Source organism: Paractinoplanes atraurantiacus, from assembly GCF_900215205.1.
Classification (GTDB): Bacteria; Actinomycetota; Actinomycetes; order Mycobacteriales; family Micromonosporaceae; genus Actinoplanes; species Actinoplanes atraurantiacus.
On the sequence record NZ_OBDY01000030.1, the window covers coordinates 1 to 56465 of the forward strand.

A 56465-nucleotide genomic window follows, 5' to 3' on the forward strand; every position below is an offset into this window, starting at 1 on the left:
GTCGACCCCGACCGGATCAGCTTCCTGCGCGCCCGCAACACCGCCCGCCGCTCCGTGTCCCGGATAACGGCGGATTTTCCCCCCTCACCACCTGCAACAAGCCCGTGAACACGCCTGGCACGAACTCGGCCGCCGCGTCCACGACCGACCCGGCAGATCAAGCCCCCGCGCCACCAAGCGCTACAGCCGCCGCTACCCCTCCCGCGGCGACCGACCCCCAGCCCGCCACGTCGAACACACCATCACCCTCCACCGGGTGAAACCCCTACCAGCCCAAACACCTTAAAGAAGCGCCATTGGACTTAAACGGCGTCATGCGTCGAAGTTGTGCCGATTGCATGGCTGTTCGCGGGTGTGTGGTGAGTTGGGTTTGCACGATTCTTTCGAGCGGATACCGCCGTTGATCTGGGATGACGACATCGAGTGGGTGCGGCGGCCGGGTCCGGGCGGGGCCGTTGACCGGGCGGTAGCTGTTGGTCACCTGAGTGGCGTGTCGCAGGCTGAGCGTGTTGGCCGGGCGGACAAGCCAGTCGAAGCGGTCGCGCCAACCGAAATGCTGGCGCCGGCGAAATCGACAGCGCAGGTCGAGCCCGCAGCGCAAGCTGAGTTGGTAGAGCGGGTCGAGCCGACCGTTCAAGCCGAGGCGGTGGTGCGGTCCGAGTCGGCAGTGCAGGTCGAGCCGGCAGCGCAAGCCGAGGTGGCAGTGCAAGCCGAGCCGACCGTGCAAGCCGAGGCGGTTGTGCGGGCTGAGGCGGCGGTCCCGGCGAAGGTCACTGCGCGGGCCTCGTCCGCCGGGCGGTGCGGATATCGGAGCGCTGCCGTGGATCTCGGGCGCATGCGGCGGTCGCGCCGTCCAAAATTTATCGTTTTCGCACGGCGCGGGCAGGCGGGGCACACCTGCAGCGTCACGCTCGCGGGTGGCATCACGCCTTTATCGGCTGCGACGGATTCGCGAGGGTGGCTATCTCGCCCGGCGCCTGAAACGAACGGCAGAAGCCCGCTCGAGGAATCTTGCGGATTGGCCATAAGAAGAACAGGTCATTGCGGCGGGCGCGGCCGCGGTGTGCGGCGTCACCGGACGGTTTTACGATCGCGGGCCGCCGGGCGACGATCCGCCCGGCGACCCCGTTGTGCGGTCTCAGATCCGGGTCTTGGGGCGCAGGTAGACCGCCCAGGTGACCAGGACGCAGAGGGCGTAGAAGGCGATGAAAGCGATGTACGCGGCGTCGGCCTCCTTGGTTGACAGGAAGGACTGGCGGAAGGCCAAGTTGACCAGGACGCCGCCGAAGGCGCCGATGGCGCCGGCTATGCCGATGACGGCGTTCGACAGGCGGCGGGCCTCATGGTCGTCGGTGGGGTGCTTGGCCCGGAAGATGGCCGGGATCATCTTGTACGTGGAGCCGTTGCCGATGCCGGTGAGGACGAACAGCAGGACGAAGCCGGCGATGTAGAGCGGCAGCGATTTCTGCTGGGCGGCCAGCAGGACGATGCCGGCGCCGACCGCCATGGCGATGAAGTTGACGAAGGTGACCCTCGCGCCGCCCAGGCGATCGGCCAGCGCGCCGCCGACCGGGCGGATCAGGGAGCCGAGCAGCGGGCCCAGGAAGGTCAGGTAGGCCGCCTTCACCGGCGTACTGAACTCGGTGTGGAACTGGACCTGGAGCACCTGGCCGAAGGCGAAGCCGAAGCCGATGAAGGAACCGAAGGTTCCGATGTAGAGCAGCGACATGATCCAGGTGTGCGGTTCGCGGAAGGCGTCGCGCATGCCGCGCTTCTCGTTGCGGACCTGGGTCAGGTTGTCCATGTAGAGGGCCGAGCCGAGTGCGGCCAGCACGATCAGCGGGATGTAGATGCCGGCCACGATGCCGGGGTGCCCGGCGCCGAAGACGGCCAGGACGAACAGGCCGACCAGCTGCACCGCGGCCACGCCCAGGTTGCCGCCGCCGGCGTTGATGCCCAGCGCCCAGCCTTTCAGGCGGTTCGGGTAGAACGCGTTGATGTTCGTCATCGACGAGGCGAAGTTGCCGCCGCCGACGCCGGCCAGCGCGGCCAGGATCAGCAGCGTCGAATAGTCGACGCCGGGGCGGATCAGGAAGGCGGCCGCGATCGCCGGGACGAGCAGCAGCGAGGCGCTGAAGACCGTCCAGTTGCGGCCGCCGAAACGGGCCACGGCGAAGCTGTACGGGATGCGCAGGGCCGCGCCGAACAGGGTCGGCACCGCGGTCAGGAGAAACTTGCCGGCGGGGTCGATGCCGTACTCGGGCCCCAGGAAGAGAACGAGCACCGACCACAGTGACCACACCGAGAAGCCGATGTGCTCCGAGGTGATCGAGAAGATCAGGTTCCGGCGGGCGATCTTCTTGCCGCCGGCCTCCCAGAAGACCGGGTCCTCCGGCCGCCAGTCGTCGATCCAATGACCCCGAACCGATGACGCGGCGGGCCTTTCCAGAACGGCAGTCATCTCAGTCCCCCAGCATGATCTTGTCGTCGTCGATGGACACCGGGTAGACCGCCACGTCCGGCTGGCCGCTGAGCGAGCATCCGGTGCGCAGGTCCCAGGCGTTCAGGTGCAGCGGGCAGATGACCTGCTTGAGGTCGATCTGGCCGTCCGCGAGCGGGCCGCCCTTGTGCGGGCACACCGCGGAGGTCGCGCGGACGGAGCCGTCGCGCAGGCGGAAGATGGCGATCATGTCGCCGTCGACGGCGAAGGTGCGGCCCTCGCCGAGCGGGATGTCGTGGACGGAAGCGATGGGCCTCATGCGCGCACCGGAACCTGGGGAAGGACGATCAGGGGCAGCGAGGTGCGGAACTGGCCGGGCGTGGCCGGCTCGTCGCGGTCCTTCCACGGGTCGCGGTAGGCGCCGACCGAGGCCTCCATCGCCGCGTCCAGGTCGGCCGCGATGCCTTCGCTGTCGTCCACGACCACGGCACGGACCTTGTCGATGCCGACGCGCGGGACGAAGGCGTACGTCCGCTCGAGCCAGTTCGCGTTCTCCCGGTAGTACTGCAGGAACCGGCCGGTCAGCACGATGACTTCCTCGGGGCTGCTCACCGTGGTCAGCAGGTCGCCCTTGCGGATGTGGGCCCCGGCCGCGCCGCCCACATAGATCTCCCACTTGCCGCCGTCGATCGCCACGACACCCAGGTCTTTGACGTACGCCTCGGCGCAGTTGCGCGGGCAGCCGGTGACCGCCAGCTTCATCTTGCCGGGGCCCTCGATGCCCTGATAGCGCTCCTCGAGGGCGATGCCCAGCGCGGTCGAGTCGCCGACGCCGAAGCGGCAGAAGTCCGAGCCGACGCAGGTCTTCACCGTCCGGAAGCTCTTGCCGTAGGCGTACCCGGACGGCATGTCCAGGTCGGCCCACACCTCGGGCAGCTTCTCCTTGGGGATGCCGAGCAGGTCGATGCGCTGGCCGCCGGTCAGCTTGACCATCGGCACCTCGTGCTTCTCGGCCACCTCGGCGATCCGCTTGAGCTGGGCCGGGGTGGTGACGCCGCCCTTCATCTGCGGCACCACCGAGAACGTGCCGTCGCGCTGGATGTTCGCGTGCACCCGGTCGTTGATGAAGCGGGCGTCACGCTCGTCGACGTACTCCCCGCCCCACATCATCTTCAGCAGCGAGGCCAGCCCCATCTTGCTCTTGGCGTCCTCGTCGCCGCCCAGCTTGGCGAAGACCGACGACACGCTCTTGAGCTCGTGCAGGCGGATCGCGTTCATCAGCTCCGGCTTGGGCATCGGGATGCCGGGCACGTAGTAGGACGCGGCCGGGTCCTCCTCGACCTCGCCGCCGGCCGCCCACTCGACGATCCGCTGCACCACGCTCTTGCAGGTGCCGCAGCCCTTGCCGGCCCGGGTCTTGTCCATCACGCCGGAGACGGTCTTGCAGCCGCTCTGCACGGTCGAGCAGATGGTGCCCTTGCTGACGCCGTTGCAGTTGCAGACCTGCTCGTCGTCGGCCATGTCCTCGACCTTGACCTCACCGGCCGGCCCGCCCAGGTCGAACATGAGCTCGGCCCGCTCCTCGGGCAGGGCCAGCCCCCGGTCGAAGGCCTGCATGAGGAAGGCGACCTTCTTGACGTCGCCGACCAGCGTCGCGCCGACCAGGCGGCCGTCGCGGATGATGACGTTCTTGTAGATGCCCTTCTTCGGCTCGGCGAAGGTGAGCACCTCGTCGTCGGGGTGCTCGGGCTCCTTGAGGCCCATCGCGGCCACGTCGACACCGGCCACCTTGAGCTTCGTGGCGACCTGCGAGCCGTGGTACTCGGCCAGCGGGTTCACACCGGTCAGGTGGTCGGCGAGCACCTTGGCCTGGTCCCAGAGGGGTGCGACCAGGCCGTAGACCTCGCCACGGTGCTGCGCGCACTCGCCGACGGCGTAGATGTCGTCCTCGTCCTGCACGCGCATCTGGTCGTCGACCAGGATGCCCCGTTCGACCGGCAGGTCGCTGGCCGCGGCCATCTCCGAGTTGGCCCGGATGCCGGCCGCGACCACGATGACGTCACACGGGATGACCCGGCCGTCGGCCAGTTTCACCCCGGTGACCGCGTGCTTGCCGAGGATCTCGGTGGTCATGCCGTCGACGACGACCTCGATGCCGAGCTTCTCCTCGATCGTCTTGCGCAGGGTGTCGCCGGCCGCGAAGTTGAGCTGGGTGTTCATCAGGTGGCCCATCGCGTGCACGAGGGTCACGTGCGGGAGATGGTTCTGCAGGCCCCGGGCCGCCTCGAGCCCGAGCAGGCCGCCGCCGATGACGACCGCCCGCTCGTGCTCCTTGGCGTAGCGGATCATCGCCCGGGTGTCGTCGAGCGTCCGGAAGGCGAAGACACCCTGGTGGTAGCCGCGGCCGGGCCGGTGGGCGCCGGGGATCGGCGGCACGAAGGCGCGGCTTCCGGTCGCGATGATCAGCTTGTCGTACGGGGTCTCGGTGCCGTCCTCGGCGTACACCCGCTTGGCGAACCGGTCGATGCGCTCGATCCGGGTGCCGGCGTGCAGGGTGATGCCGTTGTCGGCGTACCAGGAAAGGTCGTTGAGGAAGATGCCGGACTCGTCCTCCACGCCCGCCAGGACGTTGGACAACATGATCCGGTTGTAGTTGCCGTACGGCTCGTCGCCGAACATGGTGATCTCGAAGTCCCCGCCGCGGGCGAGGATCTCCTCCACCGTCCGGGCGCCGGCCATGCCGTTGCCGATGACGACCAGTCGCTGCCGCATATCAGATCTCCACCAGACCTAGATCGACGATGAGGGTGCCGGAGACGCCGGCGGGCGCGCCGAGCCACAGCTCGATCGACGTGCCGGCGAGCAGGTCCTCGACGACCCGCAGAGGAACGTGCACGTCGCCCTTGGCGCCGATCGGGAAGTACCGCATCGGCTTGCCGTCCCGGACCAGGACGACGGTGACGAGCTCGGCGGCCGCGTTGCCGCCCCGGAAGTAGACGGCCTGCGCGCTGACGCCGTCCGGGACCACGTACGACAGTTCGGGGCTGACGGGGGCCGGCTGGTCCAGGCCCTTGCCCTCGAAGGCGAAGACGCCTTGCAGGAATCGGGGGGTCGAGTGCACCGCTATTCGGTCCCTTCCGTGTATGAGCTGATCGCGACCGCGCACGCCTTGAAGGCGGGCATCCGTGAATGCGGGTCGAGAGCCGGGTTGGTCAGCGCGTTCGCGCCGGGCCAGTGGAACGGGGCGAAGACCGTGTCCGGCCTGATCCCGTCGCTGAGCCGGGCCCGCAGCACCGCGGCGCCGCGGCGGCTGCGCAACTCGACCAGGTCGCCGTCGGCGATGCCGTGCCGGCGGGCGAGGTCGGGGTGGATCTCCGCGCGGGGTTCGGGCAGCGCGACGGCGAGCGCCTTCACCCGGCGGGTCTGGTTGCCGCTCTGGTACTGCTGCATGTTGCGGCCGGTCGTCAGGACGTACGGGAAAAGCTTGTCCGGCATCTCCGCCGGATCCCGGTGATCCACTTTGATGAATGTGGCGCGTCCCGACGGCGTCGGAAAGCCGTCGGCGAACAGCCTCGGCGTGCCCGGGTGGTCCTCGGCGGGGCACGGCCAGAAGACGCCGTCCTCGTTCTCGATGCGCTCGTAGGTGATGCCGCTGTAGTCCGCGATGCCGCCGGCGCTGGCCCGGCGCAGTTCCTCGAACACCGTGCGCGGGTCGCTGCTGAAGAACTTCCCGCGGCCCAGCCTCTCCGCCAGCTCCGTGAGCATCTCCAGGTCGGTGCGTACGTCCGGCGGCGGGGGCAGGGCCCGCTTGCGCCGCAGCACCCGGCCCTCGAGGTTGGTCATCGTGCCCTCCTCCTCGGCCCACTGGGCGGTCGGGAGGACGACGTCGGCCAGCTCGGCCGTCTCGGACAGGAAGATGTCGGAAACAACCAGGAAATCCAGCGCCCGCAGCCGGTCCAGGATCCGGTTGCTGTGCGGGGCCGAGACGGCGATGTTGCTGGCCAGGACCATCAGCACCCGGACGCCGCCGTCAGTGCCGAGACGATCGAGCATTTCGTACGCGCTCAGGCCGGGCTTCGGGAGCTCGTCCTCCTCGATCCCCCACACCGCGGCCACATGCGCCCGGGCCGCGGGGTCGTCGAGCTTGCGATATCCGGGGAGCTGGTCGGCCTTCTGGCCGTGCTCGCGGCCGCCCTGGCCGTTGCCCTGCCCGGTGATCGTCCCGTAGCCCGAGTACGGCTTGCCGACCAGGCCGAGCGCGAGGGCCAGGTTGAGCCAGGCCTGCGCGGTGTCGGTGCCGTTGCTGTGCTGCTCGGCGCCGCGCGCGGTCAGGATCATCGCCGGCCCGTTGGTGGCCAGCAGCCGTACGGTCTCGCGGATCTTGGTCTCCGGCACGCCGGTCATCCGCTCGACCCGCTCGGGCCAGTAGGCGTTGGTGGCCGCCTTCACGGCCTCGAAGCCGGTGGTGCGCTCCGCGATGTAGGCCTCGTCGACGAAGCCCTCGCGGATCGCGATGTGCAGCATGCCGTTGGCCAGGGCCAGATCCGTGCCGGGCAGCGGCTGAAGGTGCAGGTGGGCACCGTTCGCGGTGGCCGTGCGGCGCGGGTCGACGACGATGTGCTTGGCGCCGGCGGCGCGCCCGGTGTCCAGGTATTGCATGGACGGCGGCATCGCGTCGGCCGGGTTGGCGCCGACGAGCAGAACCGTGCGCGCCTCGGCCACGTCCTCCAGCGGGAAAGGCAGCCCGCGATCCACGCCGAACGCGCGATTGGCCGCCGTCGCCGCCGACGACATGCAGAACCGGCCGTTGTAGTCGATCGACGCCGATCGCAGCGCCACCCGCACGAACTTGCCGAGCGCGTACGCCTTCTCATTGGTCAGCCCGCCACCGCCGAACGCGCCGACACTGTCCCGGCCGTACGTTTCCTGGCTATTGACAATGGCGTCGGTGATAAGGCTGAGCGCCTCGTCCCAGGTCGCCTCCCGAAGCGGGCTGGTGCGATCCCCCGGCGTCTTGCGAACCAGCGGAGTCAGCAGCCGATCCCGGTGATCCAGCAGGTCAGCGGCGGTGAAACCCTTGGCGCAGAGGCCACCCTTGTTGACCGGGAATTCGCGCGGCTCGAGCTTCACCACGGGAATACCCGGGGTCAAGGTCATGCCGCACTGCAATGCGCAGTAGGGGCAATGCGTATCGGTTGCCGTCACGCTCATCATTTTTGCGAGCGTTTGTTTACCGCCGAGTCCTCGGCCGTTGCCGTGACGTACGGAAAAACCTACAAACGACTTTCGGCGGTTGTGAGGAGAGCGGACTCGTACCGGCTCAGCACCAGATCGGTGGTGATCGGGTCGAGGCAGAGGGGCGGGGTGACCCAGTCGGCGCCGGCCTGGTGCAGTTTGCGGTAGAACAGGCCGTCGGCGAGCAGGTAGGAGGCGATGGCGATCTTCTTGGCGCCGCTTTTGCGGAGGCCGGCCACGACGTCGGCGACCTTGGGATCATGGCCGGCGACATATCCGACATGAGCGCCTAGTTTCGCGGCCAGATCGTCGATGTCGGCACGCCAAGCCGGATCCGAAGAACCCGCGGCGGCCAGAACAACGGCATCGGCGCCGCGCGGGAGGCGGCGGATCATGCTGTCGAGCAGGGCGTCGTCGGGGCCGAGGGTGCGGGTCACGGGTATGGGGCGGGCGGCCACGGCTTCCGCGATGTCGACGCGCACGTGGTAGCCGGCGGAAAGAAGCAGGGGCACCACGACGGCGTCGCCGACCAGCGGGACCACGTCGGCGACCTTGGGCTCCTGCACGTCGACGTAGGTGAGGCGGACGTCGAGGCCGGGGCGGCGGGCGGCCACCCGGGCGACGAGGTCGCGGATCTGGGCTTGGCCGTGCGGGCTGCGCGTTCCGTGGGCAACCGCGATCAGAGTAGGCATGCCTGGCCTTTCAGGAGAAAAGACCGCGCCGTTGCGGACCGATTTTACGGACAAATCCGATAAGTCGGGAGGGAGGGGTCGGTCAGGCGGCGGGCTCGTCCAGGCGGAGCCGGTAGCCGCGCTTGATGACGGTCTCGATGTGGCGGCCGGAGCCGAGCGCCGTCCGCAACCGGGCCACCGCGACGTCGACCGCGTGGCCGTCGTTGCCCCGGGGCAAGGCCGCGATCAGCTGATCCTTCGAGACCACGACGCCGGGACGGGCCGCGAGCGCCGTCAGGATCGCCATCGCGGCCGGGGCCAGCGAGTGCGGCACCTCGTCGATCAGCACCGCGTGCCCGCGCATCTCCAGCGTCGACCCGGCCACCTTCAGCTTCACCGACCGTTTCGGCAGCTCGTCCGTGACCGTCTTGATCAGCGCACCGAGCCGGAACCTCTCCGGCATCACCACCGGCACGCCCAGCTCGATCAGCGGGGCCGCCGTCACCGGGCCCACGCACGCGGCCAGCGTCCCCGACGCGAAACGGTCGAGCACCGCCTCCCGCGACGCCCCGGCCAGGTTCAGGAACGATTTCACCGCGGGCGCACTCGTGAACGTGACCGCGTCGATCTGCCCGGCCGTGATCTGCTCGACCAGACGGCGTACCGGCGCCGTGTCCGAAGGTGGAACCCAGCGGTAGACCGGCACCTCGACGACCGCCGCGCCCGCCTGCCGCAGCGCCGCCACGAACTCGGTCTGCGGCTCCCCGTGCTCCTGCACCGCGATCCGCAGCCCCGCGATGCCCTCTTCCAGCAGCCGGGACAGCACTTCCTCGGTGGCCTCGGTCTTGGCCGCCCACTCCTCGCTGAGCCCGGCCGCCCGTACGGCCCCGCAGGGTTTGGGCCCTCGGGCGACGATCCGGGCGCCCCGGAGCACCTCGCGCAGCTGCTCGGCCATTCCCCAGCCTTCGGCCGCTTCCAGCCAGCCCCGGAAGCCGAAGCCCGTGGTCGCCACGACGAGGTCCGGCGCCAGCCCGATGCAGGCCGCGGTCGCCGCGTGCAGCGCCTCGTCGTCGATGAGCGGCACGATGCTGATCGCCGAGGCGGTGACGACCCGGGCGCCGCGCCGCTGCAGCAGCGCGGTCATCTCGTCACGGCGCCGCTCGGCGGTGACCGCGACGGTGAACCCCGTCAGCGCCCCTTCGTCCATCCACACTCCCAGGAAGTAGTTCACGCCAGCCTGTCCACGATCCGTTACCGGAACGTCGAACCTTTGTTTCGGCCTGAATAACGCGTGATCACTTTCCACCTGATGGAAGATGATGATCTAGTCGGCTTCCTCAACGATCTTGCGAACTGTCGCCAGCAGATTGAACACCTCGATGCGGCCGTCCAAGAAGCCCATCCGGTAATCCGCCCCGGTGTCGGGGTGCTGCGCCCGGGACAGGTCGCGGCGCGCGGCCATGCCGTCGGCGCGACCCGTCTCGTACGCCAGAAGTGCGTCGTCCATCAGTTGTTCTTGCCGTCCAGGGCACGGCGGATCGCGGCGAGCAGGTTCTCCTCGAACGCGGACACCTGGCCGTCGACGAGACCGACCATGTAGTCGGGGTCCTCGGCTCGCGCCTCGTCCTTGCGACGGCCGGCGAGCCCGTCGGCCCGTCCGTCCTCGTACGCCACCAGGGCACTGTCAGCGCTGTCCATGCATCCTCCCCGAACGCCTCGTCGCCGCGCTCGAGCGCAGACACCGCGATCCAATCTCCCACGCGATGACAGCACCGCCCACCGGCTGAATCGGCCGGGCGGAAATCCTAAAGTCCCAGGTCAAGGGCCGATTCAGATGAATTACTGCGCGTTGGAAAACAATCACGCAGCGGCAGGGAGCAGGCCCGAGCGCCGCCACAGCGCGCGACCCGGACCATCGATCAAATCAAGATCTTCCAGGTACCCCACCACGCGCTCCCCGGCCCAGCGGACGGTCTCCTGGAAATGCGGGTTGGCGTCGGCCAGCCGCTTGCCCTCGGCCGGCGAGAGTCCGATCGAGCGGTACACGGCCGGGTGGATCAGGCGCGTGCCGCAGAGATAGGCCGCCCGCGCGATCACCACCTTGTCGAAGGTGAGCCGCCCCTTGCCGGCCTCGCGCACCTGCCGGGCCAGCTCCTCGCGCGCGTACCGGACGTGCCGCGCCTCCTCGACCACGTGGATCCGCGACACCATCCGGACCAGCGGCTGCACCTGCTCGTCGGCCATCGCCTCGCGCTGGAGCGTGTCCAGGATCTCCTCGCAGATCAGGATCGCCGCGAACATCCGAGGGCCGGTGCCGGTGGCCGCGATCCACTTGCCCAGCCACGCGTTGACACCGTCGGGCCGGTACACCGGCGTACCCAGAGCGCTGATCATCTTGCCGAACATGACCGAGTGCCGGCACTCGTCGGCGACCTCGGTCAGTGCGTACTGGGCGTGGGCGGCGGTCGGGTCCTGCTTGTAGTAGCCGCGGATGAGCAGCTGCATGAGGATCGTCTCGAACCAGACGCCGAGCCCGGCGATGCTGGCCACCTCGTGCCGGGTCAGGGTGATCCGCTGCTGTTCGGTCAGCCGCTCCCAGGTGGAAGTGCCGTAAAGGCTGGACCGGTGCGGCGGTACGAAGTACTTGCCCTCGACGAACGGCGCCTCCCAGTCGATCTCCACTTCGGGGTCGTACGAGTGCTCCGCGGACGACCTCAGGAGCCGGGTGGCGGTGCGATCGCGATCCATCAGAACCCTCCCGGGGACTGTGAGGTACTTGACGTTACCTCGGGTAACAGTTACTTCTAGTACTATGAACACGGATGAGACACCGGTCAATACGGATGGCCGTAAAGGCCGCTGGGCCGGCCACCGTGAGCAGCGCCGGGCCGAGCTCACCGAAGCGGCGATCGAGGCGATCCGCCTGCACGGCCCCGAGGTCGGCATGGACGCCATCGCCGCTCACGCGAAGGTCAGCAAGCCGGTGCTCTACCGCTACTTCGCCGACAAGTCCGAGCTGTGGCTGGCGGTCGGGCAACAGGCGGCCGGCATGGTGCTCGACGCGATCGTTCCGGCCGTGGCCGCGGTCCGTGAGGAGCGGGCGGCGGTCGGCGCGGCCATCGACGCCTACCTCGGGCACATCGCGGCCGACACCAACCTCTACCAGTTCGTCGTGCACCAGCCCGAGATCGCCCGCGGACGCGACGTCGTGGCCGACGTGGTCGACACGGTCGCCAGCGGCCTGGCCCGGATCCTGGGCGACCGGCTGCGGGCCCGGGGGCTCGACTCCGGGGCGGCGCTGCCCTGGGCGTACGGCGTGGTGGGTTATGTCCAGGCCGTCGGCGACTGGTGGCTGCGGCAGCAGCAGCCGATCAGCCGCGAGGCGCTCGGCGACTATCTGACGACGTTCCTGTGGGGCGGCGTTGCGGGACTTCAGCAGGCGGCGGACGTGCCGGGCGGGCTCGCCGCGTACCGGGAGGAGACCAGCTTTGGCCAGTCTTGACGAGGAATACAACGGTCCTGAGGAGGAGTACCGGGGACCGGCCACGCTGCACGACGGCGAGGCGGACCATCCGGTCGAGATCCGGCTGTCGGCCCGGTTCGAGCCGGTCGAGGGCCGCTTTCGATGGGCCGGGCGCACGGCGCCCGACGAGACGCTGCGGGAACGCGTGGCGGGCGGGTTACGCCAGGCGTCCCTCGCGCTTCCAGGGTCAACAGCGGTTGATGTACGCCTGAGCGAGCCCGACCCGTGGGGCGGCATCCGCCTGTCCGGCACGGGCACGCCGCCTTGGTTCCGGGGGTTTTCGGTATGACCGACCACTTCGACGTCATCATCATCGGCGCGGGTCTCTCGGGCATCGGCGCGGCGTGGCGCTTGCAGGAGTCGGGGCTCGGGAAGACGTACGCCATCCTGGAAGCCCGGGACGCGATCGGCGGAACCTGGGACCTGTTCCGCTATCCCGGCGTCCGGTCCGACTCGGACATGTTCACGCTGAGCTACCCGTTCCGGCCCTGGCGCGACACCCAGTCGCTCGCCTCCGGCGACAAGATCCGCGACTACATCCGGGCCACCGCCGACGAGGGCGGCATCAGCCGGCACATCCGCTTCAACTCCAAGGTGGTGGCGGCCGACTGGGACTCCGACGAGGCCCACTGGACCCTGACCATCGCCGACGGCTCGACGCTGACCTGTTCTTTCCTGTACGCCTGCTCGGGCTACTACAACTACGACCGCGGCTACCAGCCGGACTTCCCGGGCCTCGACGAGTACGAGGGACAGCTGGTCCACCCGCAGTTCTGGCCCGACGGCCTCGACTACCGCGGCAAGCGGGTCGTCGTGATCGGCAGCGGCGCGACCGCGGTGACGCTGGTGCCGGCGATGGCGCCCGAGGCGGCGCACGTGACGATGCTGCAGCGCTCCCCCTCGTACCTCACCTCGCTGCCCTCACACGACGTGGTGGCCCGTGCCCTGCTGCGGGTGCTGCCCGGCGCCGCGGCCAGCCGGATCGCGCGCGCCAAGAACATCGTGATGACGCAGGGCTTCTACCAGCTGGCCCGGCGCCAGCCCGACCGCGTGCGCAAGGTGCTGCGGTCGCTCGCCGTCAAAGGGCTCGGCGACGAGGCGTACGTGGACGAGCACTTCAAGCCCTCCTACAACCCGTGGGACCAGCGCCTGTGCGTGATTCCCGAGGGCGACCTCTACACCGAGATCAAGGCGGGCCGGGCCTCGGTGGTGACCGACCACATCGACGCCTTCGTCCCGAACGGCATCCGGCTGAAGTCGGGCCAGGTGCTCGAGGCCGACATCGTGGTCTCGGCGACCGGCCTGTCGCTGCTGCCCATCGGTGGGGTCGAAGTCAGCGTCGACGGTACGCCGGTGCAGCTCGGCGACCAGGCGGCCTACCGGGGCGTGATGCTGAGCGGCGTACCCAATCTGGCCTACTGCATCGGCTATGTGAACGCCTCGTGGACGCTGCGGGCCGACCTCTCGCACCGCTACGTCATGAAGCTCCTGCGGCACATGGACCGCAACCGCCTAGGCGTGGCCACTCCTGCGACACCCGGCGATTCCGGGCGCCCCTTGCTCGACCTGTCGTCGGGATATGTGCAGCGCGCCCTCGACGACTGGCCCCGCCAGGGCGTCCGAGCCCCGTGGCTGGTACGCCAGAACTACCTGCGCGACGTCCTGACCACCCCCCGAGCCGACGTCACCCGCGACATGCGCTTCCGCCGAGCGGCCTTCCCGTCCCACCGCGCGACCGCCACCGCCTCTCCCTCCGTTGCCTCCCAGAAGGGCCCCACCCCATGACCCGTCTCGGACATTTCCGATTTGCCGGTCATACGGCCGTCGTGACCGGCGCGGCGAGCGGCATCGGCGAGCAGCTCGCCTACCAACTCGGCGAGCTCGGCAGCCACCTCGTGCTGGTCGACCGCGACGAGGCCCGGCTCAAGACCGTGGCCGACCGCGTCCGCGCCTCGCATCCCGGGCTGACCGTCGACTCGATCGTGGCCGACCTCGCCGACCGCGCCCAGGTCGAAGGCGTCGCCACCAAGGTCCTGGCCGACCATCCGGCCATCGGGCTGCTGGTCAACAACGCCGGCATCGCCCTGGGCGGCCGCTTCGACCAGGTCACGGTCGAGGAGTTCGAGACCGTGATGAACGTGAACTTCCGCGCCCCGATGCTGCTCACCCACGCCCTGCTGCCCGCGCTCACCGCCGCCCCCGGCAGCCACCTGGTCAACGTCTCCAGCCTGTTCGGCCTCATCGCCCCGGCCGGCCAGAGCGCGTACGCGGCCAGCAAGTTCGCCCTGCGCGGCCTGAGCCAGGCCCTGCACACCGAGCTCGCCGAGAACGGGGTGGGCGTCACCACGGTGCATCCCGGCGGCATCCGTACGAGAATCGCCGAAGGCGCGATCGTCGGCACCCACGTCCCCACCTCGGAGATCGAGCCCAACCGCAAGCTCTTCGACGCGCTGCTCACCTATCCGCCGGAGAAGGCCGCCCGGCAGATCATCGAGGCCGTCGCCAAGCGCAAGCCGCGGCTGCTCATCGCGCTCAGCGCCAAGGCCCCCGACCTGCTGGCCCGCCTGTTCCCGGTCGGCCACGCCCGCGTCATGCAGTTCCTGACCACCACCTCCGTCAAGATCGGGGCCCGCCGGTGAACTATGTGGAGGTCCACGGCAGCCGCATCCGCTACCACGCGACCGGCCCCGCCGACGGCCCCGCGGTGGTGCTGCTGCACGGCATCGGCCGCAGCCTGGAGGACTGGCTCCCCCAGCACGACCGGCTCACCGAGCACCGCGTGATCAGCCTGGACATGCCCGGCTTCGGCCTGTCCCAGCGCCTGCCGGCCCGTACGACGCTGACCTGTCTGGCCGAGGGTGTGTGGGCCACCCTGGACGCGCTCGGCGTCACCGACCCCGTACACCTGATGGGCAATTCGCTCGGCGGCGCCGTCGCCATGCAGATGCTGGTCGACGATCCGGCCCGCGTCACCACGCTGACCCTGGTCAACAGCGCCGGCTTCGGCAAGGAGGTCACCTTCGCCCTGCGCATGCTGGCGATCCCGTTCCTCGGCCGCCCCCTGCTCGGCCGCATCGACCCGCGCGTCGCCAAGCGCGTCGAACGCTCCCTGTTCGCCGACCGGGCCCTGGTCACTCAGGAGAGAATTGCGATGGCCGTACGGATCGGCCGCCAGCCCGACTTCGCCGCCGTCTACCTGGAGATCGCCCGGGCCCTGGGCGGCTTCCGCGGCATAGCCCCCCGCTGGCGCGCCGAGCTGCTCAACCGCGTCGTCCGCAACCCCAGACCCACCTTGATCCTGTGGGGCGACCGCGACCTGATCCTGCCCTCGGTGCACCTGAGCGCGGCCCGGGCCGCCCTCCCCCACGCCCAGTCCCACCTGTTCCCCGACACCGGCCACATGCCCCAGCTGGAACGCCCCGACGAGTTCGCCCGCCTGGTCAAGCCCCTCCTGGCGTTGACCGCCGAGCCACCACGAACCCATTCACCGTTGTGACGACCATTCCGGACGCCGATCGTCCGGCTTGCGGTCTACGGTGCCTTGCATGAGCGATATTCCCTGGGAGCCGCCGGTAGCCGGCAACGAGACCGAACACCTGATCGGCGCCATCGACCGGATGCGCTACACGTTCCGCTGGAAGGCCGCCGACCTGACCTCGGACGGCCTCAACCAGCGCCTGCCCACCTCCACTCTCACCCTGGGCGGCTTGCTGAAGCACCTGGCCCTGGTCGAGGACCACCAGATCACCGGCAAGTTCTTCGGCGAGCCCCTGCCGGCCCCGTGGACAACCGTCGACTGGGACAGCGACCCCGACTGGGACTTCACCTCGGCCGCCGACGACAAGCCCGACGATCTGTACGCCCTGTACGACGCCGCCGTGGCCCGGGGCCGAGCGCGCCTTCAGGAGGCCCTGGCCGACGGCGGCCTGGACCGCCCCTGTCCCCGCCCCTGGCCGGACGGCCGCACCCCGAGCCTGCGCCGCTTCGTCTTCGACCTCCTGGAGGAGTACGCCCGCCACGTAGGCCACGCCGACCTCCTCCGCGAGGCGGTGGACGGCCGCGTGGGCGAGGACCCGCCGTCCGACTGGCGCCCGTGAAGATTCCCACCGCCCTGATCGGCTGCCGGGTGGACCGGACCGCGTTCGACTACCAGGTCCGCCTCAGCCTCTCGGCACTCGACCCGGGCGGGACCCACCGGGTCGACGCCGAGCTCGTCATCGAGACACCGTTCCTGCTCGGCGACCCCCACGGCCGATGGCACAAACTGGACCCCGGCACGGGCGCGGCCCTGGCCCCGGCCTTGAACCTCTTCCAGCGAACGGTGACCGGCGTCAAGGTCCGCGCCGACGGAGCCCTCCACCTCACCTTCGACGAGGGCTTCCAGCTGTGCATCGACCCCCACACCGACTACGAGTCGTGGAGCCTCTCCGGAACAGGCATCGAGCCTGTCGCGGTCGGCCCCGGCGGCGAGTAATGGATCATGTCAGCGTGATGGATGCGGATCTTCATGAACGGCCTGCGGGCGACCTGATCAAGGTCTGGTTCAAGTTCATTCCACATGAAGGCTGGCTGCCGCACGACACCGAGGGTTTGTGGGCGACCCAGCTGAGCGAGGACACGGCCCGAGTGGAGAATGTGGCCTTCCTCCAGGACGGCATCGCGCAGGGTGACGTGGTCCGGTTCCAGGTGGGCGATGAGGGTGTGCGCTGGGCGACGGCTCGGGTGGAGGCCTCCGGTCACTGCGTCATCCGGGTTCTGCCTGTGCCGTCCGGCCCGCTGGGTGCGAGCGCGCCGGCCGTCCACGCCGCGTTCGAGGGTTTCGGCTTGGGTAGTGAGGTGTTCAGCGCCGACCTGCCGTTCGTGGCGTTCGATGTGCCTGCCGACGCCGACTTCAGCGGTATCAAACAGGTGCTCGCCGACGGGAAGTCGAACGGCTGGTGGCATTTCGAGGTGGGGTGCGGCACCGACCGCTGGTGGAATGCGGCGCCATCGCGATGATCAGGTTCCGCTTCGAGCTCTACCCGCTGGACGAAGTGTCACCGTGGGGCGGTGAGCAGCCGGCGCTGCACTGGTTCGGGCTCACCGAGGGCTGGTACTGGATCGAGGTCGGCGGGCACGAACTGCTGCGCCGCGCCCGAGCCGACTATCACCCGCCCTATGTCGATTACTACCTGGCGCGGCTCTGGGAAGACGTCAACATGCTGACCCCACAGGTGCTGGAGGTGGTGCCCAGCGAACTGGAGCCGTTCATCGCCTCGGAGCAGGAGGGTGAGTTCGAGGACGACAGCGACGAAGAAGCCGCCGCGTTCTGGCACTGCGAGCACTACCTAGATTTCGGCTACATAAGAAACGCGCCGCGGGTGCGCCTGTGGCGGACCGTCAACGGTGACCGTGATGAAGTCACGCTCGACTGGCGGCATCACGACGACGGCGACATCGGCTTCACCGCCGGACCGGCCGTACGGGTCAGCGTTCCGACCGCCGACTACCTCGAGGCCGTGCGCGCGCTCGACCGGGAGCTGATGGCCGCGATGCGCAAGCGGATCCAGGAGATAGAGCGGCGAGGCGGCCTTCCAGGCGTCGAGATCGACCTCGCCGGGTTGGAGCGGGAGCACGAGGACCGTACGAGATGGCTCCGCTTGAATCTCGCCCGCTCCATCGAGACCGATTGGGCAGCCATCACGCGAGGCGCGCGCTAGTTGGTGATCCAAAAAATCTAGGCACGAAGCAACGAGTCTCTTGACTAGTAGTCACGGAGTGCGGGAAGCTGTCCTCCGCGTCGATGGCAGGCGCGGAATGGGGGAAAGCAATGACCGAGACCGTGTCCTCCGGTGTCGCGGCGCCGCGGGCGTCGCCGGCCCGCGACTTCGACGGGTTGTACAAGGCGTTGTTCGATTTCTATCCCCGCGAGGCGCTGCAGTTGTTATGCGGCGTGAAGCTTGACGGCGTGACTGTGGTCCTGGAAGGTCCGACCGAGATACCGCGGCAGCGCAGTCGTCAGTGCGACCGGGTGTACCAGCTCCAATACGACGATGGGGCGCCGTCTGAGGTTCTTCACGTCGAGGTCCAGGTCAAGCGCACCGAAGATTTCGAGGAAAGGATGGTCTCCTATTGGGCCGGCCTGGCGCAGAAGTACCGCCGGTCGAGTCACCGGATCCAGCAGGTGGTGCTGTGGCCGCTGGGCGGGGGCTATCCGGGCCGGTTCATCCGTGATCAGGCCCGGCTGGACTACCTACCGGTCGACGTTCCCCGCGACCTGGATCCGGGGTCGCTGTTGGCCACACCGTTGGCGCCGTTGGCGTTGTGGTCGCCGAACGCGCCGGACGACGTGGTGGAGCAGGTGGCTGATCGGATCGCCGACGTCGGCACGCTCGAGGAGAAGTTGGTCCTGGTCGAGCTGGGAACGCTCGTGGGCGGTTCCCTGGCGGCCCAGGTTCTTGAAGCACTGGGAAGGAGAGGCATGAACGACGTTCTGGAGCAGACGGAGCCGGGCCGCGAGATCGCCCGCCGAAACCGCGAGCAGGGACTGGAACGGGGCCACGTCGACGGAATGCGTGCGGCTCTGCGGGCGCGTTACGGCGATTTCGCCGACCTGGACGACCTCGCCCGGCGGCTGGCCGAGCGCGATCACGATGGGAACATCGCTCGCATCGTTGCTGGGGCGAGCTTGGCCGAGCTGCGTTCCTGAAGTGCCTTTGACATGACAGACCCCCGGCCGCGAACCGCAGCCGGGGATCTTTTGCCGGTGGGTCAGTGGGCCATGGCCGGCGGGGCGTCGGGGTCGACGTCGAGCGGGCCCGTGCGGAACAGCAGGGCGGCGACGATGCCGGCCAGGACGAAGAAGCCGGCCGACCACCAGAAGACCGTCGTGTAGCTCTGGATGGCGGCCTCGGCGGCCAGCGTCGGGGACGGGGCGTGCGACGACGCGTAGTTGGTGGCCGCCGTCGCCGCGAAGGAGCTCAGCAGGGCCGTGCCGATCGAGCCGCCGATCTGCTGGACCGTGTTGATCATTGCTGAGGCGACGCCGGCGTCCCGGTGCTCGACGCCGCTCGTAGCGGCGTTCTGCGTGGGGGCGAAGACCAGGCCCAGGCCCAGGCCGATGATGATCAGGCCGGGGAGCACGCCCGAGGCGTACGTCGAATCAAGGTCGAGCCTGGTCAGCAGGACCATGCCGCCCGCGGCGACGAAGGCGCCGAGCGGGACCAGCGGGCGCGGGCCGATCTTCGGGGTGAGGATCGAGCCGGCCGTGGTGGCGGTCAGCATGATCGCGCCGAGCATCGGCAGGAACGCCAGGCCCGTCTTGACCGGCGTGAAGCCCAGCACCGCGACCAGGTAGTACGTCAGGAACAGGAAGATGCCGAACATGCCGGCGCCCGCGATGGCGATCGACGCGTAGGAGCCGCCGCGGTTGCGGTCGAGGACCACGCGCAGGGGCAGCAGCGGGTTGGCCACGCGGCGCTCGACGAGCACGAAGGCGATCAGGACGATCACGCCGACGATGATCGGGCCCAGGGTCCAGCCGCCGGTCCAGCCGTCCGTCTCGGCGTTGGCCAGGCCGTACACCAGGGCGACCAGGCCGACCACGGCCGTCACCGTGCCGATGATGTCGATGCGCCCGTGCCGGGCGACCGGCTCGTCCTTGAGCTTGAGCGAGGCGCCGATCACGGCCAGCGCCGCGATCACGAGGTTGACGTAGAGGCACCAGCGCCACGACGCGTACTCGGTCAGCACACCGCCCAGCAGCAGGCCGATGCCGCCGCCGGCGCCGGAGATGGCGCCGAAGATGCCGAACGCCTTGCCGCGCTCCGTGGGCTCGGTGAACGTGGTCGACAGCAGCGACAGGGCGGCCGGCGCGAGGGCCGCGCCGAAGGCGCCCTGCAGCGCGCGGGCGACGATCAGCAGTTCGAGGTTCTGCGCGGCGCCGCCGAGGGCGGAGGCCAGCGCGAAGCCGATCAGGCCGACGAGGAACATGCGCTTGCGGCCGATGAAGTCGGCCAGCCGCCCGCCGAGCAGGAGCAGACTTCCGAAGGCGAGGGCGTACGCCGTGACGACCCACTGCCGGTCGGCGTCGCTGAAGCCGAGGTCGGCCTGCGCGGTCGGCAGAGCGATGTTCACGATCGTGGCGTCGAGCACCACCATGAGCTGTGCGAGGGCGAGGACCACGAGCGCCCACCAGCGCCCGGTGGTCCCCGTCTCGCGTGTTTCGAGTTGATCAACAGCGGTGGTCATCGAGTGCCTTCCGGAAACGTAAGTTGAGGTTGCCCCTCCACATAACGCAGCGTAGCAACGGAAGTTGAGTAGTTCCCTCCGTTTAGATGTACGCTTGGCCACATGCCAGCCACCGCCTCCCGCCCGCTGCGGCGGGACGCCCAGCGCAACCGGGAGCGCATCGTCGAGGCCGCCCGCGAGGTCTTCGCGACCCGCGGCTTCGCCGCCACCCTCGACGACGTGGCCCACCACGCCGGCGTCGGGGTCGGCACCGTCTACCGCCGCTTCCCCACCAAGGAAGCGCTGGTCGAGGCCCTGTTCACCGAGCGCATCGCGGCCATGGTCGCCCTGGCCGAGGAGTGCCTGGCCGATCCGAGCGCCTGGGACGGCCTGACCCGTTTCATGACGGCCGCCTGCCGCGTCCACGCCGAGGACCGTGGCCTGCGCGACGCGATGCTCAGCCTGGGCATGAAGAAACGGTTCCCCGAGGCCGGCGACCGCATGGAGACGGTGATCGTCGAGCTGGTCGCGCGCGCCAAGGCCGAGGGCACGCTGCGCCCCGACTTCGACGCCACCGACGTGCCCATCATCTTCACGATGGTCAGCGACATCGGCGGGGCGGGCCCGCAGGCGTACGAACGTTATCTGCGCCTGGTCATCGACGGCCTGCGCGTGTGCTCGCGCAACGCCCCGCTCGGCGACCCGCTCACCCGCGACGAGGTGATCGTCATGCTGAGCGGCTGCGTCCCCGCGGTCAGGCCCCGATCCGCAACCGCACCGTGACGGTCTCCCCCACGTCGAGCCCTTCCTTGCGCCGCACGTCGGTCTTGATCGGCACGATGTAGCGCCCGTCCTTGGGCCACAGCGAGGTCGTCCACCCGGTGTCACCGATCCGGGCCGAAACCGGGATCATCCCCCACCCGTAACTCACCAGCGACGAGGCGGCCTCGATCTCCCGGCACTCGTCCTCGGGCACGGTGACGAAGTGCCACGGCGCCGGCCCCCGCCAGAACCAGATCTCCCCCGCGAACTCCATGTCCATGCGCCCACCATATTGAAGCGCCGCCACAGCTATCCCAGCGTGAGCCGGCGAATACCGAGCGCCTCCTCATCAGCCGTGAGCGGCGCCCGGCCGGTGGCTTTGCGCAAGAAGCCGGCATCCGGCCGCGAAGGCGACCCGGGCAGCAGCCGGTGCACCACCTCGGCCGCCGAAGGCGTCAGCCACGGTTCACGCCCGATCGCGTCGGCGAGGTCGAGCCCGTGCACGGCCAACTCCAGCACCCGCGTGACCAGGAATTCGGACAGCAGTATCGGATCGCCGTGCCTTGTGATGACCACGCGGCTCGAGGGCTCAGCGCGGCACAGCCGGTCAGCTTTCCGCCAAACGGTCGTGAAGTCCCGCAGGAGCGCCGCGCCGGTGGGGTACCCGGCGGCGTGAGCACGGGCGAGGTCGACGCGGGTGGCGTTGGTCCGGGAAGAGAAGCGCGCGTCCGGCCGGTAGTACTCGGCGGCCGAGATCTCCGCCCGCGGCGGCGGGGCCGCGGCCAGCATGTCGGGCAGCCACGCGATGGCCACCCGCACGTGGCCGAGCAGCTCGCGCACCGTCCACGGCTCGCACCTGGTCGGTGCGTGCCACTCGTCCTCGGAGAAGGTGGCCGCCGCGTCGGTGAGGGACTGCGCTTCGCGCCGGAAGGCGTCCAGGGTCTCAGACACGAGATGATCCAAGCATGAGTGTGGATGCGGGCGTGCGGTGGGCGGAATCGGTCTGGGGGCGCCGGGTGACCGGGGTGCGGCCGCTTACTGGCGGGTGGACGTCGACCGTCGTGCGGCTCGACGCGGAGGACGGGGAGCGCTCCGTTCTGCGGCTGATGACCAAGGAGCCGTGGCGCCAGCACGCGCCGGGGCTTCTGGGCCGGGAGGCGGCGATCCTCGACCGGCTCGCCCCGACGGCGATTCCGGTGGCGCGCAGCCTCGGGCTCGATGTGATCGGTGCTGAGGCGGGCGTCCCCGCGCACCTGATGTCGTGGCTTCCCGGGCGGCTGCGCCTCGAGGCCGGCGGCGACGTGCTCGCGCCCCTGGCTCGGATGCTGGCCGAGATTCACCAGATCGACGAACGGCCCCGCGACTTCCAATCGTGGGCACCGCCGAGCAAGCGCGTTGTTCCACTCTGGACCCGGCGCCCCGCTCTCTGGGAACGGGCGTTTCGCGTCCTCGACGAACCCTCACCGGAGTTTCAGGGCACTTTCCTGCACCGCGATTTCCACCTGGGCAACGTGCTGTGGTCGGGAAATGAGATCACCGGCGTCGTCGACTGGGTCGAGGCGTCGTGGGGCCCGGCCCACCTGGACGTCGCCCATGCCGCGACCTACCTGGCCATGCTGCACGGCCTCGAGGCCGCCATCGAGTTCAGCCCCCACGCGGACGAATACTGGACCGTCATGGACGTCGTCGGCTACCTGCCCGACCCGGCCAAGGTGGCCCAGCCCTGGCGCGACTGCGGCCTCGACGTCAGCGACGATCTGGCCCGGCGCCGTCTCGATCAGTGGCTCGGGCACGTTCTGCGGTAGCGAGCGCGTCCCCGAGCGCCGTCCGGCGGTACAGCACGGACCGCCCGTCCCGCGCCCTCTCCACCAGCCCCGCCCGGTGCAGCACCTTCAGGTGGTCACCCACCGCGCCGACCGTCATCCCGTACGCCCGCGCCAATTGGCTTGTGCTGGCCGGCTCGCCCAGCGTGGCCAGCAGCAGCGCGCGCGACCGTCCGATCAGCGCCGAGAGATGGTCCGGCGCCTGCGGCGGCCCGTGCTCGAGCAATGTCGCCACGCCGCGCGCCGGATAGACGATCGCTTTGGGCCACGGCGCGTCGGCGTACACCGCGATCTCCGGCCAGACGAACACCGACGGTACGAGCAGCAGCCCTTCGCCGTGCAGCGGTGTCTCCCCTCCCGCACGCCCGATCAGATCGATCCCGCCGTCCCGCCACCGCACCTTCGGATGCAGCCCGGTCAGCGCCGACTCCCACCCCGACCGGCTCAGCTCGCCTCCGCGGTGCACGATGTCGCGCTCGCACAGCAACCGCAGCCGGGGCCAGTCATCGGCCAGCAGGGTCTGCCAGGCTTCCGCCAGCTGTTCCGCCAGCTGATCCAGCACATCGCCCGCCGCCAGCACCTTCCGCGCCGCCGCCGACGTTTCGGGCCGCCGCTGAAGATAAAACGCGATTTCCTCCTGTACGGCTTCACGAGGCCCACCGCGAAGCTCCCGCAGGTCGTCCTCGATCGTCTGCCCGTGCCTCTGCGGCGGCGGGGTCAGGAACGTCGCCCCCGACCGTGGCAGCCGCAAGGCGAGGATCGCCTGCATGGCCGGCCGCGACCGCATCGGCTCGAACCGCGGCCGCAGCCGCCGCAGCCACGACTCCGGCACGCCTTGCCGTTGCGGCCCCGCCACCGCGTGGATCAGGTGGTGCAGTTCGAAGACCGGCGACAGCGCGAACCTCGTACGCAGCAAATCCTCCGCATCGACCACGAACCGCTGCACACGTCCGACCTTACGCCTCCTGGCGAAACATTCGCCCGCCGCGGCGAGCCGCCCCAAGCTCGGCGCATGACTGTCGCCGACCGACCGGCCACCTATCGCGAGGTGTTCGCCGAGCCGTCCTTCCGCGCCCTGTTCGCCGCCCGGACGCTCGCGATCGGCGCCACCTCGCTGCAGATCTTCGCCCTGTCCGTCCTGGTCTACGCGGGCACCGGCTCGCCCCTGCTGAGCGCGCTGGCCTTCGCCGCCGGCTTCCTGCCCCAGTTCGCGGGCGGCCTCCTGCTCGGCTCCCTCACCGACCGCCTCCCGGCCCGCCGCCTGATCACCATCGGCTACGCGGTCGAGGCCGCGCTGGCCGCCCTTCTGGGCCTGGCCCACCTCCCGGTCGCCGCCGGCCTGCTCCTGGTCGCCCTGGTCGCCACCGGCACTCCCGTCTTCGCCGGCGCCGCCGCCCGCGTCATCGCCGAGCGCCTGACCGGCGACGCCTACGTCCTGGGCCGCTCCGTCTCGAACATGTCCTCCTCGGCCGCCCAGCTTCTCGGTCTGGCCGGCGGCGGCGTGGCGGTCGCCGCCGTGGGCCCGCGTGCGGCCCTCCTGGTCGCCGCCCTCTGCTTCGCCGTCGCCACCGCGGCCGCCCGTTTCGGCCTGCCTCCCGACCCCGCCGTCGCACGGGTGCCACAACAGCGCGGCGCGGTCCGCGACAGCTGGGCGGGTGCGAGGTCAATGCTTTCCGACCGTACGATCCGCCGGTTGCTCCTGGTCCAATGGGTGCCCTCGGCCTTGATCGCCGGCGCCGAGGCCTTGCTCGTCTCCTACGGCGGAAAGCGGGGTTTCCCACCCGGCGCCGGCGCGATCCTCATGGCCGCACCGGCCGTGGGCATGCTGCTGGGCAATTTCGTCGTAGGACGTTTCCTGCGCCCAAGCTTGCGGGAGCGACTCGCGGGAGCGTTCGTGGTCGTCCTGGGCGCCCCGCTGATCGTCCTGCTGCTGGCCCCGCCGTTCCCGGCCGTCGTGGCCCTGCTGGTCCTGGCCGGCACCGGCTACGCGTACGGCCTGGGCGTCCAGCGGGCTTTCCTGGACGCCGCCCCCGCCGACCGCCGCGGTCAGCTCTTCGCCCTGTTCTCCACCGGCCTGATGGCCTTGCAGGGTGTTGGCCCCCTCCTGCTGGGCGTCATAGCCGAGGCCACCACGCCCACCCTGGCCATCGCCCTGGCCGGCGCCGCCACAGCACTGATCGCCCCGGCCCTACGGGCCCGCCCTTGATCGGCGTTCGTATCGTGCTCGCGTGCGGATACGGGTGATGGCAGCCATCGCCGCGGCCGGATTCCTGGCGCTAGCTCTGGGAATCCGCCTGCTGGCGGCGGGCGGTGGCGTCCTGGACAGCTCGGGCGCCCTGGCGCAGTACTCGGGAACCGCCCTGTACGCGTCCATGGTCTACGCCGGAGTCTTCCTGCTGTTCCCCACGGCGAAACCGGCCGGCGCGGGCCTCGCGGCGATCGGCTTCTGCTGGACCGTCGAGCTCTTCCAGCTCACCGGCGTCCCCGCGGACCTGTCCACGCGCAGCACACTGGCCCGCCTCGCTCTGGGCGTCGCCTTCGACCCCACAGACTTGATTTGGTACGCAGCCGGCGTCGTTCCGCTGGTGCTCCTGCACCGCCTGGCCGGGACCCGGACGTCAGCCCTCGCCCGCTGACCCGCGCCGCCCGAGCAGCGCCACCAGCGCCAGCCCCACCTGCGCGAACGGCACCAGCAGCGCCCCCGGCGTCAGCCCACCGGCCGCCGCGTGCAGGCCCGCCATCACCACCGCCAGCACGATCAGATCACGCCACGCACCGCCGTCATCCGGCCGGCGCCACAGATGGACGCTGCACCGCACACAGACCAACGACAGCACCAGCATCCCCACCGTGATGACCGGCGCATGACGGGCATGCGCCCCCGCCTGGGCGAGATGCCACAGAACCCCCAGCATCCCCACGGCCGACGCGACGCGGCCCAGCCTGGGGCCGTCGCGGAGGGCGCCACTCGTCACGGGCTGTCCTCCAAGCGGCAGGGGTCGAGCGGAAAGTGTGCCACACCACAACGTCGTAGCCGTCGATGTCGCTTCGACATTTCCGCCGACGCGAAAGCTATTTTGAGCGCTTGCTCGAAGACGAAGCCGGCTGTGTAACCTGGCCCGATTCGGGAATGCGGGCCCGATCGGCAGCCGCGCCGCGACACGAGGAGAGAAGTTCGTTGCCCAAGATCGTCGACCACGACCAGCGCCGCAGTGAGATCGTCGAGGCGTTCCTGTCGGTGGTCGCCCGCAAGGGTCTGCCCGCCGCGACCAGCCGGGCCATCGCCGCCGAGCTCGGTGTGGGCACCGGCGCCCTCTGGCACTACTTCGACGGCTTCGACGCCGTCACCGCCGCGGCCTACAAGCGGGTCACCGAGCGCACGAACGAGCGGATAGCCGGCGCCTCCACGGGTCTGCGCGGCCTGGCCGCCGTCGACGCGATGATGCACGAAATACTGCCGTTGGCGAAGGAGACGCTCGACGAGGCCCAGGTGGTCGTCGGTTTCTGGGGCCGCCTGGCCGCCAACGAGACCCTGTCGGCCGCCGAGGCCGACGTGAGCGACATGTGGGGCGGCCGCCTGCGCGACCACTTGCACGAGGCCGTCGACGACGGCGACCTGGCCTCCGGCACCCCCGTGGACGGCATCGTCGACCTGCTGCTGTCCATCTCGGTCGGCCAGCAGGTCCACGCCGTCATGGCCACCCCGCTGCTGGACCCGGCCCGCCAGTTGGCCCTGATCGAGCAGTGCCTGTCCCCATGGCGCCGCACCCCTCGTCAGCCGGGAGAGACAGTCACCAGATAGGCGGCCGCCTCCACCCACACGCCGTCGGGGCGTTCCCGCCGCCGGAACGCCCCCCGGATCGCCTCCTCCGCACCCGGCCGCCCGGCCGCAAGCTCTTTCACCTGGGCGCTGTCCATGAAGTACGCGGTCACGTCGCGCGCGTCGTCACCCAGCCGCGCCGGTTCCCGCAACTCCACCACGCGCACGTCCCGGTATCCGGCCGAGGCCAGAAGCCGCTCGATCCACCCCGGATCGGCGAACGGGTCACCACCCGGCGCGGCGCCCAGCAGCCGCAGCGGAATCGCGAAGACCTCATTGACGAGCACCTCCTGCCAGCACAGAAACGCCAGCCGCCCACCCGTGGACCGCAGGTTGCGAAACGCCGCCACCGGATCATCGAAGAAGATCACCCCGAAACTGCTGACGACCACATCGAACGCTCCGAGCGCCTGAACCTGCGCGTCCCCTCGAACAAATTCGACGTTCCCCCTCGACCGCCGGCGCGCCACGTCAAGCAGCGGTTCCGACACGTCGATCCCCACAACTAAACCCGCCGTCTCCGCCATCACCGCGGTCGTGTCCCCACACCCGCAGCCGACGTCCAGAACACGCTCACCGTCCCGCACCGCCGCCGCACGATAAAGATGAGGCAGAAGCCGCTCCCGTACGGCCGCATGCCGCTCCCGCGACACCAGCCACCGCCGCCCGGACTCACCGTTCCACCGCTCGATCTGCCGCTCATTGGGGACCGCCACGCAGACATCGTGCCCGCCGAACGCTCAACGGCACCAGAGTTCACCGGCCCCTCAACAGCGAACCACCCGCGCAACGCGGCGGCACGCAGCGCGGCAACGCAAGTGGCGAGTCGCGCAGCAGCCGGTGCAGCGAACGCGGCAGCCGGCGACGCGAGCACGGCTACGCGAGTCGCGAGTCGCGCACCAAGGCGGTGCAGCGCGCGGCGCGGCGGTAGGCGGGCAACGCGAGGCGCGGCGCGGGGTGCGGAGCGGCGCCGCGGGCACGGCTACGCGAGTCGCGCAGCAGGGCGGCGTAACGCGCGGTGCGCGGGCGACGGCAGCCACAGCCACGCGGCACGGCACAGCGCGCGCATGGCCACGCGAGCCGCGCAGCAGGGCGGTGCGGCGGTGTGCGGGCGGCGCGAGACACAGCAGCGCGAGACACGGCACGGTGTGCCCACGGCCACGCGCGTCGCGGGCCGCGCAGGAGGGCGGTGCAGCGCGCGGTGCGGCGGATCTGAGCGACGCGAGGTGCGGCGGCGCGTGCACGGCGACGCGAGGCACGACCGCGCGGCGGCGCGAAGCGTGGAGCGGCAGGCGACGCGGTCAGGACACGACGACGCGGTTGCGGCCGGTGTCTTTGGCTCGGTAGAGGGCGTGGTCGGCACGGGCCAGGAGCTGGTCCAGCGACTCGTCGGCGGCGTGCTGGGTGAGGCCGACGCTGATCGTCACCGAGAGGGGGCCGGCCGCGGTGGGCACCGGTGTGTCGGCGACGGCACGGCGCATGCGTTCGGCGAGGCCCGGCGCGTCGGTGTGGTCGGGCAGAACCACGGCGAACTCCTCGCCGCCGTACCGCCCGAGCACGTCGGAGACCCGGATGCTCTCGCGGACGCGCGCGGCCACCGTGCGGATCACCTCGTCGCCGACGCCATGGCCGTACGTGTCGTTCACGCTCTTGAACTTGTCGATGTCGATCATTGCCGCGGCCAGGGGATGCCCGGCCCGGGAGGCCGCGTCGACCAGCGTGCCGGCCAGCGCGTAGAAGTGGCGCCGGTTGTGCTGGCCGGTCAGCTCGTCGGTTGTGGCGAGTTCCTGCACCCGGCTGAAAAGCCACGCATTGTCGTACGCCGTCATGCCTTGCGTGGCCAGCGCCGACGCCAGCTGCACGGCGGAATCGTCGAAGCCGGCGCCACCCAGCAGGACCATCCCGGCCCGGCCGGTGCGACAGTCCAACGGCACCGCCAGCTCCCCCGACGGCAGAACCGAGATCTCGGAGATGTCCGAAGAGGTGAAGGGCTCCCAGGTAGCGGTGCCGGCCACGTCGATGATCTCGTCGGCGACCAGGAGGCGGGAAGCTGTGGCGCCGGTCTTCGTGTGCAGCGTGGTGAAAAGCCGGCGCAGAAGCTGGGCCGGGTCGTGGATGACGCTCAGCTCGGCCAGCGACGCTCGCAGGGTCTCGGCGAACGCCTGCTGGCGGCGGGCCGTCTGGACGGCCAGGTGCAGCTGGGCCGAGCGGGCCGTCTCCAGCGACACCGCCAGGTGGCTGCTGACCGCGGTCAGCACCTCGATGTCGTCGGAGGTGAACACGCCGCGGGCCATCCGGCTGTCCATGTAGATGACGCCCAGCGTGGTTCCCTTGAAGCGCACCGGCACCACCAGCACGCTGCGCAGGCCGTGCTGCACCGCGCTCTGCGAGCCCAGCGCCGCACCCTCCTCCGTGCCGGTCAGCACCAGGGCCTCCCCGTCCGCCGCGACCCGGCGGACCAGCGAGGAGGCGTACGGCGAGGAGACCGTCCCGGCGTACGGCACCGGCTCGCCCCGCTCGTCGAGCAGGAAGAACAGCGCCCGTTCGGCGCCCAGGATGCGCAGCAGCTCGTCCAGGGTCACCCGGGCCAGCTCGACCGGGTCGAGGATGTTCGCGGCCGCGGCCGCCACCTGTTGCAGCACCTCGAGGCGGCGCCCGCCGGCCCGGTGGTCGACCACCGTCACCCGGGCCGTTCCGCCTCTTTCCACGCCGAACTCCGCGCGGGCCTGGCGGCGGCGCTGCTCCCAGCCGTACTGCGTGGCCAGGCTCAGCGCCAACCGGGCCTGCCTCTCGGCCTCGTTCGTCTGGCCCAGGGCGCGGAACGCCCGCGCCCGGAAGCGGGCGACCTCGAAATGCACGAGCGGCGCGTCGGCCGTACGGGCAACTCGCTCTGCTTTGTCGCTCCACTCGATCGCCCGGGTGTGGTCGCCTTCGAAGAACGCCAGCGCCGACTCGCCGATGAGGTAGCCGGATTCGAGGATCGGCGAGAACTTGCGGACGCGTTTGAGGTCGGCCACCGCGCCCCGGGCCGCTTCGAGACGCTCCGGGCCGGGGTCGAGGCGCAGCTGGGCCATCCGGCCGTGCGACTGGAAGGCGTAGATCAGCTTGTGCTGGGTCATCAGGTCGCGGTCGCGCAGCCCGAGCGACCGGAACTCGTGGATGATCGCGTCGAAGGCCGGGCCGAACTCGCCTTCCTCGACGGCCGCGCAGGCCGCCGCGACCAGGATGTTGGCCCGCTGCACCGGCGCGTATCCCGAAACCGATCGCAGGTCCGCCAACGCCGTCGCCGCCTCTCCGGGCCTTCCCTCCATGGCCGGCATCATCACGCCGAGCATGCTGAACGACGTACCGCGGGCGGTCGCCGGATCGGCCAGCACGGCCAGGCCGCGCTCGTATTCGGCGCGGGCCTCCTGCACGTACCCGCGCAGCATCAGCCGCAGCCCGAGCGTCGCGTGTCCGGGCAGGAGCTGCGCCGGCCCGTACCACCGCCGGTTGGCCGCGATCGTCGCCATCCAGGCGCTGCCGTCGTCGCGGGCGCCGAACAGCAGCCCGCATCCGCGCAGCCAGTCCACATAGGCCAGGAGCGCCGGATCGTTGAGCTGCCCGGCCATCCGGGCCGCCCGCTCCAGGCACCGGTTGGCCGTTCCCGACAGCCTGAGCACGTGCGCGACGTAGCCCAGCAGCGCGTAGACGCGCACGTACTCGGCGCCGGCACCGAGCCGGTTCACCGCGTACAGGGCCCGCATGGCCAGGATGCCCGCCTCGCGCAGCCGCAGTCCCACCGCCGCCGCGAAGCCGCCCGCGTCCAGGGTCGCGGCCAGAAGGGCGAGTTCCTCTCGCCGTCGTCCGCTTGCGGTTCCGAACCCCCATCGTGTACGCCGGGCGAGCCCGCCCGCGAACGCGACGCCGAGCGCCTGCGCGACGCGCGGCAGGGGCCGGCCGAGCTCGGCCAGGGCCCGCCCGGCGGCGTCGAGCGCCTTGTCGTCGGCCCACACCGTGTGGTGCAGCTCCACCTCGGTGATGAGCAGCCGGACCCGGGCGTCGCGATCCGTCTGCACCGCGAGGGCCTTGTCGATGGTCGCCCCGGCGTCGGCGAACCGCCCGGCCCGCAGATAGGCCACGGCCAGCGGGTGCAGGACCTTCGGGTCGCCGTCGGCCGCGTACTCCAGATAGCCGATGGCGTCGCCCGCCGCGTGGTCGTCGAGGGCCCGCAGCCCGGCGGCGAGTGCGCAGGCCCGGCGCTGTTCGACGTCGACCAGGTCGCCCGCGGCCCGCAGGTGCCGCGCCAGCGCGTACACATGGTCGGTGTCCCTCAGATGCTCCGGAAGGTCTTCCAGCTTCCCGGCCAGGGCCGCGTGCAGCGCCTCGCGGAGCCGGTCGTCCAGCAGCTCGTCGCGCAGCACCGGATGCATGAAGCTGTACCAGCCGCCGGTCTCCACCTGCAGGACGCGCCGCTCGACCGCGCTCGCGACCGCCGCCACCACCCGGTCGGTGTCGCCCGGCAGCGCCTCCGTGCGGAAGCGGGGCCCGGCCAGCGCCGCCGCCACCAGCACGTCGCGGTCGGCACCGGGCAGGCCGTCGAGCCGGGCCGCGAGCAGCGCGCGCACGTCGTCGGCGGCCGGCAGCGCGGCCGCACCCGCCTCGTCCAGGCGCCAGACGCCCCACAGCGGGCTGAGCAGGCCGGCGTCGATGAGTTGCCAGAGGTAGGCGACGACGGCCAACGGCGATCCGCCCGTACGGTCGGCCACGTGCCGGGTCAGCTCCGCGGTGACCGCCGCGCCGGGCAGCCGGGAGGCGACCAGCTCCTCGACCGCCTCCGGGGCCAGCGGCGAGCAGGTCAGCACCAGGTCGGCCTCGGTGAACTTGCGGTCGAGTTCGGTGAGCACCACCAGCAGCGGCAAGGCGGCCAGCTCGGGGGTGAGCCGGGCGAGCACCTCGCGGCTGCCCGGGTCGAGCCACTGGGCGTCGTCGAGCAGCAGCATGAGCCCGCCGCAGCGCCGGGACAGATCGGCCAGGAACGCGACCACGGCCGCGATGCCGGCCTCCTCGCCGCCGCCGGCGCCGCCGATCAGCTCGGCCAGGCGCGGGGAGAGCCGGGACAGCAGCGCCGCCCCGGAGGCGTTCGCGGCCGCCCGGACGTGCTCCTCGGCCGTGGCCCGGTCCGGCGCGGGCAGACGGCGCAGCGCCTGGAGATAGCCGTCGACGGCCGCGCGCAGGGCGGCCAGCGGGGTCGCCGCGTCCCGTTGCCCGGCCGCCCGCAGCACCGGGAAGCCGGACGCCGCGGCCGCGGCCTCGTCGGCCAGGCGGGTGCGGCCCGATCCGGCGGCACCGCGGATCAGCGCCACGCCGCCGCGCCCGGCGCGGGCCCGCTGCCAGCGGGTGGTCAGCGCCTGCCGTTCGGCGTCGCGGCCGCACAGCGGCCAGTGCCCGGCCGCGCGCTTCCCGGCCGCCGCGCCGCCGGGGCAGGCCCGCAGGTCGGCCAGGAGCGCGGCCGCGTCCGGATAGCGGTCGTCGGGGTCCTTGGCCAGCAGCCGGGACACCACGGCGGCCAGCACGGGCGGGACGCCGTCGGTCTCTGCGAGGTCGGGCACCGGGGCGACCAGGTGCATGCGCAGCAGGTCACCGACGTCACTCGACTCGAACGGCAGGCGGCCGGTGAGGCACTCGAAGAGCACCACGCCCAGCGAGTAGAGGTCGGAGCGGCCGTCCACCGGCCGCTTGAGCATCCCGGACTGCTCCGGGGAGGCGTAGAGGAAGGTGCCGACCGCGAGATCGTCCTGCTCGTCCTCCTCGCCCAGCTGAGCGAGGCCGAAATCGATCAGCCGGGCCGGGCTGCCGGGAGCCATGATGATGTTGCCGGGCTTGACGTCGCGGTGCACCAGGCCGACCCGGTGGGCGGCGGCCAGGCCGCGGGCGAGCTGGGCGGCGATCTCGACCGCGCGCTCGGCGGGAAGGGCGCCGGTGCCGATCAGGTCGGCCAGCGGGCCGCCGGGGATGTACTGGAGCACCAGGGCCGGTACGCCGTCGAGCAGGCCGACGGCGTGCGCGCCGGTGACCGACGGGTCGTCGATGCAGGCGAGCAGCGCCGCCTCGCGCCGGAAGCCGGCGAGCATGTCGGGCGCCGGCTTCGCCGGGCGCTTCACCGCGTACTCCCGGCCGTCGCGCACCGCCCGGTGGACCGTGGTGAAGGCGCCCCGGCCGAGCTCTTCGCGGACCTCGAGACCGGAGAGCTCGGCGGCGCTGTTCATCACTAAGTTCTCATCGGCCCCGCTCGGCGCGACTTGATGAAAACGGCGCGCTCAGGCGATCTCGTTGCCTGCCGAAGGGACGATCGTGACATTCGTTCGCCGGTTGCGGTTGCGAAGCAGGCTCGCCGCGTGTTTCACGGTGGTGCTGGTGCTGCTCGGTGTGGTCGTCGGTATCGGTGTGGTCGCGCTGCACCGCCAGTCCGACTCGGCCGAGCGGATGCGCCAGCTCCAGGGCCTGATGCACCAGGTCGACGAGCAGAAGTTCTACAACGGCGACATCTCGGGCTGGCAGATCGCGTACGCCTGGGACGTCTACCGGCTCGGCTACGCCACCGCGGTCAAGCCCACGACCGACAACCGGGCGGGCTTCCTGGCCGACAAAGAGATCATCGAAAACCTGCTCGACCAGATGCCGACCGAGCTGATGACCAGCGGCGAGAAGGCCATCTACGACCAGATCACCGAGCAGTGGACCGCCTACTGGGCGGCCGACGACAAGGTCGTGGCCGCGTTCGCCAAGAACGACGTCGCGGCCGGCAACGCGGTCATCCTGGGTCCCGGTTACGAGATCTACTTCAAGATCGTCGAGCTCACGAACAGCCTGGTCGCGTCGGTGACCGCGCGGGCCGAGCAGACGGCAACGGATTCTCAGAACTCCGCGGCCGACGCCCGTACGGCAATGATCATCGGGTTTGTCCTGGCGGCGATCGCCGCCGTGCTGCTGGTCCTCATGGTCACCCGGAGCGTGACCGGGCCTCTGGGCCGGGTGGTGGGCGCGCTTCACGCGCTGGCCAAGGGCGATCTTTCCGTACGTATCGACGACCCGGCCGCCGACGAGGCGGGCGACATGGCCCGCGCGGCCGACGCCGCCGCCGAGGGCCTGCGGCACACCGTCACCGCCATCAGCAGCGACGCGCGCGAGCTGGCGGCCGCGGCCGACACCCTCTATCGGGTGAGCAACCAGATCGACGGATCTGTGCGCAGCGCGTACGAGCAGGCCGACATGGTCGCCGGCACGGCCGGCGGGGTCAGCGGCAACGTGCAGACGGTGGCCGCCGGCGCCGAGCAGATGGGCGCCTCGATCTCGGAGATCTCCCGCAACGCGGCCGACGCGGCCGGGGTGGCCTCCTCGGCGGTGAGCGCGGCCCGCGACACCAGCGCCACCATCAACCGGCTGGGCGACTCGTCGGCCGAGATCGGCAGCGTCATCGGCACCATCCAGGCCATCGCCGCCCAGACCAACCTGCTCGCCCTGAACGCCACCATCGAGGCGGCCCGGGCCGGCGAGCTCGGCAAGGGCTTCGCCGTGGTCGCCAGCGAGGTCAAGGACCTGGCCCAGGAGACCGCCCGGGCCACCGAGGAGATCTCCCAGCGGATCACCGCGATCCAGGCCGACACCGGCGAGGCGGTGGCCGCGATCGACGGCATCAGCCAGATCATCCAGCAGATCAGCGACTACCAGACCACGATCGCCTCGGCGGTGGAGGAGCAGAGCGCCACCACGGCCGAGATGAACCGCGGGGTCAGCGAGGCCGCGGACGGCGCCAACGACATCGCCCGCGGCATCTCCGGCGTCGCTGCGAGCACGGCGACCTCCCGCGACGCCGTGGCCGAGGCGACCTCGGCCGCCGGCGCGGTCAACACGCTGGCCGAGCGGCTGCGATCGGCGGTCGACCGCTTCACGGTGTGACTCTCTCGACGTAGCCGTCGGTGCCGTGCACCCTGATCCGCTGACCGTCCTCGATCAGCCGGGTGGCGTTCTCGACGCCGACCACGGCCGGCAGGCCGTACTCCCGGGCGATCACCGCGCCGTGCGTCATCTGCCCGCCGACCTCGGTGACCAGCCCGGCGATCTGCACGAAGGCGGGCGTCCAGCTGGGGTCGGTGTACGCGGTGACCAGGATGTCGCCCGGCTCGAAGTCGGCCCCGGCCATGTCGGCCACGACCCGGGCCCGGCCCTCGACCGTGCCGGCCGAGACGGGCAGCCCGGCCAGCGCGCCCGGCGGCAGGCCCTCGGTCCGGTAGGAGCCCGTGACGGCCTCGCCCTCCGAGGTGAGCACGCGCGGCGCGGCGAGCGTCTGATAGGACGCGAACGCCCGGCGGCGCTCCTCGATGAGGTCGTGGTCGGCCCGCTGAGCCCGTACAACCTCGGAAAGCTCCTCGAGACTCAGGTAGTAGATGTCGTCCGAGTGCGTGATCACACCGGCCGCGACCAGGCGCCCGGCCTCGGCGAGCAGCGCCTGCTTGTAGACGAAGTAGCGGCTGACCAGGTGATACTTCGGGTATTCGCGATAGCCGGCGAAGGTGCGGAGCTGGTCGATCATCCGCTTGGTTTCCGCTGCGTCCGCTTCGGGCAGGCCGCTCAGCACCTCCCGCTCCTTCTCGCGAGCCTTGCGACGGCCCTCCTCGACGCGCCGCTCGTGCTCGCCGGGCTCCGCGTTGCGGACGTTGCTGAGAATCATCGGCACGATCGCGCCGGGGTCCTCACTCCAGCGCGGCCGGGTGATGTCGATTTCCCCGACACAGCGCATGCCGTACGTCTCGAGATAGCCCCGAATCGCGTCGCCCACCTCTGCGGGCAGCCTGTCGAGGTCGCCCGGGAACTCTTCCAGGAGAGCGACCGCCTCCGGGTGACGGCGGACGACATCGGCGACGTCGAGCAGGGCCAGACCCATCTCCGAGGTGACGTTGCCCGGCGCGGCGAGCGTGAGGGTGTCGGCCACGCCCTTCTCGAAACGCTCGTCGAGCCACCAGGTGGCCTCCATGCCCGCCATGATCGCCGGCATGTTGCGCGGGTCGAACAGGATCTGCCGCATCCCTTTCACGTCGGCGATGACAAAATCGAGCAGCTCCGCCCCGGTCTTGCCCCGGATGGCCTCCTTCAGTTCGGCCAGCGACGCCTCCCGCTGCGCGACCAGCTCGGCCACGATGGCCGGGTCGGCGTCGATCGGCTCCTGCTTGGTGGTGATGACGTGCGGGCTGTCATCGGGCGCCACGGTGACGAAGTTCCGCTCGGCGATGGTGCGCAGCGCGCCGCCCATCAGCGGATCGGACCGCTCGAAGGCTTGGACCAGCGCGGGCCCGAGCCGCGCGGTGGCGTCGACGAAGAGCCGCCCACCGGCGTCGACCATGTTCCCGGGCGAGGTCAGCTTCCACACGGAGAGCCCGAGCGGCCGCATCGCCTCGGTCATCATCTGCTGGTGCCCCACCGAGACGTACACCCGGTTCTCGTCGTCCGGTGCCTCCGGAATCGGGAAGAGCGTGGTGATCGGCCGGCTCTGCACGATCGCGAACCCGTCGCCGTCGAGGCACCACTCGATGTCCTGGGGCTGCCCGAAGTGCGCTTCGATCCGCCGCCCCAACTCGGCGAGCCGCACGATCTCGGCATCGCTCAGGGCGGCCTGCTTCTGCCGCTCCGGCGAGATCTCCTCCTCGACGGTGCCGCCCCCGGCCCGCGCTTGAATGGCGAGCCGCTTGGCCCCGATCGTCTTGCCGGCGATCACACCGTCGCGCACCTTGTAGACGTCGGCATGCACCAGCCCCGACACGAGGGCTTCACCGAGCCCGAACCCGGCATCGATGGAAACGACCCGCCGGTTCCCGTTCACCGGGTCGGCGGTGAACATGATCCCGGCCGCCTCCGGCCCCACCATCCGCTGCACCACAACGGCCATCCGCACGTCATGATCGCCCCCCGCCCGCAGCCGATAGGCGACGGCCCTCTCGGTGAACAGCGATCCCCAGCACCGCTTCACCCGATCCAGGATCTCGTCCAAACCCACGACATTGAGGTACGTGTCGTGCTGCCCCGCAAAGGAGGCAGCCGCCGAGTCCTCGGAGGTCGCACTGGACCGCACCGCATAGGCAAGCCCAGGCTCGACCCGAGCGGCGACAGCCGCCACCAGCTCATCCGGCAGCACCACCGCCTCGACGGCGCGGCGCAGCTCGGCGTCCTCGGGATCGACCTCCGCCACCACCGACGCGAAAGCCTCAGTGGTCACACAGAACCCTCCGGGAACCCGCACACCGTCAATGCGCAGAAGCTCCCCGAGATGCGCCCCCTTACCGCCGACGTCGCCGACCCGCCCCCGGTCAACCTCCGCCAGATCCACGACATAAGCACCCACCGCAACCCGCCCTTCCACAGCCACGGCACGCATTCTGCGCGCCCCATCGGGCCTTGCGGCAAGCCCCCACATCCGCTATAGCTTAGAAGTGGGAGGGGCGCGCCCCTCCTTTTTCGCGCCTTACGCGGCCGCGCTTCCCACCCCTTTCCCGGCCCGCGCCTCCCCGCTTCTCGCGACCCGCGCGCCCTTTCCACCGGCCTGCGCCACGCTCCTCCGTCCCGCACCACCGCTCCGCGCGCCCTTTCCACCGGCTCGCGCCGGGCTCCTCCGTCCCGCACCACCGCTCCGCGCGCCTTGTTCCGCCCAGTCCGCGCCCTCACTCCTCCCGCCCCGCGCGCCGCCTCACGACCGGCCAGCGCCACGCTCCGCTGCCCCTTCCCGCGCCGGCTCCGCCCGCCCCGCGCCTCTCACCGCGCGCACCGCCCTACGGCCGGCCAACGCCACGCTCCCCTGCCCCTTCCCCTGCCCCCGTTCCACCCGTTCCGCGCCCTCGCACCCCGCGCCTCTCGCCGCGCGCACCACCTCACGACCGGCCAAACGCCACGCTCCCCGGTCCCTGTGCCCGTCCGCACCCTCGCGCCCCGCGCCTCCCGCCCCGCGCGCTGCCGTACGACGACCAGCGGCACACTCCAGCCCCGCGCCCGTTCCGCCCGCCCGCACCTCACCCGGCCCGCGCCACCGCCCCGCCCTCGCCGCCGCTCCGCTCTCGCCGCCAATCCGCGCTTGCCTCCGCCCGGCCCACGCCGCCGCCCCGCCCTCGCCGCCGCTCCGCTCTCGCCGCCAATCCGCGCTTGCCTCCGCCCGGCCCGCGCCGCCGCCCGGGCCTCGCCACCGGCCCGCTCGTCCCGAGTCCGCGCTGTTGTGGCCCATCTCCCAATACCTATCGCGCAGATAGGAATGCTATGCTCGCCCGGTTCCCGACACGAGTGAGGCAGTGAGGCCACGTGACGACCCTGACCGAGCGGGCGGCCGAGCTGCTCCTCGCCTCCCACGCTTTCGATCCGGCGACGCCGGGGTTCGTGGGCGCCTCACTCGAGTTGCCCGTCGCCGCGGCGCCGTCTCACCGGGTGCCGCTGCGGCATGGCTTTCTCGACGCCCGTTCGGCGCGGGTCGCGGTGGTCAGCGGTCCCCCTTCTCCGGGCCTGGCCGCCTGCCTCGACCGGATAGCCGACGACCTGGCCGCGACCTCCGCCGCCGGCTTCGCCTGGCCGACCGCCCCGCTGCCCATCGCCCGGGTCCACGGATCCGCCCAGCTCCTCACCGACGATGGCCGGCTCCGGGACAACCAAACGCAGCCGCGGACCGACGACGCCCGCACCCACGCCGGCGAGCCCCAGCTCCGGGGCGGCGATAGTCAGCTCCGGAACGGCGAGATCCCGCTGCGGGTCGGCGGCACTCACCTCCAGGACGGAAAGATCCCGCTCCGAGACGGCAACACTCAGCTCCAGGGCGGCGGCAGCCCACTGCGGGCCGGCGACGCCCAGCTCCGGGACGGCGACATCCGGCTGCGGGCGGGTGAATCCCCCTCGGGTGCCGGCGGCATTCGCGTAGCGCTCGAAGCGGGGCTCGACGCCGGTGGGCCGCTCGGGCTGGAGCGCCGGTGGGCCCTCGCCCACACGCTCGCCCCGGTGCTGGCCGCCGCCTTTGCCAACTCTCCCCTGCTCGGCGGGGAGCCCAGCGGGTGGCGCAGCGTGAGGCAGGCCCGCAACCGTGATCTGCCCGTGCTGCCCGTCGAGGCGGATGCCCGGCGGGGGTGGGCTCGCTTCGTCCTCGACGCTCCCGGGCGGGACGGGCGCACCTTCCGGGAGCGGGCCCGCTCCGGTGAGCGGCCTCGCCTGGCCGATCTGGCCGAGCATGTCGAGTCGCTTCGGCCGCCCGTCGCCGCCCGCGGGCATCTCGAGATCGATGTCGCCGACCGGCAGCCCGGCCGCGGGTGGCGGGTTGTCGTCGCGGTGACCACCGTGCTCCTCGACGATCCCCGGGCCGCCTCGGCCGCTGAGCTGGCCACCGCCACCCTGGCCGTCGAGCCGGGGCTGTGGGAGCGCGCCGCACGCGACGCTCTCACCGACCCTGTGCTCGCGGCCGCCGCGCGGGAGTGCTTCGTCGAGGCGTACGCCGCCCTGGCCCGTCATGGTGCCGACCGTGACCTTCGCGACGCCGTCGCCGATTTCACCGACCGCTATGTGATGCGCGCGCGCTGCCCGGCCGACGACGTGCTAGGCGCCCACGTAGTCGGCTAGGTGCTGGCCGGTCAGGGTCGCGCGAGCCTTCACCAGTTCCTCCGGTGTGCCCTCGAAGACGATCTGGCCGCCGTCGTGGCCGGCGCCCGGGCCCAGGTCGATGATCCAGTCGGCGTGGGCCATGACCGCCTGGTGGTGCTCGACCACGATCACCGACTTGCCGCTGTCGACCAGGCGGTCGAGCAGGCCGAGCAGCTGTTCGACGTCGGCCAGGTGCAGGCCCGTGGTCGGCTCGTCCAGGATGTAGATGTCGCCCTTCTCCCCCATGTGGGTGGCGAGTTTGAGGCGCTGCCGCTCGCCGCCCGACAGGGTCGTCAGCGGCTGGCCCACGTTCAGGTAGCCCAGGCCGACGTCCACCAGCCGCTCCAGGATCTTGTGGGCCGCGGGGATGCGCGCCTCGCCCTCGGCGAAGAACTTCTCGGCCTCGCCGACCGACATCGCCAGCACCTCGCTGATGTCGCGCCCGCCGAGCTTGTAGTCGAGCACCGACGCCTCGAACCGCTTGCCCTCGCACACCTCGCACGGTGTGGCCACGGTGTCCATCACGCCCAGGTCGGTGTAGATGACGCCGTTGCCCTTGCAATTGGGGCAGGCGCCCTCCGAGTTGGCGCTGAACAGGGCCGGCTTGACGCCGTTCGCCTTGGCGAAGGCTTTGCGGATCGGTTCCAGCAGGCCTGTGTACGTCGCCGGGTTGCTCCGCCGCGAACCGCGGATCGCGCCCTGGTCGATCGAGACGACGCCCTCGCGCGGCGACACCGAGCCGTGGATGAGCGAGCTCTTGCCCGAGCCGGCCACCCCGGTCATGACCACCAGCACGCCGAGCGGGATGTCGACGTCGACGTCCTTGAGGTTGTGCAGCGCGGCGCCGCGCACCGGCAGCGACTCCTTCGAGACCCGCACCGATTCCTTGAGCGACGACCGATCGTCCAGGTGGCGGCCGGTCAGCGTGCCCGACTTGCGCAGCCCAGCCACCGTACCCTCGAAAACGATCTCGCCACCGGCCGAGCCGGCGCCGGGCCCGAGGTCGACCACGTGGTCGGCGATCGCGATCGTCTCCGGCTTGTGCTCGACCACCAGCACCGTGTTGCCCTTGTCGCGCAGCTGGATCAGCAGCTCGTTCATGCGCTGGATGTCGTGCGGGTGCAGGCCGATCGTGGGCTCGTCGAAGACGTACGTGACGTCGGTGAGGCTCGAGCCGAGATGGCGGATCATCTTGGTGCGCTGGGCCTCGCCGCCGGACAGCGTGCCCGAGGGGCGCTCGAGCGACAGGTAGCCGAGGCCGATGCCGACGAACGAGTCGAGCGTGTGCGAGAGCTTGTCGAGCAGCGGGGCGACCGACGGCTCGTCGAGGCCGCGCACCCACTCGGCGAGGTCGCTGATCTGCATGGCACAGGCGTCGGCGATGCTGACGCCGTTGATCTTCGAGGAGCGGGCGGCCTCACTCAGGCGGGAGCCGCCGCACTCGGGGCAGGTCGTGAAGGTGACGGCCCGTTCGACAAAGGCGCGAATGTGCGGCTGGAGCGCGTCGACGTCTTTGGAGAGGAACGATTTTTGAATCGAGGGGATCAGTCCGGCGTACGTTAAATTGATGCCCTCGATTTTGACTTTGGTCGGCTCTTTGTGCAGGAGGTCGGCCAGTTCCCTCTTGGTGTATTTCTTGATCGGCTTGTCGGGGTCGAAATAGCCGACGCCCCGGAAGATGCGGCCGTACCAGCCCTCCATGCTGTAGCCGGGGATCGTGATCGCGCCCTCGTTGAGCGATTTCTCCTCGTCGTACAGCGCCGTGAGATCGATGTCGTTGACCGCGCCACGGCCCTCGCAGCGCGGGCACATGCCACCCGTGATGCTGAACGTGCGCCTTTCCTTGACCGTCTGGCCACCCTTTTCGAAAGTGACCGCGCCGCCACCGGAGATCGAGGCGACATTGAAGGAAAAGGCTTGAGGCGATCCGACGTACGGCTTACCGAGCCGGCTGAAGAGAATGCGCAACATGGCGTTGGCGTCGGTGGCCGTGCCGACCGTGGAGCGGGGGTCGGCGCCCAGCCGCTCCTGGTCGACGATGATCGCGGTGGTCAGGCCGTCGAGCACGTCCACGTCGGGACGCGCCTGTGACGGCATGAAACCCTGGATGAAGGAGCTGTACGTCTCGTTGATCAGCCGCCGCGACTCGGCCGCGATCGTGCCGAACACCAGCGAGCTCTTGCCGGAGCCGGAGACACCGGTGAAAACCGAGAGCCGCCGCTTGGGCAGCTCGGTGCTGACGTCTTTCAGATTGTTGACGCGCGCTCCGGTCACGCGGATCAGGTCGTGGCTGTCGGCTTCGTGCCGCGCGGGGCTCATCGGATCTCCGTCTCCATGGGCGTCACGGTAGTGGCGGCCGGGGGCTCCGCGCTTCTCGATAACTGATCAGGTGCGTTCACCGGTGATGTAGCCGGCGAGGCTGCTGCGCTCCGTCTCGAGCTCGTCGATCCGGAATTTCACGACGTCGCCGATGCTGACGACGCCGTGCAGCGCGCCGTCCTCGATCACCGGCACGTGCCGGAAGCGCCGCTCGGTCATCAACCGTTCGACGTCCTCCAGCAGGGCGGTTCGGGTGACCGAGCGTACCTGTGTGGTCGCGATCGCCGCCACCGGCTCGGAGAGCACCGCGGCGCCACGCGCGGCCAGCGCCCGCACCACGTCGCGCTCGCTGACGATGCCGTCGACGGCCCGGCCGTCGGGCGACACGATCGCGGCGCCGATCTTGTGTTCGGCCAGGACGCCGAGCAGCTCGGCCACGTCCACATCGGGGGCCACCGTCACCACGCGGTCACCCTTGACTCGAAGAATGTCGCTGATACGCATCGTCGTCTCCCCTTGATCACGTCGTTGTCGTCGTTGGGGCTTACGCCTAGATGCCGTTATTCACGACGTGATGTCAAGAGTCCTATTTGCTGAAGAGTCGATCAGCCGCGTCGTCCCATGCCTTCACGAGATCGACTTTCACCGGGTTGCGCAGCCATTGGATCTGCAGGCCGTCCATCATGGCGATCACCTGCCGGGCCAGCGCTTCGTCACCGCCGGCGAGCTCGGTGAAGGAATCGATCGCACGCTTCTCCCTCGTGCGGAAATAGTCGTGCACCGGGTGATCGGGGGCGAGCGACTCGGCCTCGAGAACGGCAAACAGTCTGACGATTTCCGGTTGTCGGGCGTTACGCCGTACCAGGGCCGCGCAAAGATCTTGAAGTTTCTCGGCTTTAAGCTCGGACATATCGGATTTGTCGCGCTCGTCAAGAACTGCGATGAGCAGGCCCTCCTTCGAGCCGACGTGGTGCAGCAGGCCGGGCACGGTCAGGCCGCAGCCGTCGGCGACGTCCTGCATCGACAGGCCCCAGAAGCCGTACTCGGCGATCAGCCGGCTGGTGACCTCGACGATCTGCTTGCGGCGCTCGGCGGCGGGCAGGCGCGCCCGATCGCGCCGGAAAGGCTGACCCATGTCTCCCCCTTGTTCGCTGGAGATCATACGACTACCTTGTACCTAGTAGGCACTCAGTAAGCCGCGCGTTCACCGCCTTCTTGCGAAACTTGACCAGGAAATCGGCCACCGAAGGGGATCCTCGTGGAACTCACCGACCAGGCCGCTCTCACGAGCGGCAGCGCCTTCTGGACCTCGACGGAGGCCGGCGGGGTTCCGCAGATCACGCTCACCGACGGGCCGCACGGCGTGCGCATGCAGAGCTCCGAGGAGGACATGCTCACCGGCCGCCCGGCCACGGCCTTCCCGCCGGCGGTGACCTCCGGCTCGACCTGGGATCCCGCGCTGGTGCGCCGCATGGGCGAGGCCCTGGGCGACGAGTGCCGGGCGATGGGCGTGCAGGTGCTGCTCGGTCCCGGCATCAACATCAAGCGCACTCCCCTGGGCGGCCGCAACTTCGAATACTTCTCCGAAGACCCGCTGATCAGCGGCGTGATGGCCACCGAGTGGGTGCTGGGCCTGCAGAGCCGCGGCGTCGGCGCGTCGCTGAAGCATTTCGCGGTCAACAGTCAGGAGACCGACCGCATGACGATCAGCGCCGACGTCGACGAGCGGACGCTGCGCGAGATCTACCTGCGCGCCTTCCAGCGGGTGGTCACGCGGTCCCAGCCGTGGACGGTCATGTGCTCCTACAACCGCGTCAACGGCGTGCACGCCTCGCAGAACCGCTGGCTGCTGACCGACGTGCTGCGCGGCGAGTGGGGCTTCGAGGGCCTGGTCGTCTCCGACTGGGGTGCCGTGGTCGACCGGGTGGCCGCCGTGCACGCGGGCCTCGACCTGACCATGCCCGGCCCCGACGAGGCGGGCGACGCCGCGCTGGTCGCCGCGGTCAAAGACGGCTCCCTGGCCGCCGGCGACCTGCGGCTCTCGGCCGACCGGGTGGCCGCGCTGGTCGCGAAATCGAGACTCGAGACCACCGAGTCGTACGACGCCGACGCCCACCACGCCCTGGCCCGCGAGATCGCCGCGCGGGGCATCGTGCTGCTGAAGAACGACGGCGACGTGCTGCCGCTGCGCGCCGAGGGCCAGTCCATCGCCGTGCTGGGCGAGTATGCCCGCACCCCGCGTTTCCAGGGCGGCGGCAGCTCCCAGATCACCCCGACCCGCCTCGACGACGCCCTCACCGAGATCACCGCGTCGTCCTCGGCCGCTGTCACCTTTGCTCCTGGCTACAGCGCCGACGAAAACGCCGTCGTCGAGCCCCTGCTCGACGAGGCCGCCGCCGCGGCCGCGGGCGCCGACGTGGCGCTGGTCTTCGTCGGCTCGAAACAGGAGACCGAGGGTTCCGACCGCGACGGCATCGACCTGCCGGCTTCGCACCGGGCGCTGGTCGAGCGGGTCGCCGCCGCCAACCCGCGCACGGTGGTCGTCCTGTCGAACGGCGCCGTCGTCCGCACCGCCCCCTGGGACGAGGCGGTCCCCGGCATCGTCGAGGCGTGGCTGCTGGGCCAGGCCGGCGGCAGCGCGATCGCTGACGTGCTGTTCGGCCGGGTCAACCCGTCGGGCCGCCTCACCGAGACGATCCCGCTGAAACTGGCCGACCACCCGTCCTTCCTGGACTTCCCGGGCGAGGCCGGCCACGTCCGCTACGGCGAGGGCCTGCACGTCGGCTACCGCGGTTTCGACGCCCGCGAGCAGGAGGTGGCCTACCCCTTCGGTTTCGGCCTCTCCTACACCACTTTCGAATATGGGATGCCGTCCGCCACCGTCACCGCGTCCGGCGTCGAGCTCACCATCGACGTGACGAACACCGGCGCGCGCGACGGCCGCGAGGTGGTCCAGGCGTACATGGAGGTCACCCGTTCCCGGGTGCGGCGTGCCCCGCGAGAGCTGAAGGCCTTCGCCAACGTTGCGATCGCGGCCGGCGCCACGGAAACGGTGACCCTGCAGATCCCCCGCGACGACCTGGCCTACTGGGACGAGCGGCTGTCCCGCTGGGTGGTCGAGGGCGGCGAATACCACTTCGCCGTCGGCGCCTCTTCCCGCGACCTGCGCGGCGCCGTCCTGGCCACGATCGAGGCCGACGCCGGCACCCGCTGGCCGCTGACCGCCGACTCCACCATCGCCGAGTGGTTCGCCGATCCCCGGGGCGCCGACCTGCTCCGCAAGGCTTTCGCCGACGCGGCCGGCACCGGCACCGGCATCGCGGCCCAGGCCGCCGACCCCGCCATGCTCCAGCTGTTGGGCGGCCTTCCTCTGAACCGTCTGGGCATGTTCCCCGGTAGCCCCTTCACCGAGGAAACAGTGCAGGCACTGGCCGCGGCCGCCAACGACTGACCCCGTCTAGGATGGCGCCCACCCCTTGCGTCCGATCGAGCCCAGGCGGAAAGGCACGACCATGATGGTTCCGGCGGAGATAGCAGCCAGCAAACAGGTCAGCCTGATCACCTTCAAAAAGGACGGAACCCCGGTGGCCACCCCCGTCTGGCAGGTCTCCGAGGGCAACACCTTGACCACGGTCTCCCTGGCCGACGCCTGGAAGGTCAAGCGCATCCGCAACAACCCGCGCGTCGAGGTCACCCCCTGCGACATCCGGGGCAAGGTGCCCCCGGGCGCCCAGACCGTCTCCGGCACCGCGGTGCTTCTGCCGCCCTCAGAAACCGAACGCGCACGCCGCCTCTTGGCCGGCCGTTACATCTCCGCGCGGATCGGCGCGTTCTTCACCCGGCTCTTCCACATCAAGCGCCCACCGGCCGTCGCCATCGTCGTCACCTTCTGACGCGCGGGCGTGGACCACGTCGCCCGCCCCGTTCGGTGGGCGTCGTGCCCGGGCGCCGGTGCCGCCTACGGCCGCGCCTGGGCGCCGGTACCGCCCTACGGCCGCGGCCGGGGGCGCATCGCACTCCAACAGGCCAGGCCCTGCGCGCCCGACTCAGCTCGCAGCGCCTGAATGGATTCCCCGGTCGGCTCGTTCGGCACCAAGGCGCCCAGTTCGGCCTGACTGCGGGACTCGTACTCCACCCAGGAAGCGGCGCCGTCGGGCCGGCGGGCGTTCAGGCTGTCCATCGCCTCCGCGATCCGCCGGGCCAAGCCGGTGATCCGGGCCAAGGCCCGCCGGCCGAGTCGCCGAACAACGCCGGCACCACGTCGACCGACGCGACAACCGGCGGGCTCAGCGGTCCCGGTGCCGCCTGCGCCTGACCTCGAAAGCGGGCCAGGTCACCGTTCACCGCGGCCCGCAATTCCGGCTCCTCGCCCTGACCGCGGAGGGCGGAACAGGGCTAGCGGGTTGCGTACGTCATGGTGTTGTCGTGGCGTTGCCATGTTCCCTTGCCCTGGTGCTTGGCCGCGTACATGGCCAGGTCGGCGTCGCGCAGCAGGGACGTCGCGTCGGAAGCCGGGGATGCTGCTGCCACGCCGATGCTGGCGGCTGCCGTCACCGGGACTCCCTCGATGACGACCGGGATCGTCAGGGCGTCCAGGATTCGGGCCGCTGTTGCCTCTGCCTCCTCGGCGGTGCAGTTCGGCAGGAGCACCGCGAACTCGTCGCCGCCCAGGCGGGCGGGCAGGTCGGCTGTTCGGATCTGGGCTCGCAGCTTGTCCGCCACCGCCAGCAGCAGGGCGTCGCCGGCCGCGTGGCCCATCGTGTCGTTCACCGACTTGAAGCCGTCCAAGTCGACCAGCAACACCGACAACGCGGGTGAGGCCGGCAACGCCGCCGCCAGCTGCTCGTGGAAGTGGGTTCGGTTGGCCAAACCCGTCAAGCCGTCGAAGTGGGCCTGGCGGTGCAACCGCTTCATGAGCTCCACGTTGTCGTGGAAGGCGACCAGCTGCCGCACCGCCACCAGACCGCAGATCAACGCCAAACCCGCGACCACGCCCCACAACCGGGCGCCCACCCCGCCCGACAAAGCGAAGACCAAAGCGCCGAAGGCGACGACCATCGCCCCGTACGGCAAGAGGCTGTAAGGCTTTTTCCGTCTCTCCCCGAAAGCCGTGCGGTCGGCGTCGGCCAGGATCTGCTGAATGCGCGGGCCGACCGCGATGAGCAGGGTCGGCAGGAAGCGGACGAGGTACGAATCCGGGGCCAGGAACGCGCCGGCGCTCATCACCACCGCCGAGCCGACCATCGGAACTGCGGCCAGGCGGTGCATGGGCGCGTTGCCGCTGAGGATCATCTTGACCGCGGAGAACGCCGCCGTGATGCACACACCGGTCGCCGCCAGCATCGCCAGGACGTCGGGGCGGCTGTATTCGCCCGGGACCGCCAGCACGCACCAGCCGACCACGCCGCCCGCCACCAGGACCGTGGCCGAGTCGAGCCAGAACGCCAGGCGTTCGCGGCCCGTGCGGCCGGGCTGCGGGTGCAGGAGCATCGCCGTCACCACGGCGGTCAGGCCGACGCCGAAGCAGACCGTCTGGACCGTGCCGCCGGTGCTCGACCAGTCCCCGGGGAACCACGTGGAGACCGCCTGCCACGTGTCACCGATCGTGAACAGCGCGCCCACCGTGGCCATCACCCGCCAGAAGCGGCGGATCGGGCCGGTCACCAGCCGGGCGACCCGCCACGAGCAGATCGCCAAGGCCAGGTCGAGGGGCGGCTGGAAGGCCCAGAACGCGCGCACCTGCCCGCTGGTGTTCCCGTCGAGCACCAGGAACAGCACGCAGGCCAGCGCCGTCCAGCCGAGGTAGGCCCGCAACAGAGGGTCGCGACGCAGCACGTGCCCTCCCCTCGCGGGCCGTACCGACCACAGCGGTCACCGGCTCGAGGGTTCCGATCGGTCGGGCGGAGGGGTGGTTGAGCAGAAGCGGGCGGCCAGCATCCCGCCGACACCGGGAATCAAGGCCAGCAGGCGGGGCCGGAGCCGGGCGGTTGCGGCCAGCGTAGCCCCAATGACCAGCAGATACGAGCAGCCGTGGAGCGGGCCCAGCAGTTGCGTGACCAGGCGGGCGTGGATGGTGGCCAGGTTGAGCAGCATCAGCAGCAGCGTGATCAGCTCGGCCCGGGCGGCGATGCGCAGCAGCACGGGTCAGGCTCCCGTCGTCGAGCCGGGACGGACGATCATCAGGACCACGACGGTCGCCCAGAGCAGGTTGAAGACGCCCGAGGTCATGCCGAGCCGGGCGGGAACCGCCGGATTGCCGGCGACCGCGGCCGCCTGGGCGGGCAAAATGGCGAAGCCGAGCACGGCGGCGGCCACGGCGGTCAGCGCGATCGAGGTCAGCAGCCAGGCGTCGCCGAGGACGCCGAGGGAACTGGCCGTCGCGAAACCGAAGACCGGGACGGCCAGGCCGAGTACGGCGTAGACGCGGCAGATGCGGTGGAGGATGGCCAGTTGCGCGCGGTCGCCGCGGCGCAGCGCCGCCGGGAACATGCTGGCGGCGACGGTCACCGGGCCGATGGCGACGATGGCGGCCAGGACGTGGAGTGAGAGCAGGAGCTTTGTCACGATCATCGACCGTATGGGCGCCGGCCGGCGGGTGACAGTGGCAGGAATGCCACACGTCAACGGATAATGGCCAACCATGCACCAGGTCGTGGTTCTCGCACTGGACGACGTCATTCCCTTCGACCTCGCGACGCCCCTCGAGGTCTTCGACCGGGTGCGGCTGGGCGACGGTTCAACCCCTTATGCCGTACGGGTGTGCGCTCCCCGGCCGCAGGTGAGCGCGGGCTGGTTCACGGTCACCGCGCCGCACGGTTTGGAGGCGCTGGACACCGCCGACACGATCGTCGTTCCGGGCGTCGGTGAGCCCGCCACCCCCGTACCACCAAATGTCGTGACCGCGCTGCGAACGGCCGCGAGCCGCGGCACCCGGATCGCCTCCATCTGCGCCGGCGCCTTCGTCCTGGCCGCGACCGGCCTGCTCGACGGACGGCGGGCGACCACGCACTGGGCCGGCACCGACGCCTTCCGGGCGATGTTCCCGGCCGTCGACCTCGACCCGGACGTGCTCTACGTCGACGAGGGGCAGTTCCTGACGTCGGCCGGCGCGGCCGCGGGCCTCGACCTCTGCCTGCATCTGGTGCGCCGCGACCACGGCTCGGCGGTGGCCGCCGACGCCGCCCGGCTGTCGGTGATGCCGCTGGAGCGCGAGGGCGGACAGGCCCAGTTCATCGTGCCCGAACGGCCGCCCGCACCGCGCGGGTCGGCCCTGGAGCCTCTGCTGCTGTGGCTGGAGGCGGACGCGCCGGCCGAGCTGACGCTCGACGACATCGCGGCCAAGGCCGGGCTGAGCGCGCGGACGCTGAACCGCCGCTTCCGCGAGCACACCGGCACGACGCCGTTGCAGTGGCTGCACCGGGCGCGGATCCGGCGGGCCCAGCATCTGCTGGAGACGACCGGCCACCCGGTGGACCGGATCGGGGCCGAGGTCGGGTTCGGCTCGCCGACGGCGTTCCGCGACCGCTTCAAGCGGATCGTCGGAACGACTCCGCAGAGCTACCGGCGAGCCTTTACGACGCGTTAGATTCCGCGAACGCCTCGCCCGCGATCTCGATCTTCACGGTCTTGCCGACGAGGAAGCCGCCGGTCTCCAGGGCCACGTTCCAGACCAGGCCGAAGTCCTCGCGCTCGAACTGGGCGGTCGCGCTGAAACCGAAGATGTCGCGGCCGTACGGGTCCCGGCGCGCGCCGCCGTACTCGACCTGAAGGTCGACCGGGCGGGTCACGTCGCGGATGGTCAGCAGGCCGTTGACCACGAACTTGCCGCTGGACTTGGCCGCGGCCGGGATCTCCGACGCGCCCGCCCGGCGGGTCAGCGGGTTGTTGCGCAGCCGGGCCCACTGGAAGATCGCGTCGTTGTTCTCCTGCCACTGCACGCCCGTGCTGCGGTACTCCAGCGTCGGGTACTTCTCGACGTCGAGGAAGTCCGGGCTGGACAGATGGGTGTCGCGGTCGGAGTTGTGCGTGGTGATGCTGGCCGCCTCGATGGAGGCCGTGACCGACGAGCGGGCCGGGTCCTCACCGATGACGATCGTGGCGGTGCCCCGCGCGAACTCGCCGCGGATCGGGCTGACCATCATGTGCTGGGCCAGAAAGCCGAGCCGTTTGTGGGCTTCGTCGAGGACGTACACACCCGGGTCGGGAATGGTCAGGCCGTTCCATTCGCGGATCGGTCGGTCGACCATAGCTACGCTTCACCCCTCGCCCCGTCGGTAACCTCACCGATCTTAGGACGTTCATTTTTGAATTACCTGAGTGTGCGCAGCTCAGTGGCCCGGAACACTGTCGCGAAAACGCACGTTGGTCCGATTTGAGAGCGGCCCGGATCACAATTCCGGGGCGTTCGTAGCTCAGGGTTCCAATTACCGAAACAAAGAGTCAACAGTGATGAGCGCCACTGCTATCGCCATCGGCAATAGTCGGCCGCGAGTTCGCCCGACCGGCCGTCCCGATCGCTCTGGCCGACCTCGACGTTCTTCGGCAGCGCGCTCCGGAGCCCGGACACGACCTGACCGGAGGCGGCGCCCGGAGCCCCGGCGATGACGACCTCTGGGCCCGGATCGAGCCGCTGCTGCCCAAGCAGCCGCCGCGTTCGGACCCTGGTCGCCGGCCGGTCGATGACCGCAAAGTCTTGTGCGGCATTTTGTTCGTCCTGTTCACCGGCATCCACTGGGAATGGTCACCCAACGAACTCGGCTTCGGCTGCGGCATGACCTGCTGGCGGCGCTTGCGGGATGGGAACAACGCCGGAGTCCAGTAGACCCCGGCCGGCTGGGCTCCGAACACCACCTCATCACCGACGCCGGCGGTGTCCCGCTTGCGGCGCTGCTGACCGGCGGCAACCGCAACGACGTCACCCGACTCATCCCGCTGCTGCAAGCGATCCCAGCGATCCGCGGCAAACGCGGCCGGCCCCGCAGCCGAGCGCCGAAGGTCTAAGCCGACCGCGGCTACGACCACGACAAATACCGCAGCTTGGTTCGTGAGCTTGGCATCACGCCGGTCATCGCCCGCCGCGGCACCGAACACGGCTCCGGGCTCGGCAAACTGCGCTGGGTCGTGGAGCAGAGCTTCGCCCTGCCGCACTGGTTCCGCCGCCTGCGCCTTCGCTGGGAAGTCCGCGCTGACATCCACGAAGCCCTGCTCAAACTCGGCTGCGCCCTGATCTGCTGGCGCCGCCTCCAACACTCAAAGAGTCAGGAGTTCTGTGCCGCCCGACCGCGTCGTTGCTCACCCACGACCCGCTCAGCCCGCCGATCCGTCGCTGGTCGACGGTGACCGGGCCGAGGATCAACGCCGCGACGGCGGCAGGCAGGGCACCGGGCATCGAAGACTCCGTGGGGGACGGTGCGCCGAGCCGTGACCACGAGTCGGCGCACCCCAGACGTCCCGGCACGCGAGGTGAGGATGCGGGATTACAGCTTGCCGGTGAGCTCGATCGAGTGGATGCGGTCGGCCAGGTCGGAGGCGTGGTGGGCCAGGATCAGCTCGTCCGCGCCGACCGAGGTCGCGAACGCGGTCAGCTGGTCGCCGACCTCGTCGGCCGTGCCCGTGGCGGTGTAGCGGGTCATCGCGGCCAGCGACGCGCCGTTCGGTGAGGCCAGGAAGGCGTCGATCTCGGCGTCGGTGAAGTTGGCGCCACGGGCGCCCCGGGTCAGCATCGACCGCGTACGGGCGCGGTAGGCAGTGGTCTTCTGCTCCTCGGCCGTCGCCCGGTCGTCGGCCGCGAAGACGTTCATGCCCGCGATCACGTAGGGCTTGTCGAGCTGGTCGGACGGCCGGAACTTCTCGCGGTAGACGGTCACCGCGGTGTGCAGCGCGTCCGGCGCGAAGTGCGAGGCGAACGCGTACGGCAGGCCGAGCTGCGCCGCCAGGTTGGCGCCGAACAGCGACGAACCGAGGATGTAGAGCGGCACCACCTCGTCCGCGCGCGGCACCGCCTGCACGCCCGGGACCCGCGACCGTCCGCTCAGATAGCCCTGCAGCTCCTGCACGTCGGTGGGGAACGAATCGGCCGAGCTGTTGTCGCGGCGCAGCGCGAGCATCGTGTTCTGGTCGCTGCCCGGCGCCCGCCCCAGGCCGAGGTCGATCCGGCCCGGGAAGAGCGTCGCCAGGGTGCCGAACTGCTCGGCGATGACCAGCGGCGAGTGGTTGGGCAGCATGATGCCGCCGGCGCCGAGCCGGATGGTCGAGGTCTGCGAGGCGACGTATCCGATCACCACGCTCGTGGCCGACGAGGCGATCGTCGGCATGTTGTGGTGTTCGGCGTACCACACCCGGCGGTAGCCGCTGCGCTCCGCGGCCCGCGCGAGCTCCACGCTCGCCTCGAAGCTGTCCCGCGCGGTCTGGCCGGCGGAGATGGGCGCGAGGTCGAGCAGCGACAGCGCTGGCGCCATGGTGGGGTTCCTCCCGAAAAGTAGGTTCAGGCTTGAACCTACTCCCCGGTCCTTACCTCGACCATGTGCCGGGCGTCACCGGCGGCGGAACGCGTCCAGCAGGAACCACTCGTCGTCGTGGTGCACGAGCCGCTCCAGGCCGGGCCGCCCGGCCAGCGCCGCGTGCACGTTGAAGCCGTCGTAGTTGCCGCCGTCGGCCCGGTTGCTGAAGTGCACCGACACGATGTCGCCGCCCGGCTCCAGCCGCTCGTACAGCCCGTCGAGCACCAGCTCGAGGTCCTCGGCCGACAGGTAGTAGAGCAGGTCGCCGATGACGATCAGGTCGAACGTGCCCTCGGGCAGACCGGCCGGCAGGTTCGCCCGCTCGTAGCGGACGTTCGGCAGGTCGGCCAGGCTCTCGCGGGCCGCGGCCACCGCCTCCTCGACCGAGTCGACGGCCAGCACCTCGTCGCAGCGCTCGGCCAGCATCCGCGTGAGCAGGCCGATCGAGGCGCCCGGCTCGTAGCAGCGCCGGTAGTGCTCGCGGGGCAGGCTGGCCATCGTCACCGCGTACTTGCGCTTGTCATGCCATTTGGTCGCCAGATCCCACGGGTCGTCCTTCACAAGGTACATGTTGGTGAAATGGTCGACGGAGACCGAGGCCTGCGGGGGTTGCGCGTCATCCAGAGCTCGTGCCACGCCCTGAATTGTGCAGCAAGCGACTTTCGACGACGCCGAGGACCGTGTCGCACAGCTTCCCGATCACCGCGAGCAGGATGATGGCGAGCAGCATGATGTCGGTGCGCCCGGTGTTCTGGCTGTCGATCAGCAGGAATCCCAGGCCCATGGACGAGGCGATCAGCTCGGCCGCCACCAGGAAAAGCCAGCCCTGGGCCAGACCGAGGCGCAGCCCGCTCAGGATCGCCGGGGTGGCCGCCGGGAACAGCACAGTGCCGAGCAGACCAAGACCTTTCCTTCCGTACGCCCGTCCGACCTCCACCAGGTGCGGGTCGATATGGGCGAGCGCGGCCGACACGGTCGTGTAGACCGGGAAGAACGCCCCGATCGCGACCAGCACGATCTTCGGCGTCTCCCCGATGCCGAGCCAGAGCAGAAGCAACGGCACCCACGCGAGCGACGGCACGGCCCGGATCGCCTGGATCGTCGGCGTCAGCACGTCACTCGCCGTCCGCGACAGGCCGACCAGACCACCCAGCGCGAGGCCCATCAGCGAACCGATCGCGAAGCCTGCGAGCACTCGCTGGGTGCTGATGGCGATGTGGTGCCACAGCTCGCCCCGGCCCACCATCTCCCGCAGCGCGGCCACCACCTCGGCCGGCGGAGGCAGTTGGGCCGCCGAATAGACCCCGGACGAGGCGGCCCACTGCCAGACAGCCAGCACCAGGAGGGGAACGACAGCGCCGAGGGCGACGCGGCGGCCCTTCTGCACGTTCGCCACCGCTTTCGGGGCGGTCAGCGTCACGAGGCGCTCCGGGCCGTGGCGAACCTCGGCTCGAACAGCGAGTCGATCGCCTCCCGCGCCGAGGCCTCGCTCTTCACGTTGGCGTCGGCCACCAGCACCGGCAGGATCGACTCGAAGACCGCCTTCTGGGCCGCGCCCGGCACCGGGTCGATGTCGAGCCGGGTGCGTTCGGTGAGCACCAGCTTCGCCACCTCGGGCGAGATCTTCGCCTCGCGGGCGTAGAGCGCGACCGCCTGATCCGGGTTGTCCTGAATCCACTTGCGGGCCCGCTCGTACGCGTTGACGACCGCCTGCGCGAGCTCGGGCTGCTTCTCGATGAAGCGCTCGGTCGCGTTCAGAATCCCGTACGAGTTGAAGTCGATGTTGCGAAAGATCAGTTTGGAGCCCTGGTCGAGCTGGGTCTGCGCCATGATCGGGTCGAGGCCGGACCAGGCGTCGACATCGCCGCGTTCGAGCGCGGTCCGCCCGTCGGCGTGCTGGAGGTTGACCACGGTGACGTCGCCCGGCTTCAGCCCGGCCTTCTCCAGATGGTCTTGATGGGCGACCCGTTGGCCCGGGCCACCAGCGCCGCCGCCCCGGCCGTCGAGCCGACGTCGACCGCGTCGCCGCGCAGCGCCTCGTTGGCCTTGTTACTGCCGGCCGACAGCTGCCAGGTGACGGTCACGTTCTTGTCCGCGAGCTCGGTCTCCAGCCACTTCTGGTCCCGCAGCACGAGGCTGGCCGGGTTGTAGTACGCGTAGTCGAGCCGCAGCGTGGTCCCCTGGCTCCCGCCGGCCGCGGCGTCCTCCCCTTCGACGCATCCGGCCAGCAGCATCGTCACGGCCACCGCGGCCGCCGCCGCCCGCATCTTGCGCATCTCGCTCATCCTCTCGATCACAAACGCACGGGGGTGTGAACGCCGAGCTCGCCCAGGAGCGCGACCCGCAGCGCGGCCAGCTCCGCGTCCCCGCGATCCCGGGGGCGAGCGCCGGGCACCTCGCGAACCGACCGGACGGACGCCGCCTCGCCGCCCTCGGGCACTCCGAGCAGGACCACCCGGTCGGCCAGGTGCAGCGCCTCGTCGACGTCGTGGGTGACCAGCAGGACCGTGGTTCCGGCGGCGCTCTGCACCTCGGCCAGCAGGTCCTGCATGCGCAGGCGGGTCAGCGCGTCGAGCGCCGCGAAGGGCTCGTCGAGCAGCAGCACCCCCGGCCGCCGGGCGAGCGCCCGGGCCAGGGCCGCCCGCTGCGCCATGCCTCCGCTGATCTGCCGGGGCCGGTGCCGGGCGAACGCCGCCAGCCCCACGACCTCCAGCCAGTGCGCGACCTCCTGCCACGCCTTCTCGCCGGTCGTCCCGCGCGGCAGCCCGTACGCCACGTTCTTCTCGACCGTCCGCCACGGCAGCAGCCGCGGCTCCTGGAAGACGACGGCGCACCGGGGCTCGATGCCGCTGACCACCCGGCCGCCGACCCGGACCGATCCCTCGCCGGGCGTGTCGAGGCCACAGGCCAGCCGCAGCAGCGTCGACTTCCCGCACCCGGACGGCCCGAGCAGCGCGACGACCTCACCGGCCGCCACCTCGAGCGACACGCCCGCGAGCACCGCTCGTCGCCGCCCGTCGGCCGTGAACGCCTTGCCGACCCCGTCCAGCGTGAGCGGAACGGCGCTCACGGCTGAATACATGTAGATGCATCCATGCCGGGGAGCATACCTACTATTCCTACCTGAGCAATAGGCGCATTACTTCTCGACCAGGTCGGTCAGCGGCGTCGGATTGCTGATGTTCGCCGGAGCGTTCCACTTCTGGAGCTCGGAGCTGTTGCAGACGGCGACCTTCACCTTGCTCGTGCCGTCCTTGTGCACGTCCAGCGGCTTCGCGTTCTGGTCGGTCGGAGTGAGGCAGTAGCCGGCGGAATCCTTGATGCGGTAGCTCGTCCCGTAGTCACCGGTGTCGTGGTAGACAGTCCACTGCAGCTCGGGCGGCGCCTGTTTGGCGACCGTGTCGCAGAGCACCACAGTGGTGTAGGCGCTCGACGCCGTACTGCGCGGCGACTTGAGGCAGAGCGGCTTGTTGTAGTACTTGTCGTTCTGCTGTCCGGACCGGAGGAACGTGACGACGATGTTGCCGGTCTTGTAGACCGCCGGCGGGGTCGGCACCGGGTGGACCCACCGCTGGTTCCAGTCGACGACACCGTCCGGCGATTGCTTGCAGAACCAGGCGATCATGTACGACGAGTCGTAACTCTGATCCGTCACGTCGAGGCACCGGCTGAACTGCGCGTAGTTGACGAGCTGGGCGGTGTTGTCCCCCGCCATGCCGGTGCCGACGCCCGCGCCCGAACGCCAGATGTTCTTGGTGCTCGTCGCCGTGCAATTGTTCAGCGAGACCCCGCCGCCGGTGGACGACGGGGTTGTCACGTTCATGCACAGCGACGTGTCGGCCTTGCCGGTCGACAGGTTCGTGGTGTTGAAGCGACTGGAGCCGTCCAGCGCCCACTGGTACCGCGCGGTGCGGGTCTGCGGGCACGGGCCGAAAACGATGGGATTGCCGCTCTTGTGGGTGGCGCCGGCATCGAGACACATGCCGTACGGCGCGTTGTTGTCGGACGACTCCGAGTTGATCAGCTTGAGGTACAGGTCGGCGGTGTAGCCGAACTGCTGCTCGCTGCTGCCGTTGCAGGCCTTCATCGTGACGGCGGTGCCCGCGACCGGCGACCGGTCCGGCCCGGCGTCGATGCACTGGGTGCCGGTCACCGTCGCCGGCACGCTGTCGATGCGCAGCTGCCCGCCCGGGATGTTGGTGTTGCTGGTGGTGAAGACATAGGTGGCGGTCAGCGTGCGGTTGACCTGCCGGCTGGTACCGATGGAGGTCACCTTCGCCGTGGTGGGCACGCTGTTCGGCGGGCACGACAGCGGCTTGCTCTCCTGATCGAAATAGGCCAGCGACACCGCGTACTTCAAGCTCTCGGTGGTGCCGGGGACCATCGCGTCGCCGCTGAGCGTACAGCCGGGGAGATTTTCCAGCAGGCCGCTGTTGACACCCTCGTCCGTCATCTTGGCCGCCGCCCGCACCTTGGCCATCATCATGTCCATGCCGGCCTGAGCGGCGTTGAGGGCGCTGTTGCGGTCC

Annotated in this window: 54 protein-coding genes and 1 pseudogene (1 of these 55 running past the window's edge); 21 read left to right on the forward strand and 34 right to left on the reverse strand. The window is 70.6% G+C overall.

Annotation, left to right across the window (positions count from 1 at the left end; all coding sequences use genetic code 11):
• Window positions 1-1138 precede the first annotated feature (1138 nt).
• The 10 genes from CRP55_RS41575 to CRP55_RS41620 all read right to left on the reverse strand — a co-directional run bounded on the left by CRP55_RS41575 (window position 1139) and on the right by CRP55_RS41620 (window position 11094).
• Window positions 1139-2461, reverse strand: a complete 1323-nt coding sequence (locus tag CRP55_RS41575) for a nitrate/nitrite transporter (RefSeq protein ID WP_097327519.1) — start codon at window positions 2459-2461, stop codon at window positions 1139-1141.
• Window position 2462: 1 nt separating this feature from the next.
• Window positions 2463-2759: a Rieske (2Fe-2S) protein gene (locus tag CRP55_RS41580; protein WP_097327520.1), complete on the reverse strand. Its 297-nt coding sequence runs from the start codon at window positions 2757-2759 to the stop codon at window positions 2463-2465.
• Window positions 2756-5212: a nitrite reductase large subunit NirB gene (gene nirB / locus CRP55_RS41585; protein WP_097327521.1), complete on the reverse strand. Its 2457-nt coding sequence runs from the start codon at window positions 5210-5212 to the stop codon at window positions 2756-2758. The genes CRP55_RS41580 and nirB overlap by 4 nt, the downstream gene beginning before the upstream one ends.
• Before the next feature lies 1 nt (window position 5213).
• Window positions 5214-5561, reverse strand: coding sequence for a molybdopterin oxidoreductase (locus CRP55_RS41590; protein ID WP_218854868.1), 348 nt, complete (start codon window positions 5559-5561; stop codon window positions 5214-5216).
• Between the two features lie 2 nt (window positions 5562-5563).
• The gene (locus CRP55_RS41595) at window positions 5564-7654 is read right to left on the reverse strand and encodes a molybdopterin oxidoreductase family protein (RefSeq protein ID WP_218854871.1); all 2091 of its coding nucleotides are present in this window, start codon (window positions 7652-7654) and stop codon (window positions 5564-5566) included.
• A 59-nt stretch (window positions 7655-7713) separates the two neighbouring features.
• Window positions 7714-8367, reverse strand: coding sequence for a sirohydrochlorin chelatase (locus CRP55_RS41600; RefSeq protein ID WP_097327522.1), 654 nt, complete (start codon window positions 8365-8367; stop codon window positions 7714-7716).
• Window positions 8368-8449: 82 nt separating this feature from the next.
• On the reverse strand, window positions 8450-9553 hold the full coding sequence (locus CRP55_RS41605) for a uroporphyrinogen-III synthase (protein ID WP_097327631.1): 1104 nt from the start codon (window positions 9551-9553) through the stop codon (window positions 8450-8452).
• A gap of 117 nt (window positions 9554-9670) precedes the next feature.
• Entirely contained in the window at window positions 9671-9853 is a 183-nt protein-coding gene (locus CRP55_RS41610) for a hypothetical protein (RefSeq protein WP_097327523.1), read from the reverse strand.
• Window positions 9853-10044: a hypothetical protein gene (locus CRP55_RS41615; RefSeq protein ID WP_097327524.1), complete on the reverse strand. Its 192-nt coding sequence runs from the start codon at window positions 10042-10044 to the stop codon at window positions 9853-9855. The genes CRP55_RS41610 and CRP55_RS41615 overlap by 1 nt, the downstream gene beginning before the upstream one ends.
• Before the next feature lie 162 nt (window positions 10045-10206).
• On the reverse strand, window positions 10207-11094 hold the full coding sequence (locus tag CRP55_RS41620; RefSeq protein WP_097327525.1) for an AurF N-oxygenase family protein: 888 nt from the start codon (window positions 11092-11094) through the stop codon (window positions 10207-10209).
• A 64-nt stretch (window positions 11095-11158) separates the two neighbouring features.
• On the opposite strand from CRP55_RS41620, the gene CRP55_RS41625 reads away from it, so the two are divergent.
• The 10 genes from CRP55_RS41625 (at window position 11159) to CRP55_RS41665 (ending at window position 18557) form a co-directional block, all read left to right on the forward strand.
• The gene (locus tag CRP55_RS41625; protein ID WP_097327526.1) at window positions 11159-11848 is read left to right on the forward strand and encodes a TetR/AcrR family transcriptional regulator; all 690 of its coding nucleotides are present in this window, start codon (window positions 11159-11161) and stop codon (window positions 11846-11848) included.
• Window positions 11835-12158, forward strand: a complete 324-nt coding sequence (locus CRP55_RS41630) for a DUF4873 domain-containing protein (RefSeq protein ID WP_097327527.1) — start codon at window positions 11835-11837, stop codon at window positions 12156-12158. The genes CRP55_RS41625 and CRP55_RS41630 overlap by 14 nt, the downstream gene beginning before the upstream one ends.
• Window positions 12155-13654, forward strand: coding sequence for a flavin-containing monooxygenase (locus tag CRP55_RS41635; RefSeq protein WP_097327528.1), 1500 nt, complete (start codon window positions 12155-12157; stop codon window positions 13652-13654). Before CRP55_RS41630 ends, CRP55_RS41635 begins: the two co-directional genes overlap by 4 nt.
• On the forward strand, window positions 13651-14508 hold the full coding sequence (locus tag CRP55_RS53605; RefSeq protein ID WP_179855567.1) for an SDR family NAD(P)-dependent oxidoreductase: 858 nt from the start codon (window positions 13651-13653) through the stop codon (window positions 14506-14508). Before CRP55_RS41635 ends, CRP55_RS53605 begins: the two co-directional genes overlap by 4 nt.
• Complete coding sequence (locus CRP55_RS53610) at window positions 14505-15365, forward strand: alpha/beta fold hydrolase (RefSeq protein WP_179855568.1); 861 nt, start codon at window positions 14505-14507, stop codon at window positions 15363-15365. The genes CRP55_RS53605 and CRP55_RS53610 overlap by 4 nt, the downstream gene beginning before the upstream one ends.
• Window positions 15366-15414: 49 nt before the next feature.
• Window positions 15415-15966 carry a DinB family protein gene (locus CRP55_RS41645; protein WP_097327529.1) on the forward strand — a complete coding sequence of 184 codons (552 nt, stop codon included), beginning with the start codon at window positions 15415-15417 and terminating at the stop codon, window positions 15964-15966.
• Complete coding sequence (locus tag CRP55_RS41650) at window positions 15963-16343, forward strand: DUF6188 family protein (protein ID WP_097327530.1); 381 nt, start codon at window positions 15963-15965, stop codon at window positions 16341-16343. Before CRP55_RS41645 ends, CRP55_RS41650 begins: the two co-directional genes overlap by 4 nt.
• A gap of 17 nt (window positions 16344-16360) precedes the next feature.
• Window positions 16361-16867: a DUF4265 domain-containing protein gene (locus CRP55_RS41655; protein WP_179855574.1), complete on the forward strand. Its 507-nt coding sequence runs from the start codon at window positions 16361-16363 to the stop codon at window positions 16865-16867.
• Window positions 16825-17568, forward strand: coding sequence for a DUF5984 family protein (locus CRP55_RS41660; protein ID WP_218854874.1), 744 nt, complete (start codon window positions 16825-16827; stop codon window positions 17566-17568). The genes CRP55_RS41655 and CRP55_RS41660 overlap by 43 nt, the downstream gene beginning before the upstream one ends.
• A 110-nt stretch (window positions 17569-17678) precedes the next feature.
• Window positions 17679-18557 carry an RpnC/YadD family protein gene (locus CRP55_RS41665; RefSeq protein ID WP_097327532.1) on the forward strand — a complete coding sequence of 293 codons (879 nt, stop codon included), beginning with the start codon at window positions 17679-17681 and terminating at the stop codon, window positions 18555-18557.
• A 62-nt stretch (window positions 18558-18619) separates the two neighbouring features.
• Here the strand turns inward: CRP55_RS41665 and CRP55_RS41670 are convergent, their stop codons facing one another.
• On the reverse strand, window positions 18620-20098 hold the full coding sequence (locus CRP55_RS41670) for a DHA2 family efflux MFS transporter permease subunit (RefSeq protein ID WP_097327533.1): 1479 nt from the start codon (window positions 20096-20098) through the stop codon (window positions 18620-18622).
• A 102-nt stretch (window positions 20099-20200) separates the two neighbouring features.
• Here CRP55_RS41670 and CRP55_RS41675 point away from each other — a divergent pair, with 102 nt between their 5' ends.
• Window positions 20201-20860, forward strand: coding sequence for a TetR/AcrR family transcriptional regulator (locus CRP55_RS41675; protein ID WP_097327534.1), 660 nt, complete (start codon window positions 20201-20203; stop codon window positions 20858-20860).
• Here CRP55_RS41675 and CRP55_RS41680 read toward each other — a convergent pair.
• Both CRP55_RS41680 and CRP55_RS41685 read right to left on the reverse strand, forming a co-directional pair.
• Complete coding sequence (locus tag CRP55_RS41680; RefSeq protein WP_097327535.1) at window positions 20832-21119, reverse strand: DUF1905 domain-containing protein; 288 nt, start codon at window positions 21117-21119, stop codon at window positions 20832-20834. The genes CRP55_RS41675 and CRP55_RS41680 overlap by 29 nt on opposite strands.
• Before the next feature lie 29 nt (window positions 21120-21148).
• Window positions 21149-21790 carry a maleylpyruvate isomerase family mycothiol-dependent enzyme gene (locus tag CRP55_RS41685; protein WP_218854877.1) on the reverse strand — a complete coding sequence of 214 codons (642 nt, stop codon included), beginning with the start codon at window positions 21788-21790 and terminating at the stop codon, window positions 21149-21151.
• 14 nt (window positions 21791-21804) lie between these two features.
• On the opposite strand from CRP55_RS41685, the gene CRP55_RS41690 reads away from it, so the two are divergent.
• On the forward strand, window positions 21805-22644 hold the full coding sequence (locus CRP55_RS41690; protein ID WP_097327536.1) for a phosphotransferase family protein: 840 nt from the start codon (window positions 21805-21807) through the stop codon (window positions 22642-22644).
• Here the strand turns inward: CRP55_RS41690 and CRP55_RS41695 are convergent.
• Window positions 22586-23665, reverse strand: coding sequence for an ArsR/SmtB family transcription factor (locus CRP55_RS41695; protein ID WP_245923696.1), 1080 nt, complete (start codon window positions 23663-23665; stop codon window positions 22586-22588). The genes CRP55_RS41690 and CRP55_RS41695 overlap by 59 nt on opposite strands.
• Window positions 23666-23674: 9 nt before the next feature.
• Here CRP55_RS41695 and CRP55_RS41700 point away from each other — a divergent pair, with 9 nt between their 5' ends.
• Window positions 23675-24868 carry an MFS transporter gene (locus CRP55_RS41700; RefSeq protein ID WP_097327538.1) on the forward strand — a complete coding sequence of 398 codons (1194 nt, stop codon included), beginning with the start codon at window positions 23675-23677 and terminating at the stop codon, window positions 24866-24868.
• A 22-nt stretch (window positions 24869-24890) separates the two neighbouring features.
• On the forward strand, window positions 24891-25298 hold the full coding sequence (locus CRP55_RS41705) for a ribosomal maturation YjgA family protein (RefSeq protein ID WP_218854880.1): 408 nt from the start codon (window positions 24891-24893) through the stop codon (window positions 25296-25298).
• Here CRP55_RS41705 and CRP55_RS51745 read toward each other — a convergent pair.
• A complete protein-coding gene (locus CRP55_RS51745; protein WP_101536245.1) occupies window positions 25281-25637 on the reverse strand; it encodes a hypothetical protein in 357 nt (118 codons plus the stop codon). The two genes, CRP55_RS41705 and CRP55_RS51745, sit on opposite strands and share 18 nt — an antisense overlap.
• A gap of 203 nt (window positions 25638-25840) precedes the next feature.
• Here CRP55_RS51745 and CRP55_RS41715 point away from each other — a divergent pair, with 203 nt between their 5' ends.
• A complete protein-coding gene (locus tag CRP55_RS41715) occupies window positions 25841-26464 on the forward strand; it encodes a TetR/AcrR family transcriptional regulator (RefSeq protein WP_097327540.1) in 624 nt (207 codons plus the stop codon).
• Here CRP55_RS41715 and CRP55_RS41720 read toward each other — a convergent pair.
• The gene (locus CRP55_RS41720) at window positions 26437-27198 is read right to left on the reverse strand and encodes a class I SAM-dependent methyltransferase (RefSeq protein ID WP_097327541.1); all 762 of its coding nucleotides are present in this window, start codon (window positions 27196-27198) and stop codon (window positions 26437-26439) included. The two genes, CRP55_RS41715 and CRP55_RS41720, sit on opposite strands and share 28 nt — an antisense overlap.
• Window positions 27199-27783: 585 nt before the next feature.
• Entirely contained in the window at window positions 27784-32730 is a 4947-nt protein-coding gene (locus CRP55_RS41725) for a diguanylate cyclase (RefSeq protein WP_097327542.1), read from the reverse strand.
• Between the two features lie 85 nt (window positions 32731-32815).
• On the opposite strand from CRP55_RS41725, the gene CRP55_RS41730 reads away from it, so the two are divergent.
• Window positions 32816-34420, forward strand: a complete 1605-nt coding sequence (locus tag CRP55_RS41730; RefSeq protein ID WP_245923697.1) for a methyl-accepting chemotaxis protein — start codon at window positions 32816-32818, stop codon at window positions 34418-34420.
• Here the strand turns inward: CRP55_RS41730 and rph are convergent.
• A complete protein-coding gene (gene rph / locus CRP55_RS41735) occupies window positions 34410-36929 on the reverse strand; it encodes a rifamycin-inactivating phosphotransferase (protein WP_438865847.1) in 2520 nt (839 codons plus the stop codon). The genes CRP55_RS41730 and rph overlap by 11 nt on opposite strands.
• An 872-nt stretch (window positions 36930-37801) precedes the next feature.
• Between rph and CRP55_RS41740 the strand changes: the two genes are divergently transcribed.
• Complete coding sequence (locus CRP55_RS41740; protein ID WP_245923698.1) at window positions 37802-39097, forward strand: glutamate-cysteine ligase family protein; 1296 nt, start codon at window positions 37802-37804, stop codon at window positions 39095-39097.
• Here the strand turns inward: CRP55_RS41740 and CRP55_RS41745 are convergent.
• The 3 genes from CRP55_RS41745 to CRP55_RS41755 all read right to left on the reverse strand — a co-directional run bounded on the left by CRP55_RS41745 (window position 39074) and on the right by CRP55_RS41755 (window position 42599).
• A complete protein-coding gene (locus CRP55_RS41745) occupies window positions 39074-41437 on the reverse strand; it encodes an ATP-binding cassette domain-containing protein (protein ID WP_097327545.1) in 2364 nt (787 codons plus the stop codon). The two genes, CRP55_RS41740 and CRP55_RS41745, sit on opposite strands and share 24 nt — an antisense overlap.
• A 66-nt stretch (window positions 41438-41503) precedes the next feature.
• Entirely contained in the window at window positions 41504-41941 is a 438-nt protein-coding gene (locus CRP55_RS41750) for a CBS domain-containing protein (RefSeq protein WP_097327546.1), read from the reverse strand.
• A gap of 82 nt (window positions 41942-42023) precedes the next feature.
• On the reverse strand, window positions 42024-42599 hold the full coding sequence (locus CRP55_RS41755) for a TetR/AcrR family transcriptional regulator (RefSeq protein WP_245923699.1): 576 nt from the start codon (window positions 42597-42599) through the stop codon (window positions 42024-42026).
• A 96-nt stretch (window positions 42600-42695) separates the two neighbouring features.
• Between CRP55_RS41755 and CRP55_RS41760 the strand changes: the two genes are divergently transcribed.
• Together CRP55_RS41760 and CRP55_RS41765 are read left to right on the forward strand one after the other, a co-directional pair.
• Complete coding sequence (locus CRP55_RS41760) at window positions 42696-44888, forward strand: glycoside hydrolase family 3 C-terminal domain-containing protein (RefSeq protein WP_245923700.1); 2193 nt, start codon at window positions 42696-42698, stop codon at window positions 44886-44888.
• A gap of 61 nt (window positions 44889-44949) precedes the next feature.
• Window positions 44950-45330 (forward strand): PPOX class F420-dependent oxidoreductase, encoded by a 381-nt coding sequence (locus tag CRP55_RS41765; protein WP_097327549.1) that lies wholly within the window; start codon window positions 44950-44952, stop codon window positions 45328-45330.
• 95 nt (window positions 45331-45425) lie between these two features.
• On the opposite strand, the gene CRP55_RS41770 is transcribed toward CRP55_RS41765, so the two are convergent.
• The 4 genes from CRP55_RS41770 to CRP55_RS41785 form a co-directional block, all read right to left on the reverse strand.
• Window positions 45426-45617 (reverse strand): hypothetical protein, encoded by a 192-nt coding sequence (locus CRP55_RS41770; protein WP_143235306.1) that lies wholly within the window; start codon window positions 45615-45617, stop codon window positions 45426-45428.
• A 215-nt stretch (window positions 45618-45832) separates the two neighbouring features.
• Complete coding sequence (locus CRP55_RS41775; protein WP_245923701.1) at window positions 45833-47272, reverse strand: GGDEF domain-containing protein; 1440 nt, start codon at window positions 47270-47272, stop codon at window positions 45833-45835.
• Window positions 47273-47308: 36 nt separating this feature from the next.
• Window positions 47309-47578, reverse strand: coding sequence for a DUF3817 domain-containing protein (locus CRP55_RS41780; RefSeq protein ID WP_245923702.1), 270 nt, complete (start codon window positions 47576-47578; stop codon window positions 47309-47311).
• Between the two features lie 3 nt (window positions 47579-47581).
• Window positions 47582-48001 carry a hypothetical protein gene (locus tag CRP55_RS41785; RefSeq protein WP_097327637.1) on the reverse strand — a complete coding sequence of 140 codons (420 nt, stop codon included), beginning with the start codon at window positions 47999-48001 and terminating at the stop codon, window positions 47582-47584.
• Window positions 48002-48077: 76 nt separating this feature from the next.
• Here CRP55_RS41785 and CRP55_RS41790 point away from each other — a divergent pair, with 76 nt between their 5' ends.
• Window positions 48078-49022 (forward strand): GlxA family transcriptional regulator, encoded by a 945-nt coding sequence (locus tag CRP55_RS41790; protein WP_097327551.1) that lies wholly within the window; start codon window positions 48078-48080, stop codon window positions 49020-49022.
• Here CRP55_RS41790 and CRP55_RS41795 read toward each other — a convergent pair.
• Together CRP55_RS41795 and CRP55_RS55285 are read right to left on the reverse strand one after the other, a co-directional pair.
• A complete protein-coding gene (locus CRP55_RS41795; RefSeq protein WP_097327552.1) occupies window positions 49009-49683 on the reverse strand; it encodes a YceI family protein in 675 nt (224 codons plus the stop codon). The two genes, CRP55_RS41790 and CRP55_RS41795, sit on opposite strands and share 14 nt — an antisense overlap.
• A gap of 215 nt (window positions 49684-49898) precedes the next feature.
• Window positions 49899-50168, reverse strand: coding sequence for a hypothetical protein (locus CRP55_RS55285; RefSeq protein WP_245923718.1), 270 nt, complete (start codon window positions 50166-50168; stop codon window positions 49899-49901).
• On the opposite strand from CRP55_RS55285, the pseudogene CRP55_RS41800 reads away from it, so the two are divergent.
• A pseudogene (locus tag CRP55_RS41800) lies at window positions 50058-50692 on the forward strand (IS5 family transposase); the annotation flags it as partial. The gene CRP55_RS55285 and the pseudogene CRP55_RS41800 sit on opposite strands and share 111 nt — an antisense overlap.
• 221 nt (window positions 50693-50913) lie before the next feature.
• Here CRP55_RS41800 and CRP55_RS41805 read toward each other — a convergent pair.
• From CRP55_RS41805 to CRP55_RS41830, 7 genes are all read right to left on the reverse strand, one after another.
• Window positions 50914-51894: an LLM class flavin-dependent oxidoreductase gene (locus CRP55_RS41805; protein WP_097327553.1), complete on the reverse strand. Its 981-nt coding sequence runs from the start codon at window positions 51892-51894 to the stop codon at window positions 50914-50916.
• A gap of 75 nt (window positions 51895-51969) precedes the next feature.
• A complete protein-coding gene (locus CRP55_RS41810; protein ID WP_245923703.1) occupies window positions 51970-52572 on the reverse strand; it encodes a class I SAM-dependent methyltransferase in 603 nt (200 codons plus the stop codon).
• Window positions 52553-53356 carry an ABC transporter permease gene (locus tag CRP55_RS41815; RefSeq protein WP_097327554.1) on the reverse strand — a complete coding sequence of 268 codons (804 nt, stop codon included), beginning with the start codon at window positions 53354-53356 and terminating at the stop codon, window positions 52553-52555. Before CRP55_RS41815 ends, CRP55_RS41810 begins: the two co-directional genes overlap by 20 nt.
• Window positions 53353-53883: an ABC transporter substrate-binding protein gene (locus CRP55_RS54130; RefSeq protein WP_218854901.1), complete on the reverse strand. Its 531-nt coding sequence runs from the start codon at window positions 53881-53883 to the stop codon at window positions 53353-53355. The genes CRP55_RS41815 and CRP55_RS54130 overlap by 4 nt, the downstream gene beginning before the upstream one ends.
• Complete coding sequence (locus CRP55_RS54135) at window positions 53865-54221, reverse strand: type 2 periplasmic-binding domain-containing protein (protein WP_218854883.1); 357 nt, start codon at window positions 54219-54221, stop codon at window positions 53865-53867. The genes CRP55_RS54130 and CRP55_RS54135 overlap by 19 nt, the downstream gene beginning before the upstream one ends.
• An 8-nt stretch (window positions 54222-54229) precedes the next feature.
• Entirely contained in the window at window positions 54230-55018 is a 789-nt protein-coding gene (locus CRP55_RS41825; RefSeq protein WP_097327555.1) for an ABC transporter ATP-binding protein, read from the reverse strand.
• A gap of 57 nt (window positions 55019-55075) precedes the next feature.
• On the reverse strand, window positions 55076-56465 hold the 3' portion of the coding sequence (locus CRP55_RS41830; protein WP_179855569.1) for a ricin-type beta-trefoil lectin domain protein. It continues 155 nt past the right edge of the window; 1390 of the gene's 1545 nt are visible here — the last part of the coding sequence; its start codon lies off the right edge, out of view; the stop codon is at window positions 55076-55078.

Bases quoted from the DNA above. Each gene is read 5' to 3' on its own strand.
- CRP55_RS41575 (WP_097327519.1), bottom strand. From the start codon at position 2,461: ATGACTGCCGTTCTGGAAAGGCCCGCCGCGTCATCGGTTCGGGGTCAT.
- CRP55_RS41580 (WP_097327520.1), bottom strand. From the start codon at position 2,759: ATGAGGCCCATCGCTTCCGTCCACGACATCCCGCTCGGCGAGGGCCGC.
- nirB (WP_097327521.1), bottom strand. From the start codon at position 5,212: ATGCGGCAGCGACTGGTCGTCATCGGCAACGGCATGGCCGGCGCCCGG.
- CRP55_RS41595 (WP_218854871.1), bottom strand. From the start codon at position 7,654: ATGATGAGCGTGACGGCAACCGATACGCATTGCCCCTACTGCGCATTG.
- CRP55_RS41600 (WP_097327522.1), bottom strand. From the start codon at position 8,367: ATGCCTACTCTGATCGCGGTTGCCCACGGAACGCGCAGCCCGCACGGC.
- CRP55_RS41605 (WP_097327631.1), bottom strand. From the start codon at position 9,553: ATGGACGAAGGGGCGCTGACGGGGTTCACCGTCGCGGTCACCGCCGAG.
- CRP55_RS41610 (WP_097327523.1), bottom strand. From the start codon at position 9,853: ATGGACGACGCACTTCTGGCGTACGAGACGGGTCGCGCCGACGGCATG.
- CRP55_RS41615 (WP_097327524.1), bottom strand. From the start codon at position 10,044: ATGGACAGCGCTGACAGTGCCCTGGTGGCGTACGAGGACGGACGGGCC.
- CRP55_RS41620 (WP_097327525.1), bottom strand. From the start codon at position 11,094: ATGGATCGCGATCGCACCGCCACCCGGCTCCTGAGGTCGTCCGCGGAG.
- CRP55_RS41625 (WP_097327526.1), top strand. From the start codon at position 11,159: ATGAACACGGATGAGACACCGGTCAATACGGATGGCCGTAAAGGCCGC.
- CRP55_RS41635 (WP_097327528.1), top strand. From the start codon at position 12,155: ATGACCGACCACTTCGACGTCATCATCATCGGCGCGGGTCTCTCGGGC.
- CRP55_RS53605 (WP_179855567.1), top strand. From the start codon at position 13,651: ATGACCCGTCTCGGACATTTCCGATTTGCCGGTCATACGGCCGTCGTG.
- CRP55_RS41645 (WP_097327529.1), top strand. From the start codon at position 15,415: ATGAGCGATATTCCCTGGGAGCCGCCGGTAGCCGGCAACGAGACCGAA.
- CRP55_RS41655 (WP_179855574.1), top strand. From the start codon at position 16,361: ATGGATGCGGATCTTCATGAACGGCCTGCGGGCGACCTGATCAAGGTC.
- CRP55_RS41665 (WP_097327532.1), top strand. From the start codon at position 17,679: ATGACCGAGACCGTGTCCTCCGGTGTCGCGGCGCCGCGGGCGTCGCCG.
- CRP55_RS41670 (WP_097327533.1), bottom strand. From the start codon at position 20,098: ATGACCACCGCTGTTGATCAACTCGAAACACGCGAGACGGGGACCACC.
- CRP55_RS41675 (WP_097327534.1), top strand. From the start codon at position 20,201: ATGCCAGCCACCGCCTCCCGCCCGCTGCGGCGGGACGCCCAGCGCAAC.
- CRP55_RS41680 (WP_097327535.1), bottom strand. From the start codon at position 21,119: ATGGACATGGAGTTCGCGGGGGAGATCTGGTTCTGGCGGGGGCCGGCG.
- CRP55_RS41690 (WP_097327536.1), top strand. From the start codon at position 21,805: ATGAGTGTGGATGCGGGCGTGCGGTGGGCGGAATCGGTCTGGGGGCGC.
- CRP55_RS41700 (WP_097327538.1), top strand. From the start codon at position 23,675: ATGACTGTCGCCGACCGACCGGCCACCTATCGCGAGGTGTTCGCCGAG.
- CRP55_RS41725 (WP_097327542.1), bottom strand. From the start codon at position 32,730: ATGAACAGCGCCGCCGAGCTCTCCGGTCTCGAGGTCCGCGAAGAGCTC.
- rph (WP_438865847.1), bottom strand. From the start codon at position 36,929: ATGTGGGGGCTTGCCGCAAGGCCCGATGGGGCGCGCAGAATGCGTGCC.
- CRP55_RS41745 (WP_097327545.1), bottom strand. From the start codon at position 41,437: ATGAGCCCCGCGCGGCACGAAGCCGACAGCCACGACCTGATCCGCGTG.
- CRP55_RS41750 (WP_097327546.1), bottom strand. From the start codon at position 41,941: ATGCGTATCAGCGACATTCTTCGAGTCAAGGGTGACCGCGTGGTGACG.
- CRP55_RS41755 (WP_245923699.1), bottom strand. From the start codon at position 42,599: ATGATCTCCAGCGAACAAGGGGGAGACATGGGTCAGCCTTTCCGGCGC.
- CRP55_RS41765 (WP_097327549.1), top strand. From the start codon at position 44,950: ATGATGGTTCCGGCGGAGATAGCAGCCAGCAAACAGGTCAGCCTGATC.
- CRP55_RS41770 (WP_143235306.1), bottom strand. From the start codon at position 45,617: ATGGACAGCCTGAACGCCCGCCGGCCCGACGGCGCCGCTTCCTGGGTG.
- CRP55_RS41790 (WP_097327551.1), top strand. From the start codon at position 48,078: ATGCACCAGGTCGTGGTTCTCGCACTGGACGACGTCATTCCCTTCGAC.
- CRP55_RS41795 (WP_097327552.1), bottom strand. From the start codon at position 49,683: ATGGTCGACCGACCGATCCGCGAATGGAACGGCCTGACCATTCCCGAC.
- CRP55_RS41805 (WP_097327553.1), bottom strand. From the start codon at position 51,894: ATGGCGCCAGCGCTGTCGCTGCTCGACCTCGCGCCCATCTCCGCCGGC.
- CRP55_RS54135 (WP_218854883.1), bottom strand. From the start codon at position 54,221: ATGAGCGAGATGCGCAAGATGCGGGCGGCGGCGGCCGCGGTGGCCGTG.
- CRP55_RS41825 (WP_097327555.1), bottom strand. From the start codon at position 55,018: ATGTATTCAGCCGTGAGCGCCGTTCCGCTCACGCTGGACGGGGTCGGC.